This window comes from Acinetobacter sp. WCHAc060033 (assembly GCF_004209125.1).
Classification (GTDB): domain Bacteria; phylum Pseudomonadota; class Gammaproteobacteria; order Pseudomonadales; family Moraxellaceae; genus Acinetobacter; species Acinetobacter wuhouensis.
Genome location: NZ_SGSW01000002.1, coordinates 57,672 through 115,342 on the forward strand (window position 1 = coordinate 57,672; position 57,671 = coordinate 115,342).

Genomic DNA, 57,671 nt, shown 5'->3' on the forward strand with positions numbered 1-57,671 from the left:
CAGCCGAACAGTCGCGAAGGCAGTCGATGCCAAAGTGAAGGAAGTTCAGCAGTCTTTACCCAAAGGTGTGGTGATTGAAACTGTTTATGATCGTACTGATCTGGTGGAACGAGCGATTAAAACGGTACAGAAGAACCTTGTAGAAGGGGCGATTCTGGTCATTATCATTCTGTTTTTATTCCTTGGAAATTTCCGTGCAGCTTTAATTACGGCATGTGTGATTCCATTATCAATGCTGTTCACACTGGCAGGTATGGCAGAACAGAAAATCAGTGCCAACCTGATGAGTCTGGGGGCGCTCGATTTCGGGATTATTGTCGATGGTGCAGTGGTGATCGTGGAAAACTGTATCCGTCGACTGGCTGAAGCACAGCATGCCAAAGGACGTTTACTGACCCGTGCAGAGCGATTTAAAGAGGTCTTTCTTGCCGCAAAACAGGCACGTCGTCCGCTCATTTTTGGACAATTGATTATTCTGGTGGTTTATCTGCCGATCTTTGCACTGTCAGGTGTGGAAGCCAAACTGTTCCACCCGATGGCAATGACTGTGGTTCTGGCTTTGGTGGGCGCAATTATTCTATCGGTGACTTTTGTTCCTGCTGCGGTAGCGCTGTTTGTAAATGGTGAAGTTAAGGAAACCGAAAGCCGCTGGATGTTGTGGTTAAAGCAGAAATACGAAGCACTGTTAAATTTAGCTTATGATTTTAAAGTGTTTGTGGTCACGATTGCGGTCTGTATTTTGTTTCTAACTGGTGTTTTATCGACACAGATTGGCAGTGAATTTGCTCCACAACTTAGTGAAGGTGATTTTGCCGTTCAGCAGATGCGTTCACCGAGTACAGGCTTGGAACAGTCCTTGCGGATGCAGGAAAATACCGAAAAGTTATTACTGAAAGAGTTTCCTGAAATTAAAGCCATCTTTGCCCGTACCGGAACAGCGGAAGTGGCAACTGATGTGATGCCACCGAATATTTCCGATGCGGTGTTGCTGCTCAAACCAAAGGATCAGTGGAAAAATCCAAAAGAAAGTATTGATGAATTACGTCAGCGCATGATTGCATTTCTGGATACTTTGCCTGGTAATAACAGTGAGTTTTCACAGCCGATTGAACTGCGTTTTAATGAGCTGATTTCAGGTGTACGCAGTGATGTGGGGGTGAAAATTTTCGGTGATGATATGGAGGTGCTGAATCAACAAGCCAATCTGATTGCGCAGAAAATCAAAAGCATTTCAGGTGCAACAGCGGTCAATGTTGAGCAGACTTCGGGTTTACCTTTACTCAATGTGGAAGTGAATCATGCTGCGGCTGCGCAGTATGGTTTGTCGGTAAAAGCTATTCAGGATTTGGTGGCAACAAGTGTCGGTGGTCAGAATGTCGGACAGATTTTACAGGGTGACCGTCGTTTTGATTTTGTGATTCGTCTGGATGATGCACAGCGTACTCCTGAGCATCTGGCAAGTTTGCCGATTCAGATTCCGAATGGTGGTTTGATTCAGTTGCGGGATGTTGCCAAAGTCGACAACATCGAGGGGATCAATCAGGTCAGCCGTGAAAATGGTAAGCGTCGTGTGGTGGTAACTGCAAACGTCGAAGGGCGTGATCTGGGCTCATTTGTTACCGAGTTGCAAAGCACTTTAGCCAAACAGCCAATGCCATCGGGTTACTGGCTGGATTATGGCGGTCAGTTTGAAAATCTGATGTCTGTCAAAGCCCGCATGCAACTGGTTGTACCACTGGCACTGATCACCATTTTTATTCTGTTGATGGCAGTGTTCCATAACGTTAAAGAAAGTTTACTGGTCTTTACAGGTGTGCCATTTGCGCTGTGTGGCGGATTGGTGGCATTGTGGCTGAGGGATATTCCGCTGTCGATGTCTGCGGGTGTAGGCTTTATTGCACTGTCAGGCGTAGCCGTGCTGAATGGTTTGGTGATGCTGACCTTTATCAAGGAGCTACGTCAGCAAATGGATGTCTACCATGCAACGTGGCAAGGTGCGATTTTACGTCTTAGACCTGTATTGATGACCGCTTGTGTGGCATCACTGGGCTTTATTCCGATGGCGCTGGCAACAGGTACAGGTGCGGAAGTACAGCGACCACTGGCGACTGTGGTGATTGGCGGGATTGTGTCATCTACCTTGTTGACATTGGTGGTTCTGCCGGTGATTTATCGCTGGATGAATGAGAAAAAAATCAAGTAACGCTTTAGAATCAAATACCTTTCTCTTTTACTGAAAGAGAAAGGTTTGAATGAAATGATTTGCTTTATTTGATAGCGGGTAATACACCTAAGCTAATAATGGTGTAGTACTGATTGGTTGGTTTAGCAGTTTTATCCGATTTCTCACTGACTTCAACAAGGTATTGACCCGCATGTGGGAAGTTTAAAATTGCGAAGCCGCTTGTATCAACAGTGAGATGGGTTGCTTCATCTTCTTCTTGCCCTTGAGCACGAATAACAAGTTCAGGTGCTTTTAAGCTTTGCCCATATTTTGTAATTTTGATTTGGATCGGCTGTTGCGCTGTGATGTTGTTGGGATGGGTTTTGAATTCAACCTGGATAGGCGAATCAATTACGCTTTGGATGGGCGATGTTTCTTCTTTGGAAATATAGCTTTGGATTGACCATTCACGTGTGATTTCTATAGGTGTAGGCGCTTTTTTAAAATCAGATGGAATAACGTAGTCACGTTCTTTAATCGGTTTTGCTTTATCTGCGGGCATGTCAAAGAAGCTTTTCCACTCTTTGTTATGTTGTGCGTATTTTAAAGGAAAAGAAACTTGACTTGAAATGAGATATGTCCCTTTTTGAGGGAGGGGTAAATCAATCAGGTTGGCAGACTTTAATGTGCTCTCAGAAGCAATGCTGATCTTACTTTGATCAGGCTGAATAATGTTAAAAACGGGTTGCTTTAATGCATATTCTGGTTGGAGTGCTTGTTCTGCATAAGCACTGATCACAGGAGTTTGAGTGTTTGATGTGATATAGCTAAGAGGAGCAACATAAGGTTCATGGGCATAATTTAGCGTGCTAAATGAACTGAGTAATAAGACTGAAAATATATATTTATTCATGTGGAGTAACTTCTCGCATAAAGTTTGAGCTAAAGTGCTTTCTGGTGAGGGAGTATATATGAGAATTTTATTATTTGATAATGGTTATCATTATTAATTTAAGATCAATCATAAGATATAAAATAATGAGGCGAAAAATGAGTGAACATGCAGGACATGACCATAGCCATGCAGTGGTGACAGAGGGCAATGCCAAAAAGCTGACCTTTGCTTTGGCATTGACGACTACATTCTTAATCGTTGAAGTGATTGCTGGTTTTATCACGCAAAGTCTGGCATTGCTTTCAGATGCAGCACACATGTTTACCGATGCTGCGGCACTCGCGATTGCACTGGTGGCAATTAAAATCGGCAAGTTACCTGCTGATGATAAACGAACCTTTGGCTATCAGCGTTTTGAAATTCTGGCAGCACTGTTCAATGCATCCATGCTGTTTGTGGTTGCCATGTATATCCTGTATGAAGCCTATCAGCGTTTCAGTCATCCACCTGAAATTCAAAGTATGGGGATGATGATTGTTGCGGTCATTGGATTGATCATTAACCTGATTTCCATGAAAATTTTATTTTCAAGCTCGCAGGAAAGTCTGAATGTCAAAGGTGCTTATTTAGAAGTTTTAAGCGATGCTGTGGGGTCAATCGGAGTCATTATCGGTGCTGCTGTAATCTACTTCACAGGCTGGATGTGGGTCGATACTGTTATTGCAGTATTAATTGGTTTTTGGGTTTTGCCGAGAACATGGATTTTGCTGAAACAGAGTATCAATATTCTGCTTGAGGGTGTACCTGATGAGATTGATATTGAAAAACTACGCAATGACTTACTGGCGTTGAAAGGTGTGGAAAGTATTCACCAACTGAAAGTCTGGGCGATTACTTCCAAAAATGTTCATTTAACCGTACATTTATTTGCACCACATGCAGACCGTAATGCGCTTTATCAGGATGCAATGGAAATGCTCAGTCATGAACATGGCATTACCGAGATGACTTTACAGATCGAAGATGATGAATGTATGGCACATGCGCACAGTACGACAGGGCATGCTGCGGATGAATATGATAATCACGATCACGATCACGATCACGATCACGATTCACATACGCATAATGAAAAAAACCATTCACATTAATGTGAATGGTTTTTTATGGATTAAGTTATTGATTGAGATTAGACATGCCATTCATGGCTACAGTCACGACATTTCCATGTTTTATTGGCTTGCATGAATGACTGCATAGAAATTTTAAAATCAGGTAGATCACGCCAAAACAATACACCTGCGATTGCTGTTGCTAGGAAGATGACCACTGTTGCGATTTGCAAAGTTTGACCTGCACCATTGCCAAAAATCCACATAAAAATGCTGATTACGACCAATAACAATAAGATGAAAATTAACGGAATCAAAAATACCAAGCTTTTAGGGACAACGGGACGCACTGCAGGTTCATTGGCACTGGCAACAGGAAGAATTTTTCGGCTTTGGCATTTTGGACATTGGTATTGCATGGTCATTCCACATTTATAATCTGGCTATTATTCTAAACGTTCTGCTTCAGAATGCAAAAAGACGCACTTCATATTGAAAATAGAATGCATCTATTATTTTCAAGCAGGCAATAAAAAACCCAAGTCTCTATGCTTGGGTTTTTTATTAAGATGTATTGACACCTTGAATATGGCGTCCCTACGGGGATTCGAACCCCGGTTACCGCCGTGAAAGGGCGATGTCCTAGGCCTCTAGACGATAGGGACAAGTGAGGCGACACAAGTAAAACTAAATGGTGGAGTCAAGGAGGATCGAACTCCTGACCTCTACAATGCCATTGTAGCGCTCTACCAACTGAGCTATGACCCCAGTCTGTGTGAGCGCTATATTATGGATAACGCTCGCACTCGTCAACTAAAAAATCAGTTAAGCTTCATCAACTGCATCATTTTTCGGCAATTTAATGCTTTCATTGAGCTTTTCCCAAACTTTTGCTTCTTTTTTGCTCGGGCCGCCAACTATTTCAAGCGCATGACGTAAACGAGCAAAGGTTAAGTCAGGACCAATCGTGACCATAGATTGCATCACAGGGGTTGAAGAGGTTGAACCTGCGATTGCGATAAAGAACGTTGGCATGAAGTCACGCAGTTTAATTTCCATTTGATTCGCCAAATCCATCAATGTTTGACTAACCGTGTCATTATTCCAAGTGAATAAACTTTCTAAACGCCAAATTGCAAATTGTAAGCTTTGACGAACTTGTTCTTCAGACAATTTTTTACTTTCAAACTGCTCTTTGCTTAAAGTTGGGAACTGGTTGAAATAAAAACCTGCCCAATTTACCGCTTCTGACAATAAGTTAATACGAGGTTGAATCGCAGCAGCAATCTCTTCCAATGTATTACGGTCAGATTTCCAAGCCAATAGAGTATTTAATAACTCAGCAGGAGAGAGGGCTTTAATCCATTGACCATTGAGCCAATTCAATTTTTCAACATCAAAGATTGGACCACCGAGTGATACACGTTTGATGTCGAAGTTTTCAACCATTTCAGCCAAAGTGAATTTTTCACTTTCATCAGGCATTGACCAACCCATACGACCTAGGTAGTTCAACAAAGCTTCTGGTAAAACACCAATGTCTTTGTAGTAGTTGATTGAAGTTGGATTTTTACGTTTTGATAATTTTGATTTATCTGGGTTGCGTAACAATGGCATGTGACACAATGTTGGCATGTCCCAACCAAAGTATTTGTAAAGTAATTGATGTTTCGGTGCAGATGGAATCCACTCTTCACCACGGATGACATGGGTGATTTCCATTAAATGGTCATCCACCACATTCGCGAGGTGATAAGTCGGTAAACCATCAGTTTTTAGCAAAATTTGCATATCGACTTGCGCCCAAGGAATCTCAACTTCCCCACGAAGCAAATCATTAAATTTACAAATACCTTCCTCAGGTACTTTCATACGGATCACATGCGCTTCGCCAGCAGCCAAACGGCGTTGAACTTCTTCTTGAGAAAGTTTTAAACCGCGACTATCGTACTTTGGTGATTCACCACGTGCTTGTTGTTCAGCACGCATTTGATCAAGCTCTTCAGCAGTTGCAAAACAATAGAATGCATGTCCTTTTTCAACCAACTCTAAAGCATATTGTTTATAGATGCCCATACGCTCAGATTGGCGGTAGGGTGCATGTGGACCACCGACGTCTGGACCTTCTGACCAATTGAGTCCTAACCAACGTAGTGAATCCAAAATCATTTTCTCAGATTCAGGAGTCGAACGAAGTTGATCTGTATCTTCAATACGAAGAATAAACTCACCACCATGTTGCTTGGCAAAACATAAGTTAAACAAGGCGATATAAGCAGTTCCTACATGAGGAAAACCTGTTGGAGAAGGTGCAATACGAGTACGAACGTTCATAAACAAATATTATTCAGAATGTAAATTGAAACTATTATAACGAAAAAGCCCATTTGCTTAAGGGTTAATTCACCAATAAAGCAATGGGCTAAGAAATTCTTTTGGGGAGTAAAGAATTTAGTTTTTTAAATCAATTAATTAATGCTTAATTGATGATATAAGTTAATTAAGAGTTATGCGGTTGGAACAAAGCTTGTACAAAACGTGAAAACTTTTGATGTTGTTCTGCTAAAAAGTTTTGTGACGCAGTACTTTTAATTGAAGCCAATACCTTAATCTGATCTTTGTCAGAGATTAATTTATTTTCACCACGCTTTTGTTGCGTTAATGCTTTTTCGATTGGCGAAAGTTTATCATCTACAATCGTTGATTGTACTGGTTTGTTGGTATCTTTAATAACTGCTGTATGACCTGTTTGCGTCATGACAGCTAGACCTAAACTTAGACCCAAGATGTGTAGAAACTGTTTGTTCATTCCATCAACTCCCCTTAGATGGTCACATTTTTGTTCTTTAACATGCGGATTGTAGCAAAATTTTTTAACAAAAAGTATAACTACGTCACATTTTTTAATAATAGTACACAAAAAATGTTTAAAAAACAATCATTGAAACGAAATGTAATACTTTATATTGATAGCATATAAATATGTATGAATCGTGAAGAAATTGATTTTAAGTTAAATCATGTATAAAAAATATCTTTTTTTAACATATTTAATGCGTTTTAAAAGATATGTAAATTTATGAATAATATAGAAAATATAATTATTAAATGTATGATTGTTAAATTGAAATAATAAAAATATAGTGTTTTGAAATGACTTAAAAAGAGAAACAAATGAAAAAATTATTATTTTTATCAGCGATCAGTTTAATTGCTGTTGGGAATGCTTACGCAGCGAAAGAATTTTTAAATGTGTCTTATGATCCTACGCGTGAGTTTTATCAAGAGTATAACAAAAGCTTTGGTCAATTTTGGAAATCTAAAACGGGGCAAGACATTGAATTTAAACAGTCACATGGTGGTTCTGGTAAGCAAGCACGGTCTGTTGTAGATGGTTTACAAGCAGATGTAGTGACTTTAGCACTTGCTAACGATATTGATGAAATTGTCAATGCAGGTCTGATTGAAAAGGGTTGGCAAAAGGAATTTCCAAATAATTCTGCGCCGTATACTTCTACGGTTGTATTTCTAGTACGTAAAGGTAATCCGAAAGGGATTAAAGATTGGAATGATTTAGTCAAACCTGGGGTGGAAATCATTACGCCGAATCCGAAAACAGGTGGTGCACCACGTTGGATTTATTTGTCGGCATGGGGTTATGCACTGAAACAACCAGGTGGGAATGATGCAAAAGCGAGAGAACTGGTAAAACAGATCTATAAAAATGTAAAAGTATTAGATTCTGGAGCACGAGGTTCTTTAACAACTTTTGCAGATCGTGGCATTGGTGATGTATTGCTGTCTTGGGAGAATGAAGCGATCCTTGCAACTTCTGGTGCAGATAAAGATAAATATCAAATCATTTATCCCTCTATTTCAATTTTGGCAGAGCCATCTGTGGCAATCGTAGATAAAGTAGTAGATAAAGATGGAAATCGTAATTTAGCAAAAGGCTATTTAAATTACCTATATTCACCTGTCGGGCAAGATCTTGCGGCTAAATATAATTTCCGTCCTCGTGATGCTAAAGCTGCGGCTAAATATGGTGCTAAATTCGCTAAAATTAAGCTATTTACCATTGATCAAGTGTTTGGCGGTTGGGCGAAAGCGCAAAAAACACATTTTGTTAATGGTGGGGTTTATGATCAATTTACAGCTGAGAAGTAAGCTTGAGTTCTTCTACTCATTTTGAATATCCCAGGGCTTCTTTATTAAAGAAGTCTTGGATTTTTAATTTTCTTATTCTATTTCTTCATATAGAAAGAATAAAAACATATAAAATATAAAAACATCAGGTGTTGGATGCTTTTGTAAATTAAAACAATTAATTAATCGTAATAATCCAATGTGAGTGTTAAAACGAGGCTTTTTCTTGAATTGATGTTTATCAGCTTATTTCATATATTTAGCATAATTTTAGATGATTTAAATTTTTGATTATGAAAACTAAGTTTAAAGCCTTATTGAGCGCTGCATTAGTTGCAACTGGATTAAATCTTGCAACGACAACGACTTATGCTGCAGATCGTGAATTTTTGAATGTATCTTATGATGCAACACGTGAATTCTATGACGAATTTAATAAATCATTTGGTGCGTATTGGAAAGCACGTACAGGAATCACTGTTGATTTTAAACAATCACATGGTGGTTCAGGTAAGCAAGCACGTTCAGTGGTTGATGGTTTAAAAGGTGATGTGGTCACTTTGGCTTTGGCAAATGATATTAATGAAATCGTCAAATCTGGACAAATTGATGCAGGTTGGGAAAAAGAATTTCCACATAACTCAGCACCATATACATCAACAGTCGTGTTCTTGGTTCGTAAAGGCAATCCAAAAGGCTTGAAGGATTGGACTGATTTAACGAAGCCAGGTGTTCAAATTATTACCCCGAACCCTAAAACAGGTGGATTACCACGTTGGATTTATTTATCTGCATGGGGTTATGCCTTAAAACAGCCAGGTGGTAATGATGCTAAAGCACGTGAGTTTGTGTCTAAAATGTACCATAACGTGAAAGTGATGGATCCAGCTGCTCGCGCTTCAATGACGACATTTGCTGAACGCGGTATGGGTGATGTGTTGTTGACATGGGAAAATGAAGCTATGGTCAGCAAAAAAGCATCAGGTGGTAAATTTGACATTGTTTATCCATCAATGTCGATTTTGACTGAGCCTTCGGTTGCAATCGTGGATAAAACAGTGAACAAAAATGGTAATAAATGGTTAGCAACAGGCTATATCAACTATTTATATTCTCCAATCGGTCAGGACATGGCGGCACGTCATTACTATCGTCCTCGTAATGCAAAAGTTTTGGCGAAATATTCAAAACAATTCCCTGCATTGAAAACATTTACCATTGATGAAGTTTTTGGTGGTTGGGCAAAAGCACAACAAACTCACTTCGCCAATGGTGGTGTGTTTGACCAGATTTATAATTCAAAACGTTAAAATTCTAAATGCTAAATTTTATTAGCAAAGAGAAAGCCTCCTATATTTAGGAGGCTTTTTTATGTAAATTAAATGTGTTTTTAAATACATAGGATCAATATGAGTATTCAAATCAGAGCAGCCACACCAAATGATATTGAGCTAATTTTTGATATTCGTACCGCTGTGAAAGAAAATCATTTATCCAGAGAACAGTTAACTGAATTAGGGATAACCGATTTGGCGATTTTAGCTTTGATCGAACAAAAGTCTTCCGTTTGGGTCGCAGAGTTTGAACAATCGGTTTGTGGGTTTGCGATTGCAGATCAAGAAGAGGGAAGTGTCTTTGCCATGTTCGTTTATCCTGATGCAGAGGGTAAGGGGATTGGGAAAGCATTGCTTGAGAGAGTTGAGCACATTTTATTCCAACATTTTTCAGAAATTTGCTTAGAGACAGATGGTCGTAGTCGAGCTTGTGCGTTCTACTCTCGTCAAGGTTGGCATATTCAAGAGCATTTAATGGATGGTGATGTGAAAATGCTGAAAAGACGTCCATCTACTCATGCGCTTGAAACAGAATAAAAGTGGTTTAATTTCTGAAAATAGTAAAGGATTGTCTTTTAAAACGGATTTCTCTATAAAAAGTAATATTTTCCTACAAAAAGTCGTTTGGAGCTTTGACAAAACAAGGTAATAATGTGCAGTTACTTTTTTGCTTGAACTGAAACCATACTTATGTCTCATATTTCTGTATTACTACACGAAACAGTCGATGCTTTACTTGCTGACCGCAATACAGGAATTTATGTAGATGGGACTTTTGGGCGTGGTGGACATACACGCTTGTTGTTGTCAAAATTGGATGAAAATTCAAAAGTGTATGCCTTTGATAAAGATCCTCAAGCTTTAGAAGTTGCGTATCAGTTAGAAAAAGAAGATCCGCGTTTTAAGATTATTCATGCCAGCTTTGCAGATTTACAACAAGAATTAAATCAATTAGATATTTATCAAGTGGATGGAATCATGGCAGATTTGGGGGTGTCATCGCCACAACTCGATCAAGCAGACCGTGGTTTTAGTTTTATGAAAGATGGACCACTTGATATGCGTATGGATAATTCCCAAGGTCAAACTGCTGCGGAGTGGTTGGTTGATGTAGATGAGGAACATTTAGCCAATGTGATTTTTCAATATGGTGAAGAGCGTTATAGTCGTCGCATTGCCAAAGCCATTAAGCAAGCGGGTTATATCAAAACCACGGGTGAATTGGCTGAAATTGTGAAAGTTGCTCATCCGAAGTGGGAAAAAAATAAGCATGCGGCAACGCGTACATTCCAAGCAATTCGTATTGAAATCAATAAAGAGTTGGATGATGTACATGTTTTTTTACCGCAGGCTGTAGATTTGCTAAAATCAAATGCACGTTTAGCAGTGATTAGCTTTCATTCTTTAGAAGATCGTATCATTAAGCAATTTATTCAAAAAGAATCAACATTGCCAGAAGATAATGGATGGGGTTTACCACAAAAGGTTATTGATCATCGTAGACTGAAAAAAGTAGAACGAATTCGTGCCAGTGAGGAAGAAGTAAAAGCCAATCCTCGTTCACGAAGTGCGTGGCTGAGAGTAGCAGAACGCTTAGAACAAAAAGGCGCAGAATGAAAGAAGAGATTGTAGAAGAATCAAAGCATAAATTGGCAATCAAAAAAGTGGTTGTTTATGGCATTTTGATCAGTGCAGTGTTGATCAGTGCATTTATGGTGGTTTTGCAAGTTTTTACCTATCGTCATGACTTTCGTGATTTGAATAGTTATATGCGTGAACGTGAAAGTATCAATGCGGAATGGGGACGTTTGTTGATTGAACAGCAAACATTTGGTGCCACAGCTCAAATTGGTACACGTGCTGTTACTCAACTTAGAATGTATTCACCGCCAGCTGCGCAAACAGTTGTCATTTCATTACCAACTGAATCAGCGCAGAACAAGTAAGGCATCTGTATGGTAGATAAACAAACTAAACAGACTCGGCAATCACGTAAAAAACAGCCGTCTATCTCAGGGAAAAATCCAATATCTTTAGATATGTGGCGTTTTTATTTGATGTGGGGCGTAGTATTGCTATGCTTTGTAGGGCTGATCGGTCGTGCATTTTATGTGCAAGTGATTAATAAAGACTTTTTACAAAATAAAGCCAATGCCAATATTTTACGTTCTGAAAAATTAAAAGCGATGCGTGGCGTGATTAGTGATCGTCATGGTGTACCTTTGGCGATTAGTTCTCCGATTATGAAAGTGGTGATCGATCCGCGTGAATACTTTGAAACCAAAGCGCAATTTGAAAAAATTACAGAAGAATTAAAGAAAACGCCAAACAGTCGTAAACTTAAACGACAGTTGCCAGATGAAAATTTAAATTTAGATGAATTGGCTGATGTCGTTGGTATTGATCGTGCAGATTTGAAAAAGCGTTTGTATGAGCGTCCGCGTTCACGTTATTTAGTCTTGAAAAAAGAAGTACCACCACCGCAAGCTGATTTTTTAACAGAACATAAGTTTGCAGGGGTTTATGCGGAAAAGACCTATAAACGTTATTATCCACAACCTCAACCCAATGCGCAGATTATTGGCTTGACCAATAGTGAAGGCACTGGGATTGAAGGTTTAGAAATGCAGTTGAACACGCGTCTCGCAGGTGAAGACGGTGAGCAAAAGATTTCGCGAGATAAGCACGGCAACCGTATTAACACGCCTGAAGTGGTAAAAGAAGTAAAAGCGGGGGAGAACATTACGTTAAGTATCGATTCTCGTCTGCAATATATTATGTACCGTGAATTAACCGCTGTTGGTGTGGCGAATAGTGCGCGTTCAGCATCTTCAATTGCTGTTGATGTGAAAACGGGTGAGATTCTGGCAATGGCGAGTTGGCCATCTTATAACCCAAATGATAAGAATGGTTTGAGCAATAAAGATGCCATGCGTAACCGTGGGGCAATTGATATGTTTGAACCAGGTTCAACCATGAAGCCATTTACAATTGCTGCTGGTTTAGAAAGTGGAAAATACACACCAAATTCGATCATTAGTACCGCACCAGGGACAATGCGTTTAGGTTCGCATACTATTCGTGATACCCATAATTATGGTGCATTGACAGTCACAGGTGTGATTATTAAGTCTTCGAACATTGGCTCAGCGAAAATTGCTTTGTCATTGCCAAAAGAAACATTACCTACTTTCTTTAGACGGGTTGGTTTTGGTCAACGTTCGGCTGTGAAATTCCCAGGTGAAAGTGGTGGTTTGGTAGTTTCACCTGAAAAACTGAATCCTTCGCAAATTGGAACCATGGCTTATGGTTATGGTTTGAACGCAACCATTTTACAGTTGGCTCAAGGTTATGCCATGTTGGCGAATCATGGTGTTGAATATCCTCTAAGCCTTTATAAGTTGAATGATCAACCGAAAGGCAAGCAGGTATTGGCACCTAAAATTGCAGATGATGTCTTGTTGATGTTAGAGCAAGTCACCATGCCCGGCGGTACAGCAAAACAAGCCAATATCCCAGGCTATCGCGTAGGGGGAAAAACAGGGACAGCACATAAACTTCGCCCTGACCATAAAGGCTATTCGAGTACTGAATACCGTGCTTTGTTTGCAGGTGTCGCGCCAATCAGTGATCCACGCTTAGCGATTATTGTTGTCGTGGAAAACCCGCGTGGTCAATACTATGGTGGCTTGGTTGCCGCACCAGTCTTCGCAAAAATTATGCAAGAATCTTTACGTTTAATGAACGTACCTTTAGACAAACCGCTTGAAACAGCGAAAGCATCCAAATAGGTAGAATATGACAATTTGTTTTCAGGATATTTATCCAGTTGAAAATATACAGGCTTGGATGTCTGAACCTTTTCAAGGATTTAATTTAGATAGTCGCCGTATTGAAACGGGTCAGATTTTTATTGCGTTGACCAGTTATTCACAGCCTGAAAAAACCGTGCAATTTGCGCAAACTGCATTGGATAAAGGCGCATTGGCGGTGATCAGTGAAACAGATTTAGGTCTAGATTCTGTTTTAGTTTGTCCAGATGTTCGTCATTTGATGGGGCAATGGCAAAAGCAATATTTACAAGCGACTGATCCAGTTAAAGCAGCACGAATTCTTGCAGTTACAGGTACCAATGGGAAAACCACAATTTCTCGCTTAGTTGCTGAATTGGTGATGTTACAAGGCAAAAAGTGTGCGGTGATGGGCACCACAGGGAACGGTATTTTACCGAACCTTGAATCGTCATCACATACCACTTTGGATGCTTTGCATTTACAAAATTTATTACATGCTTTTGCCAAGCAAGGTGCTGAGTTTGCTTCGATTGAAGCCAGTTCTCATGGTTTAGAGCAAGGGCGTTTAAATGGTTGCGATATTGAAATTGCAGCTTATAGTAATTTAAGTCGTGATCATTTGGATTATCACGGGACGTTAGAGGCTTATGCAGAAGCCAAATCTCGTTTATTTAAATTTTCCTCTTTAAAAGTGGCAGTGATTAATGTTGATGATGCGCATGCCAATATCATGTTGGATGCAGCCAGTAGCAATCAATCACATCCAAAAGTATTGACCTACTCCACATCTAAAGCAGCTGATTATCAGGTGTTTGGTATTCAATATAGTCTGAATGGCGCGACTTTCCATTTAAAAACGGAACAAGGCGAATTTACAGTTCAAAGCCCATTACTTGGACATTTTAATATTGAAAATCTTGTGGCGAGTTTGATCGTTGCTGAGCAAGCGGGCTTTGATTTAAAACAATTGATCGCCGATGTACCTAAATTAAAAGGTGCACCAGGTCGTATGCAAGTGATTCGTGATGCAGATCGTCTATTTGTGGTGGATTATGCACATACGCCCGATGCACTCACGCAAGTCTTAAAAACACTTAAACGTCATGTTGAAAATCAACTTTGGGCAGTATTTGGCTGTGGTGGAGACCGCGATCGCGGTAAACGTCCATTAATGACCAAAGCAGCATTGGAACAAGCCAACCCAATTATCATCACCTCGGATAATCCACGTACAGAGAATCCTGAGCAGATTTTTGCTGATATGAAGCGTGATATTGATTTTAGTCAACACGATGTGCATGAAATACATGACCGCCGTGAAGCGATTAAATATGCAGTTAAGCATGCACAATCAGGTGATATTGTGGTGATTGCAGGTAAAGGGCACGAAGATTATCAAGAAATTGATGGTGTACGCCATTGGTTTGATGATGTGGTCGAAGTGCAATCTGCAGTCAATATGTTATCCCGTAAAACAAATTCTCCAGCTCAGTAGGAATAGAGATGCACACCTCGACCACCAGTACTGTGCCTTTAGAGCCATGGTCAGCAGCGCAACTTGCTGAAGCGACTCAAGGTTCATGGTATTTAGACAAAGCACCACAAGGTGAAATTAAGCGTATTTTGACTGATTCACGCCATGCTGAATTGGGTGATGCATTTTTAGCACTCAAAGGTGAGCGCTTTGATGCCCATGATTTTATTGTACAAGTGGCTGAAAATGGTTGTCAAATTGCGATTGTCAGTCATCCTGTAGATGTTGATATTTGTCAGCTTGTTGTTGCAGATACAAGATTAGCACTTGGTTATTTAGGTGCTTATCGTCGTGCGCAAAACTCGCAACTTAAAGTGATTGCATTGACAGGCAGTAGTGGTAAAACGACCACTAAAGAGATGCTTGGTAGCATCCTGTCACGTTTAGCACCAACTTTGATCACGCGTGGTAATTTAAATAATGACCTCGGTGTGCCGATGATGTTATTGGAGCTCCGTGCTGAACATCAATATGCAGTGATGGAATTAGGTGCAAGTCATCAAGGTGAAATTGATTACACCTCAAACTTAGTGCAACCGCATGTCGCTGGGATTCTCAATATCGGCACAGCACATTTGGGTGAATTTGGTGGGCGTGATGGCATTTGTCGTGCCAAGTCTGAAATTTACAGTCATATTGACCCAGCAGGAACGTCGATTGTTCCTGCGCATGATGATTTCACGGATACGATTCGACAAGCCGTGCAAACTGAAAAAAGTTTGAGTTTTGGTCAAGGTGGTGATGTTTTTGCAACAGATATTCAGCTTCAGGCGCAATCTGCAACATTTACCCTCAATACTCCTCAAGGCATTCGTACTGTAAATCTACCTTTTGCAGGTGAACACAATGTTCATAATGCCGAAGCGGCAACTGCTTTTGCTTTAGCAATTGGTATTGCTTTAGATGATATTGTGATTGGTCTAGAATCTGCACAAGGTGCTAAAGGTCGTTTAAACTTTATCCAAAAAGCCAATCATTTATTTATTGATGATACTTATAATGCCAATCCAACTTCAATGCGAGCTGCTGGTGAAGTGCTTGCACAGCAAGATGGCATCAAAGTGATGGTGATTGGTGATATTGGTGAGTTGGGTGATACCGCTGCACAGCAACACTATTTGCTAGGTCGTGACCTTGTTTCGGTGAAGGGAATTAACTTTGTGGTTGCTGTGGGTGAATTTGCACCTGCAACTCAAGAGGGTGCAAGAAGCACACAGTACGGTAAAAAATTACAAGCTTTTCTAAACCAAGAACAAGCTTTACCATTGTTGTTAAGTTTAATTGAAACGCATCAACCGCAGTCCATGAGTTTCCTATTTAAAGGTTCTCGTTATACCCATATGGAAACGTTGATGGCTGACTTGATGGAGAAAGTTTAATGCTGTTTTGGTTATTTCAACACCTAGCAGGCTATGAAAATGCGTTCCAAGTGGTGCGCTACTTATCATTACGTGCTTTGCTGAGTGTTTTAACAGCACTTGCAATTGGTTGGGCGCTCGGTCCTGTAATGATTCGTAAATTACAAGCCTTAAAATATGGTCAAGCAGTTAGTTCATTTGCTCCTGAAAATCATGCCAAAAAAATGGGTACACCAACCATGGGAGGGATTCTGATCCTCCTCTCGATTGGGATCAGTACCTTACTTTGGGCAGATTTATCCAATCCTTATGTGTGGATCGTACTCGCTGTGATGGTGATCTTTGGTGCAGTCGGTTGGGCAGATGATTGGATCAAAGTTCGCTATAAAGATAATGCGGGACTACCTGCCAAGAAGAAATTCTTTTGGACGTCTGTAGGTTCACTCGGTGCAGGCATTGCGTTATACATTATTGCAACACAACAGGAAAACCCTGTACATACTGCCAATATGTTGGATTTGTTGATTCCATTCTTTAAAAATCTCAGCATCCCATTGTCAGCAATTCCACTGGGTATCGGCTTCATTATTTTCACTTATTTGGTGATTAATGGTGGTTCAAATGCAGTGAACTTGACGGATGGTTTAGATGGTTTGGCAATCATGCCAATCGTACTGGTTGCAGCAGGTTTGGGTGTATTTGCTTACTTGGCAGGTGATATTCGTTTTGCCACTTATCTGCATATTCCTTATGTGAAATATACGTCTGAGTTGGTAATTATCTGTGCCGCAATGATTGGTGCGGGCTTGGCATTCCTTTGGTATAACGCACATCCTGCGCAAGTCTTCATGGGTGATGTAGGTGCATTATCTTTAGGTGCAATGCTCGGTACAATCGCAGTGATGGTGCGTCAAGAAATCGTCTTTGCGATTATGGGTGGAGTATTTGTAGTTGAAGCAATTTCCGTGTTCTTACAAATCGGTTCATTGCGCATGCGTAATAAACGTGTGTTCCTTATGGCACCATTACACCACCATTATGAGAAAAAAGGTTGGCGTGAAACCCAAGTGGTGATTCGTTTCTGGATTATCACAATTATGCTGGTAGTTTTAGGTCTAATGACATTAAAATTACGTTAAGCCAAATTGAAACAAGAAAGTCGGCATCTCAGCCGACTTTTTTTATTGTGCAAGATCTGTGGAGAATGCTATGAATTTGTTAATGTGCCCAGTATGTCGTGAGGCGTTGAGCTTATCGGATAAAACTTGGCGCTGTGTCAATCAGCATAGCTATGATGTGGCAAAACAAGGTTATGTGAATTTACATGTAGTACAACATAAACATAGTAAAAATCCAGGTGATACGCCTGAATCAGTACAAGCGCGTCGCGCATTTCTAAGTGCTGGTTTTTATGCGCCTTTGCAACAGGCAGTAGTTGAAAAAATTCGTGAACTACGCATTGAAAATTTACTCGATATTGGATGTGGTGAGGGCTATTACACCAATGCGATGCAAAGTGAAGTGATGCAATGCGTGGGGGTGGATATTGCTAAAAATGCAGTCCAAGTTGCGGCAAAATTGAATAAGAATGTGACTTGGGTTGTGGGAACGGGGGCAACTTTGCCTGTGCTTGATGATTCAATTGATTTATGCACCAGTTTGTTTAGTCCAATTCCACAAGAAGAAATTATACGAGTTTTGAAACCTCAAGGCTATTTGATGGTGGTGACACCAGCACCAGAGCATCTTTATACCATGCGTGAAGGTTTATTTGATGAAGTGAAGCCACATGAACCACATAAGTTCGTAGAACAGCTTAAAGCACATTTTGAATTGATTGAGCAACCGATTGTTGAGTCGGTCTTTGAATTGAATCAAGAACAATTGAAAAACTTAATTGCAATGACGCCATACGCGTATAAGGCCAAACCTGAAAAACGCAAAAAGTTAGAACAACAAGAAAAAACTGAACTGAAAGCAGCATTCCAAATGTATATTTTTCAAAAGAGATAATCGTTTTGGGTTGTTTGGGTCATAAAAAACGCCATTCAAAAATGGCGTTTTTTATTTTTAAGTTTTAACTATTGAACTTCATTGATTAAGTTCTCTAGAGAGTCGTTTTCACGTTTTGCATGATCTTGATTCATGGTCGGAGGCGTTGAAGTGGTTGGTTTTAGTTTTTGTTCGCCATTCTCGTCAGGTAGGTCATCAAAGTCATTTGAAGCATTACGTGATGGTGTCACAGGAGCAGGTTTGTAAATAGGACGAGCTAAAGGTGGAGTTGAGCCACTTTCTTTACTTGCTTCATTGTTTTCGCCTTCAACTTGCGTTTGGTTGCTACGTTGTTCACGAGACAGAGGTGCCTTAGCATCTTTATCAAAATGAACCCATGCCGAAGGTGTGCCTTTTAGCGCTTTACCCATAAAGCTGGTCCATACTGGAAGTGCGGCAATACCACCATATTCACGACGACCTAAGGTTGAAGGTTGGTCAAAACCGACCCATGCGATCGCCACTAATTTTCCATTAAAACCAGCAAACCATGCATCTTTTGCATCATTGGTTGTTCCTGTTTTACCACCAATATCATCACGACCAATTTTCAATGCGGCACGTCCAGTACCATGTACGATAACGTCACGAAGGATATTTGCCATATCAAAAGCGGATTGTGATTTTAAAATACGTTGAGCTTGGCGATATTTACTTTGCTCTTCTTTTGTTAAAATAGGTTGTACATCATCCGTATTGGTATTACCTGCAATCACTTCATCGTCAGTAGTGACTTCTGCATCTTCTGTTTTTACAGTTTGCTCTTTTTGATTGATACATGGGATACAGGCATAGTCAGGATTTGCTTCGTAAATGACTTTGCCATAGGCATCTTCGATACGACTGATAAAGTGCGGTTGAATACGGTAACCACCATTGGCAATGGTGGCATAACCTGTTGCCATTTGCACAGGAAGTACTTGTGGTGTACCGAGTGCAATGGTGAAGTTGCGCGGAATTTGGTCTTCTTGTAAGCCAAAATCCATCAATAATTGACGAGCGCGTTCCACACCAACACTTTGTAATAAGCGTACAGAAACGGTATTACGAGAGAGGTATAATGCACGACGCAAGGGAATCATTCCTAAGTAGCGTCCATCCGAGTTTTTAGGTGACCATCTGCCAATACTGATCGGATTATCATTGACCATCGTATAAGGTGTCATACCTCGCTCAAGTGCAAGTGCAAGTGCATAAATAAAGGGCTTGATGGTCGAACCTGGTTGGCGCCAACCTTGTAAGGCACGATTGAATTTCGATTGATAGAAGTTATATCCACCCACGATGGCTACAATCGAACCATCATTTGGATTGATTGCAATGAGCTGTCCCTGTGCTTTAGGAACTTGTACCAATGACCATGCTGTTTTATTTTCATTTGGGCGTAAGCGCACAATATCTTTGGTGCTGACAATTTGAGAAGCACGACTTGGTGCTCCACCAACAGCATTGGCATTAATATATTTTCTTGCCCATGACATTCCAGACCATGGCACAGTGACTGTTGAACCATCTTGCATCTTTGCTTCAAAGGAGTTGCTATTTACTTTTATTACTTCGGCAGGGAAAGTATTAGCATAGGCCATAAACTCTTTTAAAGGTTTATCATGGGCTTCTGCACCACGCCAACCATGACGACGGTCATAATCCTCTAATCCTTTTTGTACAGATTCTTCTGCATATTGCTGACGTTGGCTATTGATTGTTGTATAAACTTTATAACCAGAATCAACAGCTTGATCGCCAAATTTTTCAACCAACTCTGAACGAACCATTTCGCCTACATAGGGAAATTTATTGCTGAGTCCACGGTCAGGCATACTGAGATTGATTGGTTCAGCGACTGCTTTTTGATATTCATCTTGTTTTAAATACCCGAGCTGTAACATACGCCCCAGAATCCAATTACGACGTTCTAAAGCACGTTCAGGATTGACTACTGGATTGTATTTTGATGGCGCTTTAGGTAGACCCGCGATCATCGCCATTTGAGCAACACTGAGTTGATCAAGGTTTTTGTCATAATAAATTTTTGCAGCAGCAGCAATACCATAGGCATTTTTACCTAAAAATATTTTATTGACGTATAACGATAAAATATCTTCTTTTGATAGGTTCTGTTCTATTTTTCGTGCCAAAAATACTTCTGTTAATTTTCGTTTTAAAGTACGTTCAGGAGATAAATAATAGTTTTTTGCCACTTGCATGGTGATGGTTGAACCACCTGTTTGCACATTTGAGCCTGTCACAGTTTCACTGACTGCACGACCTAAGCCCTTAAAGCTAATCCCACTGTGTTCAAAAAAGGAGGAGTCTTCAGCCGCTAGAAAGGCATGGATGAAATGTGGTGGAATCTGATTGTACTCAACGGGCACAGAAAGTTTGCCACCATATTCAGCAATCAGTTGATTATCTGCAGAATAAACTTGCAAAGGTTTAAGCAATGGCGCCTTTTTTAAAGAGCTCATTTCTGGTAACGATGGGGCGATATATAGGTACATTCCATAAAAGCCCATCGGAATTGCGACTAAGATAATAATAATCAGCAAAAAAAAGGGATGAATATGACCTGAACAAGATAGCTTTTTCATAACAAGTAAGTTTTAATAATAGCTAATGGCAAACTAATTGATGGTCAGTATAACTTTTCATTTGACGGATTGTTAGATGGGATATTGTATCTGTAAAAAATTAAGACCAAATGCAGTCGGTTTGTGTTATTTATTGGGGATAAAAAAATAATAGGAAATGTATCGTGCTTAGACTATATCGTAAGCCAAATAAGGGGTTAATAGGAGTAGATATTAGTTCTACTACTGTAAAGATTTTAGAGCTCTCTGTTAAAAACGGTCGTTACTGGGTTGAAAGCTACGGATTAAGTCCGCTTCTTGAGGGGAGTGTGGTCGAGAAAAATATTCTTAATCCTGAAGCAGTTGCGGATGCATTGGAACGTGCAGTGAATCTTGCCAATCCACAATCGCAAAATGTAGCGGTTGCTGTACCTACGTCTATGGTGATTCATAAAGTCATCGAGATGGATGCAGACATGTCTGATGAAGAACGGGAAGTTCAGATCCGAATGGATGCTGAGCAGTACATCCCATTCCCACTCGATGAAGTTAGCCTAGATTTTGAAGTTCTCAATGATAAATTGGCAAATCCAAACCGCGTTAATGTACTCTTGGTTGCGACGCGTGCTGAGAATATTGAGTCTCGTGTAGAAGTCTTAGAAATTGCAGGTCTATCGCCAAAAATTGCAGACGTCGAAAGTTATGCGATGGAACGAGCTTTTGCTGTTTTTTCAGATACATTGCCAATCGGTGCAAATCTTGTGGGTATCCTTGATATTGGTCATACCATGACGACATTATCAGTGATGCAAAATGGCAAAATTATCTATACCCGTGAACAAGTATTTGGTGGAAAGCAACTGACGCAGGACGTACAAAACCGTTATGGTTTGTCGTATGAAGAAGCTGGGCGTGCGAAGAAAGATCGTACATTGCCAGATGACTTTGAAACCGAAGTGTTAATGCCATTTTTAGAAGCTGTGGTTCAACAAGCAGCGCGTTCACTACAGTTCTTCTTCTCATCTTCTCAATTCAATGAGATTGATCATATTTTATTGGCAGGGGGGAATGCCAATATTCCAAGTTTATCTAAATTATTACAACAAAAATTAGGCTACCGTGTCACGATTGCAAATCCTTTCTTGCAAATGGGATTCTCACCACAAATTGATTTGAAAAAAATTGAGAATGATGCGCCATCATTGATGGTTGCGTGTGGCTTAGCTTTGAGGAGTTTTGATTAATGGCAAAGATTAACTTACTCCCTTGGCGTGATGAGCTAAGAGAGCAGAAAAAGAAACAATTTGTCGCAGTTTGTGTCGGGGTTGCATTAGTTGCTTTGGTTTCAGTGTTGTTGGCATGGTTTTATTTTGATCATAAACTAGAAGATCAAGAACAAGCCAACCAATTGGTTACTAGTACCAACCAAAACTTGGATACACAATTAAAAACCTTAGATGGCCTACAAGAACGTCGTAATGCGATTATTGAGCGCATGAAGTTAATTCAAGGTTTGCAAGGTCAGCGTCCAGTCATTGTTCGTTTAGTGGATGAATTAGTACGTGTTGTCCCTGCACAAATGTATATCACTAAATTTAGTCGTGCTGGTGATAAGTTTACGATTGAAGGGAAAGCTGAAAGTCCAAATACGGTAGCGGAGTTTTTACGTGGATTAGAAGCATCTGAATGGTATCGCAATGCATTTATGAATTCATTCTTAGCAGCTGATGATAATAAGAATAAGGCACCGAGTTCTGTGATTCCGCGTGTAGAAGAGTCATATGGAACTTTTGTAGTGACCGTAGATTTGGGTGAGATCGCATCTAATGCAGATGGAGATGTAACGAAAGCTGAGCAAGCTGCTGGGGGTGCAAAATGAGTCGTGAAGATTTTGAGCAATTAGATTCATCTGTTGATGCTCCGAAGAAAAATAAAATGACCGTTGAGAAGTTTTTTCAACAGTTTAATACGCTGGATATGAATAATTATGGTAGTTGGCCGTGGTCGGTTAAGATTACTTGCTGGTTATTTTTATTTTTTGTAGTCTGTGCAATTGGTTACTTTTTAGCGATTAAGCCGAAACTTGAAGCGATTGATCAGGCACGTACGGTTGAGCAAAATTTACTGAATGAATTTAAAGAAAAAGATTCTAAATTACGCAATTTGCAACAATATCAAATGCAACTGCAACAAATGGAAGCGAATTTTAATCAGCAATTAGAGCAATTGCCGAAAGAAACAGAAATTCCAAGTCTGGTTGAAGATATTAACGTGACTGGTGTGAGTTCAGGTCTGAAATTTAAAAATATTAGATTGGAACAAGAAGTTAAGCAAGAGTTCTTTATTGAACAACCGATCTCGATTGATGCGACTGGTGATTATCATTCATTTGGTAGTTTTGTCAGTAGTATTGCTGCTTTACCTCGTATTGTAACTTTGCATGATTTTACAATTTCAGGTGTGCCGAGCCAAGATAAAAAATCAGATGTGCCTGTTGTAGATTATACAATTAAAGCAAAAACTTACCGTTATGTTGGTGCTGATGGACAAGGGGCAGGTAATACCAATGCCTCAGCGACACCACCGCAAGGAGGGGCGCCACAATGAAAAAGCACATTAAACTAATTTGTGGTGCTTCATTTGCGATGTTATTGGTGGGATGTGATTCACGTATAGATGCTGTAAATCAAGAAATGGCAAATATTCGTAATCAACCCGCATTACCGATTGAACCAGCACCTGCATTTAATCCAGTGCCAAGCTTTAATTATTCAGCTCAACAGTTACGTAGCCCTTTTTTACCAAGTTCATTGGCGAATGAACTAAAAATCATGTCAGGCAAGCGCGTATATCCTAATTTTTCTAGACAGCCGCAACCACTCGAAAGTTATCCTCTAGAGTCGTTGTCGTTGAAAGGGAGTATGAAGGGAGGTTCTGGGCAAACGGTTGGTTTGATTCAAACTCCAGATGGGGAAATTGAGCGTGTACAACGTGGCAATTATATGGGAATGAATCAGGGTCGTATTATCGAAATTACCCCTACTCGTATTGATTTGTTGGAAATTGTTCCAGATGGACGAGATGGATATATTGAGCGACCTCGCAGTTTAGTTCTAATTGGTCCTGTGGATTAAAACGGAATAAGGAATAAAAATGAAAAACGGTTTGAAACGTATCTTTTGTGGGGATGGTAAGTTTATGAATAGTCAGCTTCGCCAATTTACTATGGCCGCTGTTTCAATTGCAGTGATGCAGGTTGCGACGGCACAAACAACCATGACCAATGTCGTGCCAATGAAAATACTGGGGCAAGGTACAGAAATTCGTGTGATGTTCAATGGCTTACCTCCACAGCCTCAAGCATATCAACTGGATAATCCTTCACGTCTCATTTTAGACTTTGATGGTGCCAAACAAAATATTGCACAACCCTCAATTCCTGTAGCCAGTGATGAAGCTTCAAGTGTTGATGTGGCAGCAGATGATCAACGTTCACGTTTAACGGTGAATTTAAATAAAAGTGGTGATTTTACAACACGCGTTGAAGGCAATACGTTTATTTTAAAAATTAACAATGCCAATCAAACAACAGCATTACCAAATTATGCTTCATCGAATGTGACCAAGCAAAGCCAAGGTATTTCTGATATTGGTTTTCAGCGTGGTAGTGCAGGTGAAGGTCAGGTTGTCGTGAGTCTGGCAGGGGCAAATACGCCTGTAGATGTTCAGCAACAAGGCAGTAAAGTTGTTATTCGTACTTTAGGAAATAAAATTCCTGCACATTTGATTCGCCGTTTAAATGTCAATGACTTCGCGACACCAGCGTCAACGGTTGATGCTTATAATGATGGTTCGAATGGTGTGATCACGATTCAGACTTCTGGTAGCTATGAATATATGGCATATCAGGCTGAGAATAAGTTAACTGTAAGCTTAAAACGCCCTGCTGAAAATAAGATTAATCGTCCGAATTCCAGCCAATCGTATACGGGTAAGAAAATATCTTTAGATTTCCAAGATATTGAAGTACGTCGTGTGTTGCAGTTATTGGCTGATTTCACGGGTATCAATATGGTGGCGTCAGATTCGGTACAAGGCAATATTACACTTCGTTTAAAAGATGTGCCATGGGATCAAGCGCTTGATATTATTCTTAAAACTAAGAATTTAGATAAACGTCGCAATGGTAGTGTGATTTGGATTGCACCTGTTGCGGAATTGATTAAGTCTGAAGAAGAAGAAGCGAAGGCAATTGCTCAAAGTATTAAGCTCGCTCCAATTCAAACTGAATATATTCAGCTGAGTTATGCAAAAGTTGCTGATGTTTTGAAGTTGCTTGAGGATTCAAGAGACCCTAAAGGTGCTCAAGCAAATCGAACAACGAATACGGACTCTTTGGCTTTGGAGAGTATGCTGAGTTCGCGAGGTAGTGTTGTTGCGGATACAAGAACCAATACATTAATTATTAATGATACGGCTCAAAATATTGATAAAGTACGTAAGATGATTGATCTATTAGATGTATCAGTCAAGCAAGTGATGGTTGAAGCGCGTATTGTCCGTGCGACGACTGACTTTACCAAAGAAATGGGGGTGAAGTGGGGAATTTTATCTCAAGGTGTAACTCGTAATAACGACTTATTGGTTGGCGGTAGTGATACTACGTTGTGGGATCTACGTGAGCCAGATGACGATGGTAAATATACAATTTCTCGTCCCGATAATTTAAATGTGGACTTAGGTGTGACAGCTGAAGGTGCAAGTAAAATTGCCTTTGGTCTAATCAATATGTCTGATTTTATGTTGGATCTTGAATTATCTGCATTACAGTCTGATGGTTATGGTGAAGTGATTTCTACGCCAAAAGTACTGACAGCAGATAAGCAAAAAGCTAAAGTGGCTTCAGGTCAAGAAATTCCATATCAAACCACTTCAACTGCAGGTGGAACAGCGACAGCAACAACCTCATTTAAAGAAGCGCTGTTGAGTTTAGATGTAACGCCAAGTATTACGCCTGATGGTAAGGTGCAGATGCAGTTAAATATCACCAGTGACTCGCGTGGTGGTACAGCACCGAATGGTGAAGTGATTCTGAACAAAAATGAAATTAATACCAATGTACTTGTTGATAATGGTGAAACAGTGGTGCTTGGTGGAATTTTTGAACAGTCGACTTCCAATACACAAACCAAAGTTCCTTTCTTAGGTGATATTCCTTATCTAGGGCGTTTATTCCGTAGAGATGCGAAAACAGAGAGCAAGCAAGAGTTATTAATCTTTGTTACACCTAGAATTGTTAATGACAGTCGTACGAGAAATCATTAATATAGTTTTAATGAAAGCAATTCGATAGGTGACTCCTTGCCAAGCAAAGAGTTTGAAACCCTGCCAAATATTTATTTGGTGGGGCCCATGGGAGCAGGAAAAACCACAGTTGGTCGGCATTTGGCTGAACTGTTAGGGCGTGAGTTTTTAGATAGTGATCATGAAATAGAACGTAAAACAGGCGCATCTATCCCTTGGATTTTTGAAAAAGAAGGCGAACAAGGTTTCCGTACAAGAGAAACAATCGTCATTGATGATTTAACATCACAAAAAAATCTAGTGGTTGCCACTGGTGGTGGTGCAGTCACGCAAATCATGAATCGAGAATATCTAAAAAATAGAGGTATCGTGATTTATTTATATACCCCTGTTGAAATTCAATTATTACGTACGCATCGCGATAAAAATCGTCCGCTATTGCAAGTGGAAAATCCAGAGCAAAAGTTAAGAGACTTACTTAAAGCTCGAGATCCGCTTTATCGAGAAGTGGCGCATTATATTATTGAAACCAACCAAGGTGCGGCTAGAGATCTCGCAAATAAAATATTGCAACTTATCGTTTCGAAAGAAATTGCTTAATCAATAACTTAAATCGTAATTTGGCAGGATCATGCAAACTTTACATGTTGAACTGGGTGAACGTCGTTATCCAATTTTTATCGGTAGTCATTTAAATCCACAACAATTGCTAGAACCCTATATTCATGGGCGACAAGTGATGATTGTGACCAATACAACAGTGCAGCCTTTGTATTTATCACATTATGTTGAAGCGATAGAACAACTGGGTAAGCAAGTATCAGTTTGTGTGTTGCCAGATGGTGAAAAATATAAAAATATTGAACATCTCAATTTAATTTTTGATGCACTCCTTGAGGCAGGCTTTAATCGTGATTGTACTGTTCTTGCTTTAGGTGGTGGTGTGATTGGCGATATGGCTGGGTTTGCTTCAGCATGTTTTCAACGCGGTGTTTATTTTATCCAAGTGCCTACGACACTATTATCTCAAGTCGATTCAAGTGTTGGAGGGAAAACGGGGATTAATCATCCTTTAGGTAAAAATATGATTGGTGCTTTTCAGCAACCTCAAGTGGTCTTAGCTGATATGGCGCAACTCAAAACACTCCCTCCACGTGAATTATCGGCAGGTTTAGCTGAAGTCATTAAATATGCTTTGCTGGGTGATGAGGAATTCCTCGTTTGGCTTGAGCAGAATATGGATGGCTTAGTTGCTCAGGATCCTGAATTATTGGCAGAGGCTGTTTATCGCTCGTGTGCGCACAAAGCACGAATCGTCGCCAATGATGAAAAAGAGCAAGGTGAACGTGCACTTTTAAATCTCGGACATACTTTTGGTCATGCTATTGAGTCTTATTTAGGTTACGGAGAGTGGCTACATGGTGAGGCTGTTGCAACGGGTATGGTGATGGCAGCTGATCTGTCTCAACGTATGGGATGGATTTCACAAAATGATCTAGAACGTACAAAAAAAATCATACAACGTGCACAATTACCTGTAGCATGTCCTAAAATTCCACTGGATGAATTTTTAGCTTATATGTCGCATGATAAAAAAGTATTAAATGGTCAATTACGTTTAATCTTATTGAAGCAACTCGGACAAGCCATCATTACTAAAGATTTTGATGTGGAGTTGATGAAACAAGCGATTTTAGCGAATCAAATATAGTAAAGGTTAGTTTCACATGACAGCAATTCGTACAAATTGGCAAAATATCCGACAATATATTTGGTTGATTGGTGGATTGCTGTGCCTTGTTGTTGCATTTGTTTTTTGGATTGCAACGGATACCAAAGAGCTGGTCACAGTTGCCAATCCGATTGAAGAATCACAGGTACAGATTCAACCTGAAAAAGTCGCTGCAACTGCACATTTAGGTGCGTTGATGGATGAAGTCCGTCCACTTGAAATGACTACACGTATGGTTGCAGCAGGCAGTCATGATCCTGAGTTTCGAGGTACTAAGTTTTTTCAAGACAATAAGAAAAATTGGACTGTAGAACTTTTTAAAACTTCCGATGAAGATGTTATTCGTAGTTTCTTACAGAAACAAATCGATCGTAAAAATTTTATTTATTTCCGTTTAAGTGGTGAGCACCAAACAGAACAATATGTTTTGGCTTATGGTTTGTTTAAAGGTAATGATCAAGCTAAAACGCAATTACAGCAGTTAGGTTTTAATTTACCTGCTTCCATACATCCGCAACCTGTACAGTTTGAAAAATATTTATCATTGGTGAATGATTTGGGTTCAGATGAAATGGCAAGTGCGAATAAATTATATGAGGTCAGACTTAAATCTGCGCCACTTCCTGTAGTAGATGAAACACTATTAGCGCAAGCGAAGTCTGCATTGGCTGCTGTAACAGGTTCAGCGACGACAGGTACAACAACGACAAAAACCACGATTACTCGACGTGATGCTTCTGGGAATGTTTTGGATGTGCAAAATTCTCAGTCTACGGCAACAGCACCAAATGTGCCCAAAGAAAGTTCATCAGATAAGAAAGTTACTGAGAAAAAACCGAATGATCATGAGGTCAGTGATCCATTTAATTAATTTTGTCCAGATTTGGGTTGTTCTTTGTTCTAAAATGGAGCGAAATGAGTTATATAAATATAAGATTGCACAATAATAGTGCTTTTTATAAGAGTTAGAATTTCATTATTTTAAACTGATGTCATAAATTCTCTATATTTTAGTTGTTTGGTGAGAATAAATATAAGTTGGCATATTTTTTGCTTTATTGTTGCGCTAATTGAGTTGATTGTCCCTATTTTGGCGCGAACTGATTTGGTTAGTGAGCGATTTTGGTCTATTGAGATGCTTTATTTCAGTGCGGAACTGGTAAAACAATTTTGCAATTAAAGTAAAAAACAGACTGGTATACGATGCTGACTAAGTGTATTACTTGGTCTAAGAAATACTGATAAATCGTAATTGAGAGTTTGAATGTTTTTCGCCCTTATGGGCCTATGTAAAAGAAGGGTACGCTATGCACATGCCATCGCCTAACACTGTAGCTCCCGCTCAAGGTTTATACCAACCGGATGAGTTTAAAGATAACTGTGGTTTCGGCTTGATCGCCCATATGCAGGGTGATGCAAGTCATGACTTAGTCAAGACCGCGATTCATAGTTTAAGTTGTATGACGCACCGTGGTGGTATTGCTGCAGATGGCAAAACCGGGGATGGTTGTGGTCTACTCTTGGCTATGCCAAAAGCATTTTTCCGTGAAGAAGCAAAAAAAATTAGTGACATTACGCTGAGTGAAATTTTTGCTGTCGGTACTGTATTTTTAAATTTAGATCCTGCTTTAGCTGCACACGCAAAACAAACGTTGACCAAAGAAATAGAAGAAGAAGGTTGTCGTGTAATTGGCTGGCGTGTTGTCCCAACCAATAATGGAGCGTTGGGTTCGATTGCAATGCAGTCTTTGCCTGCATTTGAGCAAATTTTTGTTAACTGTCCAATGGGCGTGACTGAGGTTGAATTCAACCGTAAGTTATTGATGGCGCGTCGCCGTGCAGAAGAAAAATTAACAGCTGATCCGTATTTCTATGTCACTACATTGTCTTCGAATGTGATCAGTTATAAAGGTTTGATGATGCCTGCATACATTGCAGAATTCTATTTAGACCTTGCTGATGAACGTTTGGATTCACATATTGTGGTGTTCCATCAACGTTTCTCAACCAACACTTTACCACGTTGGCCATTAGCACAACCGTTCCGTTATTTGGCGCACAATGGTGAAATTAACACCATCACTGCAAACCGTAACTGGGCTGTCGCACGTACTCCAAAATTCGAAAACCCATTATTGCCAGGTATTACTGAGCTGAATCCGATTGTGAACCGTACAGGTTCTGATTCATCAAGTATGGATAATATGCTTGAGCTTTTAGCATGTGGTGGTATGGATTTATTCCGTGCCTTGCGTATGCTCGTGCCGCCTGCTTGGCAAAACGTTGAGACTTTAGATGCGGACTTACGTGCATTCTATGAGTTTAACTCGAAACATATGGAAGCATGGGATGGCCCAGCGGGTCTTGTGATCCAAGATGGTCGTCATGCAATCTGTATGCTAGATCGTAATGGTTTACGTCCTGCACGTTGGGTCATTACTAAAAATGGTTACATCACACTTGCATCAGAAATTGGTGTGTGGGGATATGAGCCTGAAGATGTAGTCTCTAAAGGACGTGTTGGACCTGGGCAAATCCTCGTGATCGATACGCACACAGGTAAAATGCTCGACACGAAAGATGTGAGTAATCACCTGAAAAAAATGCGTCCATACCGTGAATGGTTACGTGAAAATTCAGTACGTGTTCAAGGTAGCCCAGAACTTGAAGAATATTTATGTGAACAAGGCCTAAAAGGTGATGACCTAAAAGCTGCACAAAAAATGTTTATGGTGACATTTGAAGAGCGTGATCAACTGCTTCGTCCAATCGCGGAAAGCGGTCAAGAAGCTGTAGGTTCGATGGGTGATGATACGCCAATGGCGGTATTGTCTCGTCAAGTACGTCATGTGACTGATTATTTCCGTCAACAGTTTGCGCAAGTAACCAATCCACCAATTGACCCATTACGTGAATCTATTGTGATGTCATTGGAAACATGTTTTGGTCGTGAACAAAATGTATTTGAACAAGGTCCTGAACATGCCGATCGTTTGATTGTTTCAAGCCCTGTATTGTCAAACTCTAAAATGCATCAAATTCGTACCTGCGGTCGTAAAGGGTATGAAATTGCTGATCTTGATTTGAATTATCCTGAAGTGGAAGGTCTTGAGGCTGCGATTGCACGTATTTGTGAAGAAGCAGCGCAAGCAGTACGCGATGGTAAAACATTATTGGTGATTTCTGATCGTAAGATTCGCCAAGGCTTCTTACCTGCTAATGCTGCTATGGTGACAGGCGCTATCCACCATCACTTGATCAATGCTGGCTTGCGTACAGATGCTAACATCATTGTCGAAACGGCACTTGCTCGTGATCCCCACCAATTTGCTGTGATCTTAGGTTTTGGTGCAACTGCAATTTATCCATACCTTGCTTATGATGTGATCAATGATTTGATTGCGAAAGGTGAGCTGTTGGGCGACCCAATTCATGCACAGGCCAATTTCCGTAAAGGGATTGATAAAGGCTTACTCAAAGTTCTTTCGAAAATGGGTATTTCTACGGTTGCTTCATACCGTGGCGGTCAGTTATTCGAAGCTGTCGGTTTGTCTGATGAAGTGGTTGCTAAATGCTTTACAGGTGTGCCAAGTCGTATTAAAGGTGCAACATTCGCTGACCTTGAAAATGATCAGAAAAAATTAGCTGAACTTGCGTGGAAATCTCGTAAGCCAATCGAACAAGGCGGTTTGCTGAAATTTGTATTTGATAAGGAATACCACGCATTTAACCCAGACGTAATTAATGCTCTACATAAAGCTGTACGTTCTGGTAACTATGCTGACTTTAAAGAATATGCGCAGCTTGTAAATACTCGTCCGATTGCAACGATCCGTGACTTATTGAAATTGAAAACTGAAAACTCAATTCCATTAGAGTCTGTTGAATCAGTTGAAGAAATCTTACCGCGTTTTGACTCTGCGGGTATGTCTTTGGGTGCATTATCACCTGAAGCACATGAAGCGATTGCCATTGCGATGAACACGATTGGCGGACGTTCAAACTCTGGTGAGGGTGGTGAAGATCCTGCACGTTATGGCACAATCCGTAACTCTAAAATCAAACAAATTGCATCAGGTCGTTTCGGTGTAACGCCTGCGTATTTAACTTCTGCTGAAGTGTTGCAGATTAAAGTAGCGCAAGGTGCAAAACCTGGTGAGGGTGGTCAGTTACCTGGTGGTAAAGTGAATGGCTTAATTGCACGTTTACGTTACTCTGTACCAGGTGTGACTTTGATTTCTCCACCGCCACACCATGATATTTATTCAATCGAAGATTTATCACAATTGATTTTTGACTTAAAACAAGTCAATCCTCAAGCGATGGTTTCTGTGAAACTAGTTTCTGAGCCAGGTGTAGGAACAATTGCTGCAGGTGTTGCCAAAGCTTATGCTGACTTCATTACCATTTCAGGTTATGACGGTGGTACAGCGGCTTCGCCATTATCGTCAATTCACCATGCAGGTTCTCCATGGGAATTGGGTCTTTCAGAAGCGCACCAAGCACTTCGTGTCAATGATCTTCGTGGTAAAGTTCGTGTACAAACCGATGGTGGTTTAAAAACAGGTTTAGACGTTGTTAAAGCAGCCATTCTTGGTGCAGAAAGCTTTGGTTTCGGTTCTACGCCAATGATTGCTTTAGGTTGTAAATATTTACGTATTTGCCACTTAAACAACTGTGCGACAGGTGTTGCAACGCAACAAGATCATTTACGTCAGGAACACTATATTGGTGAACCTGAAATGTTGATCAACTTCTTCCATTTTATTGCGGAAGAAACCCGTGAATGGTTAGCAGCATTGGGTGTGTCATCATTAAAAGACTTGATTGGTCGTACTGATCTACTTGAAATGTTGCCAGGTGAAACAGAAAAACATGCGCATTTAGACTTGAGTGCTTTGTTGGAATCACATCCATCTGCGGAAGGTAAGGCGCAATATTGCCAAGTACAAGGCAATGAGCCATTCGATAAAGGTATTCTTGCAGAGAAAATGGTGGCGGAAATGTTACCTGCGATCGAAGCAAGTACGGGTGGTGAATTCTACTTCACTATTGGTAACTGTGACCGTTCAATTGGTGCACGTGTTTCGGGTGAAATTGCAAAACGTTATGGCAACCTCAGCATGGAAGAACATCCAGTTGTGGTGAACTTGACGGGTACAGCTGGTCAATCCTTGGGTGTTTGGAATGCGGGTGGTTTGCATATCAAACTCGAAGGTGATGCTAACGATTACGTGGGCAAAGGTATGGCGGGTGGTCGCGTATCGATCTTCCCTCCAAAAGGTTCGCCTTTCCAAACTCAAGAAACTGCGATCATTGGTAACACATGTTTATATGGTGCGACTGGTGGTAAACTCTTTGCGGCAGGTACGGCAGGAGAACGTTTCGCAGTGCGTAACTCAGGCGCATTTGCTGTAATCGAGGGTGCAGGCGATCATTGTTGTGAATACATGACAGGTGGTATCGTGACTGTACTGGGTAAAGTGGGTCATAACTTCGGTGCAGGGATGACAGGTGGTTTTGCCTATGTTCTTGACTTAGATAATGACTTTGTCGATTACTATAACCACGAATTGATTGAATTAAACCGTATTTCTACAGAAGCGATGGAAGAACACAAAGAGTTCCTACTTCGTATCTTAGATGAACATATTGCTGAAACAGGTAGTGCTTGGGCGTATAAGATCCGCAATGAGTTTGATTTCTATAGCCGTAAATTCTGGCTAGTGAAACCAAAAGCAGCCAATTTGCAAACGCTTTTGAAAACAACTAAAGCAGATCCACAATAATTCCACTACTCAAATTTTAGGTAGGTGTGGATAACTTAGAAGATATACACAACAGAAGTGTATGAAAAGTTATCCACGCTCACCCACGGAGAGAGACATGGCAGAGCGCCTAAATAATGACTTTCAATTTCTGGATGTAGCACGCCAAGATCCAGAGAAAAAAGATATTAATGTCCGCAAAGCAGAGTTTGTGGAAATTTATAAACCTTTTACAGCGGAAGTGGCAGCAAATCAGACCCACCGTTGTTTAGGTTGTGGTAACCCGTATTGTGAATGGAAATGTCCTGTACATAACTACATTCCAAACTGGTTAAAGCTGATTGCAGAAGGTCGTATTTTTCAAGCAGCAGAACTTTGTCACCAAACCAATACTTTGCCTGAAGTCTGTGGTCGCGTTTGCCCACAAGACCGTTTATGTGAAGGTGCATGTACTCTAAATGATGGTTTTGGTGCTGTAACCATTGGTAATGCAGAAAAATATATCAATGATACAGCATTTGCTTTGGGCTGGCGTCCAGACATGTCACATGTCAAATGGACAGATAAAAAAGTTGCAATCATTGGTGCAGGACCTGCAGGCTTAGGTTGTGCAGACATCCTTGTGCGTAATGGTGTGAAGCCCGTTGTATTTGATAAACGTCCTGAAATTGGTGGTCTTCTAACATTCGGTATTCCAGAATTTAAAATGGAAAAAGATGTAATGAAACGCCGCCGTGAAATTTTCACTGGTATGGGCGTTGAATTCCGTTTAAACACTGAAATTGGTACAGATATCACCATTGATCAACTCCTTACAGACTACGATGCTGTGTTCATGGGTATGGGAACATACACTTATATGAAAGGCGGTTTTGCGGGTGAAGATCTAGATGGTGTTGTTGATGCACTTGATTTCTTGATTGCCAATGTCAACCGTACTCAAGGATGGGAAAAAGACCCATCAGAATACATCAGTGTTGAAGGTAAAAAAGTCATCGTGTTAGGTGGTGGTGATACTGCAATGGACTGTAACCGTACCTCGATTCGTCAAGGCGCTGAGTCTGTAACATGTGCGTATCGTCGTGATGAAGAAAACATGCCAGGCTCACGCCGTGAAGTGAAAAATGCACGTGAAGAAGGTGTTGAATTCCAATTCAATCGTCAGCCGATCGAAATCGTGGGTGAAAACGGCAAAGTTACAGGTGTGAAATTTGTAACCACTCAATTGAGTGAGCCAGATAGCCGCGGTCGTCGTAGTCCTGAACCAATTCCAGGTTCTGAAGAAATTCTACCTGCTGATTCAGTATTGCTTGCATTTGGTTTCCGCACATCACCAGCAGATTGGTTTGCAGGTGCGAACATTAACCTTGATGGTTCTGGTCGCGTATTGGCTGCTGAAAAGCAACAATATAAATTCCAAACATCGAATCCAAAAATCTTTGCGGGCGGTGACATGGTTCGTGGTTCTGACTTGGTTGTTACAGCAATCTGGGAAGGGCGTGAAGCTGCAGAAGGTATTTTGGATTACCTTGACGTTTGATTGGACGATAACGTTTAAATTCCAAAGACCCATTTCCAAAACCCGCAGCAATGCGGGTTTTGTTTTATCGGATGTTTGTAGGTTTTAGTGACAAAATGTGAATTATTTTACTTGTTTGGATAGGTTGCTAAGATATTAATAAATAATGGTTATTATGAAAATATTGACAACAATGAGATATAATTGATGTGGCTGAATTGACAATGTGAGCATTTTCGCCATTCTGTGATTTATTCTGCAATATACAAAAAAATTGAATCTGCCAAGATAGAATAGATTTCAGACAAATGTAGGATAAGACCGATGTCTACAGTTCAAGTGACGGCAGAAAAAAAATCATATTTAAACCGTCCTAAAGCCATTGGCATTAAAGTTCGTAAACCAGACTTTAATCCTAAAAAAATTCGCAGACATTTCTTTGCCAATTCACCTGTGATGTCACATTTACTCACAGCACTGTCTTCGACATTTCCAATTGGCGAACAGTTCTTTGTTCATAGTGTAAGAAATGTACGTGAAAAAATTACCGATGAAAAATTGCAAGCTCAGATTGCGGCTTTTATTGGGCAAGAAGCGATGCACTCCAAAGCTCATACTGAGTTTAATGATGCTTGGCGTCGTGATGATTATAATTTAGATAGTTTCCAAGCTTGGTTGGGACGTCGTGATGCATTTATTAAAAGTGTGCATCCGAAATTGCAACTAGCAGTAACAGCTGCTTTTGAGCATTTTACCGCTTTGCTTGGTGGTTATATTCTGCGTAATCCAGAAGTATTGCAGACCTTAGATGAGGATGCGATTAAGCTCTGGGTTTGGCATGCGATCGAAGAAATTGAGCATCGTTCAGTGGCTTTTGATGTGTATCAAGCGTTGTATAAAGATGATCGTACGCGTCGTACAGTCATGCGTAATGTGACGACTGGTTTTGCGAGTTTAACTTTCTATTCTGCATCACGTCTGTTCATGCAGGACTGGAAAAAAAGCTTACCGAAAATTCCACAAAATATTTTTGGAATTTATATGATTTCAAAAATGTTGATTTCACTGATTCCTGAATATCTATCTTATTACAAAGCTGATTTTCATCCTGATGAAATTGATTATTCAAAAATTGTCGCATACTGGAAAGAGCGTTTAGCGGATGAATATGGTATGGAAAGTTTCCAAGAAGATGTTCATCCTCAATTGTACAGCTAATTGATTTTCTGTAAAAAAGCCAATGTTGATCATTGGCTTTTCTATTGGGAAATAGATTTTATTCCGCTTTATTGTTCAAGCGTTCATGAATACTTTCTAAAGTATCCACCATCGTACGGGTCATTTGATCAATTTCGTAATTCAACTTTCCGCCGATTTGTGCATTTTTAAATGTAGTCAATCGAAGCGTTTCTGGAATTAAATCCACTGAGATTTCATTGGTCTTACGATCAACTCGATTGACGGTCAAACTACAGCCTTGTAAGCCAATAAAACCTTTTTTAAAGAAATATTTGATATTGTCGTCAGGGATTACAAGATCGATATGCACGGTTTCACCCGTATGTACCACATCTTTAATGCTTGCCATGCCTTCGATATGACCAAACAGATTATGTCCACCATTTTCCATCCCCGCTTTAATGGAACGCTCGATATTGACTTCATCTCCAATGTTTAAAAAACCCAATGTTGTTAATGAAGTGGTGAAAGCACCCACATCAAAAGACACCATATTTAAAACAGGATCGTAGCCTGTCGCAGTTAAACACGTACCATCAATAGCAACACTGGCACCAATAAAAATATCATCAAAAAAATGATTTTCATTGGAGATGTATAAGGTCGTGAAATTGTCACCTTGTTGAATATTGACAACTTTTTCTAAGCCTTGAACGATGCCTGTGTACATGTTGATACTCTTTATTTGGGGAGCGACTATTGTAACGATTTAAAAGTAAAGACAGAGTCTCAGTATAAATTAAATCTCATCTTTAAATTGTTTGATGACCTTTTGGCGTTGCCATGGTAATGGTCGATTAATCGCTTCAGGTACATCACCTGAGGTTGAACGTAAACGCAAATGAATCGCAGCTTGTGCAATCAGATTTGCAGATACAGGTGCTGTGATAAATGCGAGTAGTGTAATCAAAATCTCAGCAAAACCAAGCCGATGATTAAATGCTGCATAAATCATCCCAGCAATTAAAAAACTACCTAAACCCAAAGTACTTGACTTAGTAGGTGCGTGTAATCGCATAAACAAATCGGGTAGTTTGACCATGCCGATACCACCGACCAATGTGAAAAATGCACCGACGATCAAAAAGAAAGAAACCAAAATTTCCATGAGGAGCTGCATATTATTTCCCATGTTGATTCTCCATGATAGTTCTCCTTAATCGATTACATGACCCGTTGTGAAATAACGGGCAAGTGCAGCGGTAGAGACGAAACCAAGCATTGCAACCAGTAAAGCACCTTCAAACATATTGGTACTCGCCCAATAAATTGCAAGGATAACGATTAAACAGGTGGCATTTAAAAACAAAGTATCGAGTGCCAACAAGCGATCAACAATCGAGGGTCCCATGACAAGACGAATTAAACACAATAGCATGGAGATGGTGACAGCAAGTAAACAAAGACCTAAAACATAAGGAAGAATGATCATGTGTTATCTCCTTGCTGAACATCAAAAATTTCAATCAATGGTACTTCGTAGCGTTGTTTAATCGCTTCAATTTCAGCATCTGGGTCACTACAACTTAAGGCATGTACAAGGATGTCACCACGTTCTTGGTCAATCCCAGCACTGACGGTTCCTGGAGTTGTGGTGATGATCATCGCGAGTAAAGTGTTCACATGTTCATGGTCAGTTTCCAATGGAACACGAAACCACTTCGGCTCTAAGTTTTTGGTTGAGCCGAGTACTTGTTTTGCCACTCTAACATTTGAAATGATAATGTCCCATAGCACCACAAAGAATAGTTTTATTGCAATATTCCAATGAATATTCGGCGTATTTACAATAAACGGTTGTATCAGTTTAGGAATGATTAAGCCTAGAATAATCGCAACAACAATATCAAATAATGCTGCGCTGTGATTCAACATTAACCAACTCATCGCCACAATGACTGAAACAAATGGATGCGGTACCATCCGAGCGAATAAAGAATTTTTTTGCATTTATTGCTCCATTGGTTTGAGTTGATCATTTTCAACTTGCTGTTGTTGCTCTTGCCCTTGGATCTGACGCTTTTTATATTCAGAAATATGCTCACCCTTTAAAGTCTCGGGGCTAATCAGATACGGAATATAATGTGCATTTGGATCTACCATTTCACCATTATATTTAGTTTCAGGGACATAGTTTGGATCGAATGGTTCAACGCTAATGACCTGACCATGCTCATCTGTTTTTAAAATACTGTGTTGATACAATGGTGCATCTGTGATTTGAGCAGCTGTTTTTTCAACATAGCTTAAAATAGGTGCGGCATAGGCAACATAAGCGATCAATCCAGCAAGTAATAAATAAATGGTTTTATCATTACGAGCAGGGGCTTGATTCGGCAATTGTTGATAGGTAATAAACGCTTCTTCTTCTGGGTTGCTTTCAGGTGTTGTTGCTCTCCAAAACAGGATAAAACCAGCACGTGTAAATGCAATGATACTCAATAAACTCACAATGAGAATAATCACAATAATCGTGATTTGAAAAGTATGATTGGCAGTTGCTTGCAGAAGTAGAACCTTGCCTAAGAACCCACTAAATGGGGGTAGACCTGCCATCATTAGCGCAATTGAAAAGAATGCAATAGAAATGGCTTTCTCTTGCTTCATTTTTGGTGCAACTTTTAAATGATCTTTAAACGCCCCACGTTGAGAAGTGATCCAGCCACACAATAAATAGAATGACGCTGCGATAATGGTACTGTGGACTAAGTAATATAAGCCCGCTGCCCAAGCTTGCGTATTTGATAGTGAGATCGCAACTAAGATAGTGCCTATTGAAGACAGTACCATGAATCCAACAAAGCGTCTTAAACGCTCTGAAGCCAATGCTCCAATGGCGCCATAAAGTGAGGTGAGTAAGCCGATCGGGAGTAACCAGGTGTTTAACAGCGATTGCCCAAGCGCATCATTAAATACCGTACCATTGACACGTAAAATTGCATAAATCCCAACTTTGGTCATGATGGTAAATATTGTTGCAACAGGCGTGGTCGCCACAGCATAGGTTTTTGGAAGCCAAAAACCGACTGGTAACATCGCAGCTTTAATACCAAATACAACGAAGAGCAGTAATCCACCTGCAATTGCCAAACGATGTTGATCATTTTCCAGTGTTGGTAAGATACGTGCAACGTCAGCCATATTTAAGCTACCGACACTGCCATAGATCATGCCAAGCCCAATCAGGAACAGCGCAGAAGCCAATAGGTTAATGGTGACGTAATGAATACCAAGTTGAAAGCGAGCTTTACCTTGTGCATGCAATAACAGTACATAGGATGCCATTAACAATATTTCGAAGAAAACGAATAGGTTAAATAAATCGCCTGTAAGGAACGCACCACATAGCCCCATTAATAATAAATGGAACATCGCATGGAAATATCGCCCACGCTCATCCCATTCTTTACTAGCAAACCATAAAATCGGTGCAGCAAGGGCATAAGTTAGCACAAGCATCAGCGCAGAAAGGCGGTCTAAGACCATTACAATGCCAAAAGGCGCTGTCCATTCACTGAGTTGGTAAACAAAGATTTTTCCAGTATTGGCTTGAATCAAATAGCTGATCGCAGTGGCTAATCCCAGTAATACGGAAATTAAACTGATGCCTCTACGCCACGGCTGACGCCAATCCTGTTTTAAAGAACCTGAACCTGGATTGCCCAATAAAATCAGCACAAAACCTGTGAATGCAGGAATTAATATACTGAAAATTGGAGAATGAGCGGACCAAAAATTTAAAAAACTGCTCATTATGGCTCATCCTCACGCGGGTCAAAGTTACTCTGTTCTTCTTTGGCATCGACATGGTCAGTACCCGACTCAAAACGACTGCGTAGTGCCAATTGCACAATAAAAGCTGTGGTGGCAAAACCAATCACAATTGCAGTCAGTACCAAAGCCTGTGGAAGGGGATCGGTGACTTTATGTGCTTGGGTGAGTATCGCTGGTGAATTGGTTTGTAGTCTTCCCATTGCAAAAAGAAAGATATTCACCGCATAGCCGATCATGGCTAAACCTAAAACTACAGGGAAGGTACGTGCACGTAAAATCAAATAAATACCCGTGGCAACCAATAATCCAATCCCAGTTGCAATTAAAAACTCTAAACTGATCATGAATTACTCCTTTGGTACAGGACCCGACATACTTGAATGTCGAGAGTCGCCAAGAACAGAAATGAGCAACATGGTTGCACCAACCACTGTGCCATATACACCTAAATCAAATGCAGCTGCTGACGCAAAGTGGAAGGTGTCAAACAGACTCGATTCCATATAAACATGCGCACTGGTCAAGAATGGACGACCCCAAAGCCATGCAGCAACACCTGTTAAGCCTGCAATAATCAATCCTAAACCGATCCAAACTTCATATAAGCGACCGGACTTGGCTTTGAGCATGTGCTCGGCTTGATCTTGTCCAAGTGCAATATATTGAATGATCAATGCCATAGAGGTGATTAAGCCTGCAATAAAACCACCGCCAGGATAATTATGTCCACGTAGGAAAATGAATAAACTCACGACGAGTGCAATCGGCAAAACCCAAGATGCAGTCATACGGAACATCAATGGAGATGGGTTAAAACGGTAACTTAGACCTTCGGTCATGGTTGTACCGTGCGCACGCATACCATCCATTAAACACAGTGCGCCAATTGCAGCGATACCAAGTACGGTGATCTCGCCAAAGGTATCGAAGCCACGGAAGTCTACGAGAATGACATTGACAATATTCGAACCACCACCGAGTGGAAGTGATTGCTGTACAAAGAACCACGAAATTGAATTGTGGTCGCGGGTCATGATCAACCATGCAATCCAGCTGATGCCTAAACCACCGCCAATGGCAATGACAGCATCACGCCAACGTCGTGTACGACTTGATTCATATGGTGTCAGTTGCGGCAGTAGTGACAAGCTCATGAGTAGTAAAACAGTAGTGACCACATCGACTGTGATTTGCGTCAAAGCCAAATCAGGTGCAGATAAGGTCACAAAAATCATGGTGACCACTAAACCTACCGCACCACTGATTAAGATGGCTTTGATACGCTCATGATGAAACCACAACATCATCCAACATGCTGAGAAGAGGAGTAACCATAGGACAATTGCAACGAGTGGCGCGTGTGTCAGTTCTCGCGTACCTGTTGTAATATTTTGACCAATAAATGGTGTTGCAATCAATACAACACTAAACACTAAAATCCACAATAAATAGTTCTGCAAAGAACCTGTTTCAGTTTTCTTTTTAATTTTGCGCGAAATGAGTAATAGATTTTTGAGGAAATCTTCAAAAAGCAATTTACCTTGCAAACGTCCTAAACTTGGGTCTAGGTCGATTTCACGAATACGTCCGCCTTTGGCTAAGGCAAAGTAGAAAATCACACCACCGACTAATGCAATCGCACTCATCAATAAAGGCAGGTTAAACCCATGCCAAATGGCTAAATGTACACCTTCAAATTGCGGAAGTTGCGTCGTTGCTTTGGTTCCTGCATTGACAATATTTTCTACCAAGAGTGCAGGAAGTAGTCCCACTAAAATACATAATATTGCCAACAATATTGCAGGCGCACGCATACCAATGTGCGGCTCATGAGCATCTTTATTTGGAACATCACGACCCACATCACCATCAAAGAATACGCCGTGAACCAAGCGAACAGAGTAGGCAACAGCAAATAACCCCGCCAATGTCGCAACGATTGCTGCTAAAACAACATAAGCACTCGATAAATTTGCCAACAGTTCAGTAAAGAACATTTCTTTGGATAAGAAACCATTGGTCAAAGGAACGCCTGCCATTGCTGCAGCAGTAATCATTGTCAATGTTGCTGTGAATGGAAGAAGTTGCCATAATCCACTGAGTTTTCTTAAATCACGCGTACCAGATTCATGGTCAATAATCCCCGCAATCATGAACAATGCTGCTTTGAATGTGGCATGGTTAATGATGTGGAAAATTGCCGCAGCAACAGCGAGCGGAGAGCCGATTCCAAGCAAACACATGATCAGACCAAGATGACTGATCGTTGAATAAGCCAATAGACCTTTTAAATCTTCTTTAAAGATGGCAAAAAAAGCGGCCATACATAATGTGAAAAGACCAATCGTGGTCACAAGATTATGAAATAGTGCAGAGCCGACAAAAATAGGAAGCAAACGGGCAACAAGGAAAATCCCTGCTTTTACCATCGTTGCAGAGTGCAAATATGCTGAAACAGGCGTTGGTGCTGCCATCGCATTAGGTAACCAAAAATGGAACGGGAATTGCGCACTTTTGGTAAAAGCACCTAATAAAATCAGTAATAAAGCAGGAACAAATAAGGCACTATTTTGAACATGTTGCGCCATACCTGTGAGTTGATCAATTTGATACGTTCCCGCAATTTGCCCCAATAGAATAAAGCCACCGAGCATGGCTAAACCACCCATTCCTGTAATGGTGAGCGCCATACGTGAGCCTCTTTGGGCCGCATCGTAATTGCTCCAATATCCGACCAAAAGGAATGAGGAAATACTGGTGAGTTCCCAAAAAACTAACAAAATAATTAAGTTATTCGACAGCGAAATACCCAACATAGCTGCCATGAACAACATCAATAAAGTATAGAGTTTGCTGAGAGAGTTTTTAGGACTGAGATAGTAATACGCATAGATATAAATCAGCGTACCGATGCCTGTAATCAGCAACGAAAAGATTAAGCTCAATGCATCTAAGCGGAAGCTTAAATCAATTCCAACTTGAGGTAGCCATTGCCAGTGCTCTAAGATGGATTGACCATTCAATACAGGTTTGGCTTGAGTCAGGAGCAGGATGAAACTGCTTAAACTGACTCCAATTGCCCCTAAAGCTGTAATTCCTCGCGAGAATTGTTTTAGCCAGAGGACAAGGGTTGTGCCAAGTATTAACGGAAGTAGGATAATAATCGGTAGCACACGGATATCCATTGTCTTGAATAGGTTGTAAAACCTATGTGAATTTTATCTTTCAAGGATTTGAGGAGTGCAAAGAACAGTCCAATAACTTAAATCTTGAAAGCCGAATTAAATTAATAAGTAAAAAACAGTTGTGTTGCGCAACTTGAGAAAACGATTAGAAAATCAATTTAGATTGATAAAATCGAATCAAAATCGACATTTTCATCTTATTACATGAACAGAATAACATCAATTTATTTTGTCTTTTTTTACGCAAACATTGTGAATTATACGCGCTATCGCACGGTTATATTGTTTGAAAAATATTCATGAAGGGCGTGGTGTGAGGATTAGGATGAAAGGAGGGGAATATAAATGGTGGAATCTCAGTTGTTGAGATTTCACCATATGAGAAAAGATTTGTGAGAGCTGTGCTAGCTAAGTTGATTTAACTCGCAAGCGCCACTTCGATTCCTTGTCGCATATTTTGAAGATCAGATTGAGTATTCTGCTCAATTTTGGCAAATGCTTTTGGTAAAATACGCCGTGCAATTTTATTAACACGTTTTTCTAACCAGTTCGGCATCGCAATCGCTAATGGATTGGTTTCAGTCACTGAAGCATCCGTCATGACACGTGTACCCATGATGTAATCAAACCACGGCTTGGTCACACACCAGTTGGCATTTTGATTACTGGTCATGTGATGATCATAATGCCATGGGATTCTTTTCTTTGCATATTCAGGGTCTAGATGCGACTTGGCATGAACTTTCCAATAATTCCAAATGCCATAATACAGACCAGCAGTGAAAAAGGGTGCAATTGGCAATAATGGTGTAGCAGCAACAGATAACGCAATCAATGCTGTTTTTTCATTATAAATTTCAGCATTTTTAAACATCGACTCAGCATAGCCTTCATCATGAAAAGCATTTAAACGAGCACGTTTATGATGTGCGATATGGGTGAAAAAAGGGCTATTGCGATATTTTGTTGGAAATTCATGTAACCAAACTTTATGAAAATACCACTCCATGCCATTGGCAACAAATAAACCCATTGGAAAACCTAGCATAATAACACCGTTTCATATCTTTAATTTTTATCAAGTTTAAGCAAATATTTATTTATTCTTTTGACTGAAATGACATGAAAATTTCTGCCTAATTTGTCAAATAAAGCGATTAAAGACTTCTATTTAGGTGCTTTATTTACGTGTTATTCATTTTCCTTTGTCGATAGGCTGTAGGTGTTTCACCTGTCCATTTTTTGAAAGCTCTTGAAAATGCTGAAGGTTCTGAAAAGCCTGTGAGATAAACGATTTGATCGATATTTTCTTGAGTATAGGCTAAAAGTTTACGGGACAACTTTTCACGATAATTGGCTAAAATTTTTTCATAACTGCTGTTAATTAACTGTAAATCCGCACGCAATGTTCTTGGATTTTTTTGCAGTAGTTCTGCAATGTATTCTTGATCAAATTGCCCAGATTCGAGTACACCACTCGCCAGTATTTTTTCTATCTCATCAATCAACTGGTGTTTTTCTAAAATTTCTAATTGCTGTTCTGCAATATTCTCATGAATCTTTAATAAATCGGGTTCTGCGGCTGGAGATGGCAGATTGAGAATGTCCGAATCAAAGCAAAGTCGCCCTTGTAGATGACCAAACTCAATAGGACATTGCCATTGATGTTCGTATTCTTTGGCATCAATGTCTTTAGAATAGGGGAGCTGGATGTGATTGACTCGAAATTTTCCATCAGATATATAACGAAAAAAATTCACTAATATGCTAATTGCACAATCTTGATAGTGTCGGACAGGGTGCTGAAAACCTGTTAGAAAAGCATGTTCATTATTCTTTTGTAATTCAAGATGAAATGCACTACTCAACACCTTTTGATATTTGAGTGTACGTTCAAGTCCCTCACCAAAGGTTGAGCTACTCAAAAATAAATATTCAATCACTTGCCCACGAAAAGTAGGCATGTTCACACCGACGTGTAAACCGACATAGGGATCATCACTAATTTTTTCAGCCGCTTGCCAAAAGCGTTGTTGGGTCGAATTTGCACGGCGAATGTTTTTATCAGGTGCTTGATCAGGTAAATGGACGCTTTGGAAAATAGCAGCCGCATCTAAGCCCATGTGTTGCATGGCTTGATAAGTCATCCATAGGAAAATTCCTGCGTCACTACTTTTTGTATCAATCATCGACATCAACTGAATTTTTTATAACAAAGATTCTTGTGAAGAAGTGTCATCCCCTGATTGGATGAGCTGTCTTAATTCACTTTGTTGCTCTTTACTTAAATGCTGATATTGTTGAAATAATTTTTGTACATTGACCATTTGCATACTCGGTTCAAGTAGTTCTTGTTCCGAAGTTTCAGCGCTATTTTTCAATAAATTTTCATAAATGTCTTGATATTCTAACCATGTGGAATTGGCTTTGACTTCGTAGAGTTGTTTATTTTCCAGTTTAAAGCATTGATATTCATCTGCTTGATCGAGTAATTCTTCATGGCTCGCCGTAGCAATAATTTGCAAACGTGGAAAAGCTTGATTCAATCGTTCTAAAATCAACTGCAAACCAAACTGATCTAAATCCACATCAATTTGATCAATTAACAAAACTCCATCACCTTCTTCACATGGGAATAAGCTAAGAGGATTGAGTAGGCACATACGGCGTACAAGGTCACCAACAAGTCCGATCCAATTTTTTACCGTGTTGGAAAGTTGTTGATAGCAAAAGCTTTGATTTTTATAGGTCACCATCAACTGTAATTTGGGTTGATATTCTAGGAAAATATCAGTCACCTCTGGAATCACAATATTCAAGGCTTTTTTGAGCGCTTGTAAGCTAGGTGCATGGAGTTGTGAACGTGCATGAAACAAGATATTTTGTAAGCTTTCTACAGATGTTGGTTCTTGTTTTTGCGCTAATATACTTTGAAACAGTTGCGCTGTTTGCGCATTTTCAATATCACAAATTTCTCTGAACCATTCAAAAAAACGAGCAAAAGTCGTATATGGAATTGGCACAAGTTCATAAGCATTGTGCGGATATAGAACAGCTGGGTTATTTTTGCTGAGTACATTGATTTCATTGACAAAGCGTTCAGCAGGATAATAGGCAATCAGTGGAAAGCCTTGGATAGGATCATTTTTAATTGCTTGGTTATATAGCCCAACCACTTGTTCTAATTGTTGTAATTCAACTTTGCTGATACCGACTCCACTACTGTTGAGAGTTTTATAGAGTTGCCAATCACAGCGATTGAGATCTTTTTCAGCAGTTGTTTCACTTTCAGGTAATTTTCCAATTTCACTCGGAAAGCTGATTTGAACATCTATTTTGGATTGTACCCGATCTGTCATGATGTCTTGGTCGGACATGACGACACCTGGGGTACGTAAATCCTTAAGGCGTGCAGGGAACCATGTCAGCGCTTGGTACATATTTTTAATGATTGCTGTTTTACCACTGGCTTGATCACCTACAATCAGTGTAATAGGCTTATTTTTATAATCAAAATTTATTTTTAAATCGGCAAAATGATATGTGTGCCGAAACTGAATTGCTTCTAATTTCATAGGATACCTATAAATCGAATGACAACGACGCTTATGCCGTTGCTTTATTTTTTAAGGGTGCTTTGACTTTCAATTGTTGTACGAGGTCATAGATATGGTGGATATTTAAGCTGACTTTGGCGCGGGTACATGCCACATATAATAGTCTTAATTCTTCATCACTGATTTTATGCTCTAAACCATTTATTTTAAATTGGTAATCATCTTCGATATGGACACGGTTCCACTCCAAGCCTTTGGCTTTATGTGCAGTAGAGATCACATAATCAGCTTGCTCTATCGGGGTGATTTTAGCAAGTGCTTTTTTGAGTGGTTCTGTACCATGATCATCGACCAATTTCACTAAAGGTTTGATATCACTACCATCATTGGTTTCACAGTACTCATGCACATCATGCCAAGAGTTAAACCAAGCCAGTTCAGGAACATCGACCACACGCTTACCTTGTTTGAGCAAACTGGCTGCATCGACAAAGCGATTGAGTTTGACATGATCGGCTTGCAAACTGACTTTGTCACCTTGTACTAAACCTGAAAGGAGGAGTTCCATTGCGCGGGCATTGGTTCGGCACAAAATTGCATCGCGCATTTTGGTATGGGGTTTATTCACTACACTCGATTTCATATCTGGATTGCCCAATAAAGGGACAGTTTCATCAAGTGCGCTTAATAGGTTGTTTGCAACATCAGCAATGGCATCGCCAAAACGGAATGAAGTTGTAAGTCTTGATTCAGGCAGTGGCATTTGTTGCATCGCATTCACCGCACCACGCCATGCATAAATTTGTTGATGGGCATCGCCGACATAGATCACTTGGGTATTTCTTTGACGCAGTAAAATACCGAGCATGAGTGGGTCGGCATCTTGGGCTTCATCAAATAGCACATAGTCAGCAGGAATAAACGGATCTGACAATGCCCACAATTTTAAATAAATATCGTGTCCAATCCCTGCTTGGTGATTCGGATCAATCGATTCTAACCAACGTCTTTCAACAGATTTATATAAATGGGTCTGTAAACTTTCCACATCATCAGGGTGTAACCAACTCGGTGCTTGGATATGGCGAGGAGCAGGATACTGGGAACTGGTGGAACAGAAATAACTGACTGCATTTGCGACCAAACTGGCTAAACGACTTGGCATCAGCACATATTTTTCATAGCGTCCGCCCATCAAGCGTCTAAGCGTAATGGGTTCTAGGCGATATTCTTTGGCAATAAAACTTGGGCTTAAACGAGGCAATCTTAATTTGTCAGTAACACCACGCGGTACGCTACGAAATGCCAAGGAGTGAAAGGTACGACAATTTACATTTTGGTGAAATTTATTCTGTGCTTCAGATGCAATTGCCTTATTAAATGCCAAATACATGCCACGTCGTTCAGGCATTGCATCACTGATCAACTGAAGTGTGGTCGTTTTACCTGTCCCAGCATAGGCAATCACTTTAAAGGATTGTCCCTTTTTTGCTTCTGCAATGGCAAAATTTTGTTCATGAGTCGGGCTAAAAGAATGAGGCACAGTATTTATAAAATCTTATTCAGTTGAAAATTTAATCGAGCCAGAAGTATAGCAAAGTTTACTAAGCGCTTGGGTTAAATCTCTTTAGGAAATGACAGCAACAAAGCTCTCCAATAAAATTTGATACATTAGAATGAGAATCAAAGTATTGCTTAGTACTTCATATTTATCATGATATGAATTTTTTAAGTTTTTGTCTTGAAAGTGACTTAAAAGTGAAACGAAATTGTCATAACAGATTTTTACACTCAAGCAGGGAAAAATTCTAAAATATTGTGGAAATATTATGACAAATTCAGCCAACCAACACACACGTCGTGAAGTCCTTACATGGTTAGCCAGCATTCCTTTTCTTCCGCTTGGGGCAATGGCAACATCTGCGACATTAGCAGGATGCAATGACAGTAATGACACTACAACACCAGTGGTTAATCCTGCTAAATTAAAAACAGCAACATTTACACCAATGGCTGCTCCAACCACAGTTGCTGTGATGGCGACGACAGCTTGTACATCTAAACTTTCAATCAGTTGGGATGATGGCAGTAAAACTGAATATCAATTGGGTTATAAGCCATTCTTCCTGACAGGTACCAAAGTACCTGATGGTAAAGGTGGTCAAATCATTGCGGGTGGTTATTATGATATTAAAAATCAACCGATTATCGATAAGTCTGTTACAGGTAAAGAACGTCAATTCTTCTCTGACTGCCCAGATGGTAGTTCTCTAATTAGCTTCAAACAAGCAACTGGTAAAGATTTTACGGATGCAGATAAAAAGACATTGGGTGTAAAAGGTAACCCTGTTTTTCACGTCGTACAATTTGAATATTTGTCTAAAGATCAAGCAGGTGGAGATACGTATGGAAAGTTATCTTCTCCAATCGCAGTGCTAACCCTAGATCAAGATCCTAAAACTGGTCATTTATCACTGATTAAATACCATAATGTAGATACGTCAAATGCGCATGGTCTTTGGATTACTTGTGGTGCGAGTCTTTCACCATGGGGCACACATCTTTCGAGTGAAGAATATGAACCAGATGCATTTGATCAAAAATTAGGTCAATCATTATCGACACTCAAAGCATTTAGTAAAAATATATATGGTGATGAAACTTCTGCAAATCCATATAACTATGGTCATTTACCAGAAATCACAGTGAAAGCAGATGGTACCGGTTCAGTGAAAAAGCATTATTGTCTAGGTCGTATTTCACATGAGTTGGTACAAGTCTTTGCAGATAATCGTACAGTGCTTATGGGGGATGACTATACCAATGGTGGCTTATTCATGTTTATTGCGGATAAAGAAAAGGATTTATCTGCGGGAACTTTGTATGTTGCAAAATTCATTACACAATTGACGGATACTACAGCTGGTAAGATTTCATGGATTAAGCTTGGTCACGCGACCAGTGCAGAGATTGAGAATCTGATCAAAAGTGGCATTAAAGCAACAGATATTTTTGAATCAGTTTTACAAGTTGTTAAATATCCAACCGATGCAACTCCTGCTGAAAAATCTGCAATTGATGCGGCTAATCCGACAACAGAGCAAAAAGCTTTGGCAGATGCGGCAAAAGCACGTTTAAAAACACAACAAGCAACACAAAAAGCAGATTTAGAAGCGCAAGGCTTTAAATTTACTTATTTAAGTAAAACAGGTGTCTATCTTAAATTGAAAGACACGAGTGATAAGACTAAGCTTGCAGCAGCATTCCTTGAGACTCACCGCTATGCAGCATTTGTTGGTGCTTCTATGGCACTCACCAAAAATGAAGGCACCACAGTGAATGTTGCGGATAAAAAAGCGTATTCAGCTTTAGCAAACATTGTGGATTCAATGGTTGAAGGTGGTAGTGGTTATCTCGCTGAACACAATGTGAAGTTCCCGAAAATTACGGCAGGCGGAATTTTAGAACATAAGTTAACAGGTGGTCAGAAAGACAATACCAATACCGTAATTAACAGTGAGTGGGTACCTAGCGAATCCAGTTTATTATTACGTGGCGTCGATATTAGTTTTGATGGTTTTGGTAATACAGCTGACCCTGAAAAAATTGCGAGTCCTGACAATTTAAAATACTCAGAGAAACTTCGTACTTTATTTATCGGTGAAGATTCTGGTAACCATATCAATAATTACCTTTGGGCGTATAACGTTGATACGAAAAAATTAGATCGTATTTTATCTGCCCCAGCGGGTGCTGAATCTACAGGTTTACATGCTGTGGATGAGGTCAATGGTTGGACATATATCATGAGCAACTTCCAGCATCCTGGTGATGAGTGGAATCGTTTCTACAAAGACAATGCAGATGGTTCTCGTAGTGGCTTAACAACAAGCTTACTTGCGGAATTAGATGCAGCAATTAATACAAACTATAACAATAAGTTTGCTGCAGCAGTCGGTTATATTACTGCTGATCCTGTTGCACCTTCTGTAGAAAAGAAATCTTCTTAATATAGATTAAGAACATAAAAAATCCCGTGCAATTGCACGGGATTTTTATTTCAAATGAATCAAAATTAATGATCGCGATTGGCTTTTTCAACCAAGCCTGAAAGTCCCTGACGACGAGCCAATTCATTTAAAACCAACTGCACATCAAGGTCGAAATAACCCAACATCACAATGGTATGGAACCATATATCAGCCACTTCGTAGATTAAATCGTTTTTATTGTCTTCATTGGCATGTGCTTGATATTCTTTGGCTGCAATCACAGTTTCAAAACTTTCTTCACCGACTTTTTCCAGGATTTTGTTTAAGCCTTTGTGATAAAGCTTGGCAACATAAGATGATTCAGGATCGGCAGATTTACGTTCAGCCATCATTTTGCCTAAGTAATCCAAGACTTCAACTTGTTCAGATTGTGCATTTGAAGCATTCATTGCAAGGGTATGTGGATTGGTTGAAGCCTTTTCGCCATAAATTGCATTCGGATCTTTAAGTTGAGCATCGACAATTTCCCAACCATTTGGTGTGAGTTTGCGATAGAAACAAGACTCACGACCTGTATGACAAGCAATGCCACCTTCTTGTTCGATTTGTAATACGATCACATCTGCATCGCAGTCTAAGCGGATTTCATAAACGGTTTGAAAATGTCCAGACTCTTCGCCTTTGAACCACAATTTATTACGTGAACGTGAGAAATATACGCCACGCATTTTTTCAGCAGTGAGTTGCAGTGCTTCACGGTTCATCCATGCCACCATCAAAATACGCCCTGTTTGATGATGTTGTGCAATAGCAGGAATAAGTCCTTGTTCGTTAAATTTTACTTCATCGAGCCATTGCAAGTTGTTCATAGGATTTCACCAAGTTATTCATTTAAAAGGTTTGAGCGCTACGTTGACATCGTAGAGGTCTATAGTTTACGTGATTTGAAATGATTTGCGGAAAATCTTGGAAATTATTTAATCTTTAGCACCCAGTGAAATTTTGAGATCATGTTTGGTGCTCTCGATTTCTTAGTCCATATATGTCAAAGCTGTTCAATTTTTTGATACAAATATATTGAAAATTTACGAGGTATTTTTTTGCGAGTCCTCTATGATCGTTTATTTACGCATCTTAATTTAGCAGGGTTGTGCATAGAAGACGATTGAATTAAAAAAAAGAGGATGTTTGATGAATATATTTGAGGCTTTGCGAGAAAGCCATGAAATACAAAAAAAATTAGCAGAACAGTTGACGCAAACAGCAGGCAATACACCTGAACGGAAGCAACTTTTTATTTTATTGAAAAATGAGCTATTTGCGCATGCAGTCGCTGAAGATCGTTATTTTTATATTCCTTTAATGATGACGGATTCTGGGTTAAACATTAGCCGTCATGCTTTGGCTGAACATCATCTTATGGATGAATTGCTGGAGCAACTTGCTGAGACTGATTTGAGTCATTCTCGTTGGTTAATATTAGCCAAGAAATTGTCTGAAACAGTACATCATCACTTACAAGAAGAAGAGCGTGGCTTTTTTCAGCAAGCTGGAAAGATTTTTGATGATCAACAAAAACAGACTTTGGCCAAGAAATATTTAACAGAATATAAAAAATATAAAGCAAAGGATAAAACCAGTTTAACGGGTTAATATTTTTTTGACTTAAACCGATCAATATCTTGATCAAAACATTGCAAAAGTATGTTTAACTCAATCGCCTTGTTCGGTATTTTTTGCTCTAAATGTCACCCCGATCGAAGCAAGCATGATACAGACCAAAGCGACCATTTGCACAGTGGTGATATGTTCATTGAGCAAGAGCATTCCAGAAACAACTGCCAGTGCAGGGGACAAGCTAGACAGTGTGCCATAGCTCATTTTACTGAGTCGTTTTAAGGCAAGTAGGTCGAGTGCATAAGGAATTGCGGTTGCGAGCAGTGCGATGAGTAATGCTTTACCCCAATATTGGGTTTGTAATAAAGCGTCGGGGTTGTGTACTGCACTGATCGGTAATAGCACCATTGCGGATAGAATAATGGCAATACTGAGCGCATGCATCCCGATATTTTGGCGAACAACCTTTTGACCGTAGTAAATATAGATTGCCCAACAAACCCCAGCACCGAGGGCAAATGCAGCACCAATATAAGAAAAATTTTGCGCTGTTGCATCTTGCCAAGGCACCATCAATGCAATACCAAAGATCGCTAAACAAACCCAGATATAGTCACTTTTTTGTTTGATCGAGAGTAATGCAAGCGTTAAAGGTCCTAAAAACTCAAGCCCTACGGCGATTCCCTGAGGCAATTTACCTAAAGAGGCATAAAACAATACATTCATCAAGCAGACTGAACCGCTATAGAATAATAAGTTTTTCCATTTTAAATAGGGTAAGCGTTTGATAATTTTCCATGAACGGAACATCAAGACAATTAAAATAGAAGCAAAACAAAGCCTAAGTGTAACGACTGTGAGAGGATCTAAAACTAGAAAAAGTTGTTTGGCAAATGATGCACTGATCTGATAAGACACCATCGATAAGACCATGAACAGTACAGCGATAAGTTGAGAATTTGGCATATCAATCGTGTAGAAAAGTGACTCAAAAATTTTAGCACTTTTTGCAAATTCTGTCGGTATTTTGAAAATATATGAATATTCAGGTGATATTTTTCTTTGTGATTCTCATAACACCTCTGTAAGATGGGGATAAATATAGTTGTAATGGCACATGTGTTAGGAATAGAAGATGTCAGGTAATACCCAAAAAATCGTAGAATTAAAGTCAAATGAATTAGGTCAAGCTGAAACATGGTATGTAGAAGTATTTAAAAAAGAACAACAGGGGTATGCACAGACCGAGCAAGAAGCTCAAGCACGTGTTGACTTATTGGTCAATGCATCAAATCAAGGTTTTGCACCAGCCAGTACTTTACTGGGGCAGTGGCATGTCTTGGGGCACTATGTCAATCAAAGCATTCAAGCTGCGATTTTATTTTTTCAACATGGTGCACAGCTCAATCACGGTTTGGCACATTTAGAACTCGCATATTTAGGTTTAAATAACTCTACGGATCAATTGTCTCAAGCCCAAGGGTTAATGCACTTGCAACACGCAGTAGAGTTAAATCAGCCTGAGGCAATTTTTTTACATGCGCAGCATAAACTACAGCAAGATAAAACTGCTGCTTATCAATTATTGGTGGAAAACTATATTAAAAATAAGCATCAAAATAGTTTGAAATTCTGCGTTGAATATCCAGAGTTTGATTCGATTAAAGTTCAAAATGATTTATTGATCATTGCTGAAAATGATAGTTTTGCAAGTGCGTTATTGGCATTCAGTTATTTAACACACAATAAGGTAGATGCTGCGTTCAAATATGCCAACATTGCCCAAGAAGCCAATGACCCATTTGGATGTTATGTACGTGCTTTGATCGAACAAAAAAGTGCCAATGGTGATGCTAAAATTGCACAAGAGTTTTTACTCAAAGCTGCGAAGAATGGGCATGTCGAATCCGCTTATCTTGCAGCAGTGACTTTGTTGAAAGATGCTGAAACAGTTAAAACTGAACAAAAACAGAAAGAATATACAACTTTGGCTTTTGAATTGTTGACGCATGCTGCAGTGGCAGGGAATGTGCCTGCGCAATATTCTTTAGCACAATGTTTACGTTATGGTATTGGTGCTGAGAAAAATATTGAGCAAGGTGTTTCTTGGTTAGAGCGTGCAGCCATGCAAAATCATACGGATGCACAGTTTGAATTGGCGATGTTGTTACCTTTGGAACACGAGCATCATTTACCATTGTTAAATGCAGCAGCAGATAAAGCCCATGTACAAGCAATGTTGTGTATGTCGATTTATCAACAACGTCAAGAAAATGCTGAACAAACATTGTATTGGTTAAATAAAGCCAAAGCGTTGAATGTGCCACGTGCTTTCTTTCTGTTAGCGCAACTTTACCGTGATGGTAAGCTGGTTAAAGAAGATTTAAAACAAAGTGCAACTTTATTCGTTGAAGCGGCTGATCAAGGGGATGTGGATGCATATTTTGAATTATTCAAAATCTATCGCGATGGTCTAGGTGTTCGTAAGAATAAGAAGACTGCTACGAAATATTTGGATTTAGCAAAAGAGAATCAACATATCGAAGCGGCTTCAATTGAATATTAGAATATAGGTAATCTCTGTTTTGAATGTACCTTTGATTGAGCAGTATACCCACCACAAAGGACGCTTATTTGTGGTGGGTGATTTGCATGGTTGTTATGATCAACTGATACAAAAGCTTGCAGAGATACAATTTAACTTTCAGCAAGATATGCTCATTGCTGTTGGGGACTTGGTTGATCGTGGCCCTGACAGCTTAAAATGTCTAAATTTACTGGATGAACCGTGGTTTAAAGCAATTTTAGGCAATCATGAGGAAATGTGTTTGCTTTCTCATGTTGAACCATCAATGGCAAATCTACATGCACAGCATGGTGGAAAATGGTTTTATCAACTCAGTATAGAACAGCAAAAGCAAATTATTGAAAGACTGCAACGTGTTCCGTTGCTTTTAGAAGTTGATTATCAAAATAAAAAATATGGTTTTGTCCATGCAGATATTGATCTGAATGATTGGGATAAATTCAAAGTTGCCATTCAGTCTAAAAGCCGTGAGTCTGCTTTATGGGGCAGAGGACGAATTAAAAATCGTCGTTTCTTAAAGTATTCAACTGTATCTGGCATTGATCAGATTTTTCTCGGTCATACTGTGGTGGATTTTGTCACTCGAAAAGACAATTGTTATTATCTCGATACAGGTGCTTGTTTTGGTGGTGAGTTAACGATTGTGGAAATAGATCAAAGTCTACCGATTGAAGAGCAAGTGCTTGTTAGATAAAGATTAAATATAAATTTTAAAAATTATACATTATTTATCAATAACTTTATTATCAAGTTATGCTTTTCTCGCTCTTTGTGTCGTCACCGTACAACCAATCGACGCACTGATAATGGTTGCTAAAGCCAGCCACTGTGTCCAAAGCAATTGTTCACCTAAGAAAATAAAGCCTGAAAGTGCCGCAATTGCAGGCTCTAAGCTCATCAAAGTTCCAAAACTCAGTGCTGATAAATTTCTTAGAGCAATCATTTCTAAAGAGAAAGGCAGGGCGCTCGCTAAAATTGCCAAAGCAATAAAATAAATCAAATTTGAGGGCTCAAAAACATTCAACGGCATTCCTGAAAATAGCGCAATCGGCATAAGGCAAAGCATGCCAATAAACATTCCTAAACAGACAGTATGATTGCCTGAAACGCCCGAAGGTCGTTGCCCTGCAATAATATACAGCGCCCAACATGCACCTGCACCGAGTGCAAAGGCAATTCCAATTGGGTCTAAACTTTGTGAAGCTTGTTGAAATGGAAACAGTAAAATCAGTCCTAAGATTGCCAATCCAACCCAAACAAAATCAAAGCGTTGTCGTGCATGGAACAGCGCCACACTGAGTGGGCCAATAAATTCAAAAGCAACGGCAATGCCCAAGGGAATACGTGCAATGGATAAATAGAACAACGCATTCATCCCAGCTAAAGCGATGCCGTAGCTAATAATCGCTTTCCATTTCACTTGTTTAAAATCAGCTTGCCAAATTTTAAAGATGATCGCCAAGATCAAAGAGCCGAGTAATAAACGCATTGCGGAAATGGTCAGTACAGGAAATTGATCAAACAGGATTTTGGCGAGTGCACCACTACTTTGCATACTGATCATCGCAATGAACAGTAAGATCAAGGCTTGGAAATGTGGGGCATTTTTGAGATTTGGCATTGGAGTCTGATCAGTTGATATTTATTTAAAATATGAACGATATTGGAAGTTGTAATCAGCTTAGATCATACCTTCTAAATCAGATGAATAGGTGAGAATTAGTGAAAATAATGATCATAATTTGACTCATTGTTAAAATTTAAACATAAAAAAACCACAGGCAAAACCTGTGGTTTTTAACATCAATGAGTCTTAGAACAATACGCGAACGCGGATTGTGCCTTCAACTTCATGAAGTGTATCAAGTGCTTCTTGAGATGCAGTTGCATCAACGTCCATCACTAAGTAACCGACATCACCTTTAGTCATTAAAGACTGACCAGAGATGTTGATACCGTGTTCAGCGAACAAGTTGTTGATCTTAGAAAGAACGCCTGGCACGTTTTTATGAATGTGAAGTAAACGGTGTTTACCTTCAGTCAATGGAAGTGCGATTTCAGGGAAGTTCACAGCAGATAAAGTCATCCCTTTATCTGAGTAAGCAACAAATTTTTCAGCAACTTCTAGACCGATGTTCGCTTGCGCTTCCATAGTCGAACCACCTACGTGAGGTGTTAAGATCACGTTGTCTAAGCCACGAAGTGGAGAAACAAATTCTTCACCGTTTGCTTTAGGTTCTTTAGGGAATACGTCAACTGCTGCACCAGCAATATGACCTGATTTAATTGCATCAGCTAAATCTTCGATCACAACACATGTACCACGTGCAGCGTTCAAGAAGATAGAACCTTCTTTCATTTTCGCAAATTGTTCTTTTGCGAAGAAGTTCTTTGTAGAAGGAACGTCAGGAACATGAAGTGTTACCACATCAGCATTG

Annotated in this window: 47 protein-coding genes and 2 tRNA genes (2 of these 49 cut by a window edge); 27 read left to right on the plus strand and 22 right to left on the minus strand. The window is 39.9% G+C overall.

Annotation, left to right across the window (positions count from 1 at the left end; genetic code table 11):
* Positions 1–2,203, plus strand: the 3' portion of a protein-coding gene (locus EXE10_RS01155) for an efflux RND transporter permease subunit (protein WP_130112073.1). It extends 977 nt beyond the left edge of the window; the window shows 2,203 of its 3,180 coding nt (coding positions 978–3,180); its start codon lies beyond the left edge, outside the window; the stop codon is at positions 2,201–2,203.
* 64 nt (positions 2,204–2,267) lie between these two features.
* Here EXE10_RS01155 and EXE10_RS01160 read toward each other — a convergent pair whose 3' ends face one another.
* Positions 2,268–3,077: a DUF4198 domain-containing protein gene (locus tag EXE10_RS01160; RefSeq protein WP_130112074.1), complete on the minus strand. Its 810-nt coding sequence runs from the start codon at positions 3,075–3,077 to the stop codon at positions 2,268–2,270.
* A 137-nt stretch (positions 3,078–3,214) separates the two neighbouring features.
* Between EXE10_RS01160 and EXE10_RS01165 the strand changes: the two genes are divergently transcribed.
* Positions 3,215–4,210, plus strand: a complete 996-nt coding sequence (locus tag EXE10_RS01165; RefSeq protein WP_130112075.1) for a cation diffusion facilitator family transporter — start codon at positions 3,215–3,217, stop codon at positions 4,208–4,210.
* Between the two features lie 38 nt (positions 4,211–4,248).
* Here the strand turns inward: EXE10_RS01165 and EXE10_RS01170 are convergent, their stop codons facing one another.
* The 5 genes from EXE10_RS01170 to EXE10_RS01190 all read right to left on the minus strand — a co-directional run bounded on the left by EXE10_RS01170 (position 4,249) and on the right by EXE10_RS01190 (position 6,980).
* On the minus strand, positions 4,249–4,590 hold the full coding sequence (locus EXE10_RS01170; protein WP_068975043.1) for a hypothetical protein: 342 nt from the start codon (positions 4,588–4,590) through the stop codon (positions 4,249–4,251).
* 170 nt (positions 4,591–4,760) lie between these two features.
* A tRNA-Glu gene (locus tag EXE10_RS01175) sits at positions 4,761–4,836 on the minus strand.
* 27 nt (positions 4,837–4,863) lie between these two features.
* Positions 4,864–4,939: transfer RNA gene (locus tag EXE10_RS01180), tRNA-Ala, on the minus strand.
* Between the two features lie 57 nt (positions 4,940–4,996).
* Entirely contained in the window at positions 4,997–6,505 is a 1,509-nt protein-coding gene (gltX, locus tag EXE10_RS01185) for a glutamate--tRNA ligase (RefSeq protein ID WP_130112076.1), read from the minus strand.
* Positions 6,506–6,671: 166 nt separating this feature from the next.
* Positions 6,672–6,980 carry a hypothetical protein gene (locus EXE10_RS01190; protein WP_087552784.1) on the minus strand — a complete coding sequence of 103 codons (309 nt, stop codon included), beginning with the start codon at positions 6,978–6,980 and terminating at the stop codon, positions 6,672–6,674.
* A 365-nt stretch (positions 6,981–7,345) separates the two neighbouring features.
* Here EXE10_RS01190 and EXE10_RS01195 point away from each other — a divergent pair, with 365 nt between their 5' ends.
* The 10 genes from EXE10_RS01195 to EXE10_RS01240 all read left to right on the plus strand — a co-directional run bounded on the left by EXE10_RS01195 (position 7,346) and on the right by EXE10_RS01240 (position 18,350).
* Positions 7,346–8,338: a sulfate ABC transporter substrate-binding protein gene (locus tag EXE10_RS01195; RefSeq protein ID WP_130112077.1), complete on the plus strand. Its 993-nt coding sequence runs from the start codon at positions 7,346–7,348 to the stop codon at positions 8,336–8,338.
* Between the two features lie 272 nt (positions 8,339–8,610).
* A complete protein-coding gene (locus EXE10_RS01200) occupies positions 8,611–9,627 on the plus strand; it encodes a sulfate ABC transporter substrate-binding protein (protein ID WP_068975047.1) in 1,017 nt (338 codons plus the stop codon).
* Positions 9,628–9,726: 99 nt separating this feature from the next.
* Entirely contained in the window at positions 9,727–10,188 is a 462-nt protein-coding gene (locus EXE10_RS01205) for a GNAT family N-acetyltransferase (RefSeq protein WP_130112078.1), read from the plus strand.
* Between the two features lie 153 nt (positions 10,189–10,341).
* Entirely contained in the window at positions 10,342–11,268 is a 927-nt protein-coding gene (rsmH, locus tag EXE10_RS01210; RefSeq protein WP_087552970.1) for a 16S rRNA (cytosine(1402)-N(4))-methyltransferase RsmH, read from the plus strand.
* Positions 11,265–11,597, plus strand: coding sequence for a cell division protein FtsL (locus tag EXE10_RS01215; protein WP_068975050.1), 333 nt, complete (start codon positions 11,265–11,267; stop codon positions 11,595–11,597). The genes rsmH and EXE10_RS01215 overlap by 4 nt, the downstream gene beginning before the upstream one ends.
* Positions 11,598–11,606: 9 nt before the next feature.
* Positions 11,607–13,442, plus strand: coding sequence for a penicillin-binding protein PBP3 (gene ftsI / locus EXE10_RS01220; RefSeq protein ID WP_068975051.1), 1,836 nt, complete (start codon positions 11,607–11,609; stop codon positions 13,440–13,442).
* A 7-nt stretch (positions 13,443–13,449) separates the two neighbouring features.
* Entirely contained in the window at positions 13,450–14,940 is a 1,491-nt protein-coding gene (locus tag EXE10_RS01225) for a UDP-N-acetylmuramoyl-L-alanyl-D-glutamate--2,6-diaminopimelate ligase (protein WP_130112079.1), read from the plus strand.
* An 8-nt stretch (positions 14,941–14,948) separates the two neighbouring features.
* Positions 14,949–16,358, plus strand: coding sequence for a UDP-N-acetylmuramoyl-tripeptide--D-alanyl-D-alanine ligase (locus tag EXE10_RS01230; RefSeq protein WP_130112080.1), 1,410 nt, complete (start codon positions 14,949–14,951; stop codon positions 16,356–16,358).
* The gene (mraY, locus tag EXE10_RS01235; RefSeq protein WP_130112081.1) at positions 16,358–17,476 is read left to right on the plus strand and encodes a phospho-N-acetylmuramoyl-pentapeptide-transferase; all 1,119 of its coding nucleotides are present in this window, start codon (positions 16,358–16,360) and stop codon (positions 17,474–17,476) included. Before EXE10_RS01230 ends, mraY begins: the two co-directional genes overlap by 1 nt.
* A gap of 70 nt (positions 17,477–17,546) precedes the next feature.
* Positions 17,547–18,350 carry a putative RNA methyltransferase gene (locus tag EXE10_RS01240; RefSeq protein ID WP_130112082.1) on the plus strand — a complete coding sequence of 268 codons (804 nt, stop codon included), beginning with the start codon at positions 17,547–17,549 and terminating at the stop codon, positions 18,348–18,350.
* A gap of 68 nt (positions 18,351–18,418) precedes the next feature.
* Here EXE10_RS01240 and ponA read toward each other — a convergent pair whose 3' ends face one another.
* Positions 18,419–20,980 carry a penicillin-binding protein PBP1a gene (gene ponA, locus EXE10_RS01245; RefSeq protein WP_130112083.1) on the minus strand — a complete coding sequence of 854 codons (2,562 nt, stop codon included), beginning with the start codon at positions 20,978–20,980 and terminating at the stop codon, positions 18,419–18,421.
* A 164-nt stretch (positions 20,981–21,144) separates the two neighbouring features.
* On the opposite strand from ponA, the gene EXE10_RS01250 reads away from it, so the two are divergent.
* The 11 genes from EXE10_RS01250 to EXE10_RS01300 all read left to right on the plus strand — a co-directional run bounded on the left by EXE10_RS01250 (position 21,145) and on the right by EXE10_RS01300 (position 36,500).
* The gene (locus tag EXE10_RS01250) at positions 21,145–22,203 is read left to right on the plus strand and encodes a pilus assembly protein PilM (protein WP_130112084.1); all 1,059 of its coding nucleotides are present in this window, start codon (positions 21,145–21,147) and stop codon (positions 22,201–22,203) included.
* Positions 22,203–22,838, plus strand: coding sequence for a PilN domain-containing protein (locus EXE10_RS01255; RefSeq protein WP_130112085.1), 636 nt, complete (start codon positions 22,203–22,205; stop codon positions 22,836–22,838). Before EXE10_RS01250 ends, EXE10_RS01255 begins: the two co-directional genes overlap by 1 nt.
* Positions 22,835–23,566 carry a type 4a pilus biogenesis protein PilO gene (locus tag EXE10_RS01260; RefSeq protein WP_130112086.1) on the plus strand — a complete coding sequence of 244 codons (732 nt, stop codon included), beginning with the start codon at positions 22,835–22,837 and terminating at the stop codon, positions 23,564–23,566. Before EXE10_RS01255 ends, EXE10_RS01260 begins: the two co-directional genes overlap by 4 nt.
* A complete protein-coding gene (locus tag EXE10_RS01265; RefSeq protein WP_068975060.1) occupies positions 23,563–24,093 on the plus strand; it encodes a pilus assembly protein PilP in 531 nt (176 codons plus the stop codon). The genes EXE10_RS01260 and EXE10_RS01265 overlap by 4 nt, the downstream gene beginning before the upstream one ends.
* A gap of 19 nt (positions 24,094–24,112) precedes the next feature.
* Positions 24,113–26,284, plus strand: coding sequence for a type IV pilus secretin PilQ (pilQ, locus tag EXE10_RS01270; protein WP_130112087.1), 2,172 nt, complete (start codon positions 24,113–24,115; stop codon positions 26,282–26,284).
* Positions 26,285–26,320: 36 nt separating this feature from the next.
* Positions 26,321–26,863: a shikimate kinase AroK gene (gene aroK / locus EXE10_RS01275; RefSeq protein WP_068975062.1), complete on the plus strand. Its 543-nt coding sequence runs from the start codon at positions 26,321–26,323 to the stop codon at positions 26,861–26,863.
* A gap of 31 nt (positions 26,864–26,894) precedes the next feature.
* Positions 26,895–27,974: a 3-dehydroquinate synthase gene (aroB, locus tag EXE10_RS01280; protein WP_130112088.1), complete on the plus strand. Its 1,080-nt coding sequence runs from the start codon at positions 26,895–26,897 to the stop codon at positions 27,972–27,974.
* 16 nt (positions 27,975–27,990) lie between these two features.
* On the plus strand, positions 27,991–28,866 hold the full coding sequence (locus tag EXE10_RS01285; protein ID WP_130112089.1) for a hypothetical protein: 876 nt from the start codon (positions 27,991–27,993) through the stop codon (positions 28,864–28,866).
* 442 nt (positions 28,867–29,308) lie between these two features.
* The gene (gene gltB, locus EXE10_RS01290) at positions 29,309–33,784 is read left to right on the plus strand and encodes a glutamate synthase large subunit (protein WP_171478479.1); all 4,476 of its coding nucleotides are present in this window, start codon (positions 29,309–29,311) and stop codon (positions 33,782–33,784) included.
* Positions 33,785–33,881: 97 nt separating this feature from the next.
* Complete coding sequence (locus EXE10_RS01295) at positions 33,882–35,303, plus strand: FAD-dependent oxidoreductase (protein WP_068975066.1); 1,422 nt, start codon at positions 33,882–33,884, stop codon at positions 35,301–35,303.
* A gap of 303 nt (positions 35,304–35,606) precedes the next feature.
* Positions 35,607–36,500, plus strand: coding sequence for a metal-dependent hydrolase (locus EXE10_RS01300; protein WP_130112091.1), 894 nt, complete (start codon positions 35,607–35,609; stop codon positions 36,498–36,500).
* A 58-nt stretch (positions 36,501–36,558) separates the two neighbouring features.
* Here the strand turns inward: EXE10_RS01300 and EXE10_RS01305 are convergent, their stop codons facing one another.
* From EXE10_RS01305 to EXE10_RS01355, 11 genes are all read right to left on the minus strand, one after another.
* A complete protein-coding gene (locus tag EXE10_RS01305; RefSeq protein WP_130112092.1) occupies positions 36,559–37,191 on the minus strand; it encodes a riboflavin synthase subunit alpha in 633 nt (210 codons plus the stop codon).
* A 69-nt stretch (positions 37,192–37,260) separates the two neighbouring features.
* Positions 37,261–37,641 carry a Na+/H+ antiporter subunit G gene (locus tag EXE10_RS01310; protein ID WP_068975123.1) on the minus strand — a complete coding sequence of 127 codons (381 nt, stop codon included), beginning with the start codon at positions 37,639–37,641 and terminating at the stop codon, positions 37,261–37,263.
* Positions 37,642–37,677: 36 nt separating this feature from the next.
* A complete protein-coding gene (locus tag EXE10_RS01315; RefSeq protein ID WP_068975069.1) occupies positions 37,678–37,953 on the minus strand; it encodes a monovalent cation/H+ antiporter subunit F in 276 nt (91 codons plus the stop codon).
* Complete coding sequence (locus EXE10_RS01320) at positions 37,950–38,471, minus strand: Na+/H+ antiporter subunit E (RefSeq protein WP_130112093.1); 522 nt, start codon at positions 38,469–38,471, stop codon at positions 37,950–37,952. Before EXE10_RS01320 ends, EXE10_RS01315 begins: the two co-directional genes overlap by 4 nt.
* A complete protein-coding gene (locus tag EXE10_RS01325) occupies positions 38,472–40,274 on the minus strand; it encodes a monovalent cation/H+ antiporter subunit D (protein WP_130112094.1) in 1,803 nt (600 codons plus the stop codon).
* Positions 40,274–40,639 carry a Na+/H+ antiporter subunit C gene (locus tag EXE10_RS01330; protein WP_068975072.1) on the minus strand — a complete coding sequence of 122 codons (366 nt, stop codon included), beginning with the start codon at positions 40,637–40,639 and terminating at the stop codon, positions 40,274–40,276. Before EXE10_RS01330 ends, EXE10_RS01325 begins: the two co-directional genes overlap by 1 nt.
* A 3-nt stretch (positions 40,640–40,642) precedes the next feature.
* Positions 40,643–43,480: a monovalent cation/H+ antiporter subunit A gene (locus EXE10_RS01335; RefSeq protein WP_130112095.1), complete on the minus strand. Its 2,838-nt coding sequence runs from the start codon at positions 43,478–43,480 to the stop codon at positions 40,643–40,645.
* A gap of 418 nt (positions 43,481–43,898) precedes the next feature.
* Positions 43,899–44,528: a sterol desaturase family protein gene (locus tag EXE10_RS01340; protein WP_068975074.1), complete on the minus strand. Its 630-nt coding sequence runs from the start codon at positions 44,526–44,528 to the stop codon at positions 43,899–43,901.
* 136 nt (positions 44,529–44,664) lie between these two features.
* The gene (locus tag EXE10_RS01345) at positions 44,665–45,669 is read right to left on the minus strand and encodes an AraC family transcriptional regulator (protein ID WP_130112096.1); all 1,005 of its coding nucleotides are present in this window, start codon (positions 45,667–45,669) and stop codon (positions 44,665–44,667) included.
* Between the two features lie 18 nt (positions 45,670–45,687).
* A complete protein-coding gene (locus EXE10_RS01350; RefSeq protein ID WP_130112097.1) occupies positions 45,688–47,055 on the minus strand; it encodes an ATP-binding protein in 1,368 nt (455 codons plus the stop codon).
* 31 nt (positions 47,056–47,086) lie between these two features.
* A complete protein-coding gene (locus tag EXE10_RS01355; protein ID WP_130112098.1) occupies positions 47,087–48,580 on the minus strand; it encodes a UvrD-helicase domain-containing protein in 1,494 nt (497 codons plus the stop codon).
* A gap of 286 nt (positions 48,581–48,866) precedes the next feature.
* Here EXE10_RS01355 and EXE10_RS01360 point away from each other — a divergent pair, with 286 nt between their 5' ends.
* A complete protein-coding gene (locus EXE10_RS01360; RefSeq protein ID WP_130112099.1) occupies positions 48,867–51,047 on the plus strand; it encodes a PhoX family protein in 2,181 nt (726 codons plus the stop codon).
* Between the two features lie 65 nt (positions 51,048–51,112).
* Here EXE10_RS01360 and hisIE read toward each other — a convergent pair whose 3' ends face one another.
* Positions 51,113–51,898, minus strand: coding sequence for a bifunctional phosphoribosyl-AMP cyclohydrolase/phosphoribosyl-ATP diphosphatase HisIE (gene hisIE / locus EXE10_RS01365; RefSeq protein ID WP_130112100.1), 786 nt, complete (start codon positions 51,896–51,898; stop codon positions 51,113–51,115).
* A 322-nt stretch (positions 51,899–52,220) separates the two neighbouring features.
* Between hisIE and EXE10_RS01370 the strand changes: the two genes are divergently transcribed.
* Complete coding sequence (locus EXE10_RS01370) at positions 52,221–52,682, plus strand: hemerythrin domain-containing protein (protein WP_068975080.1); 462 nt, start codon at positions 52,221–52,223, stop codon at positions 52,680–52,682.
* Positions 52,683–52,742: 60 nt separating this feature from the next.
* Here EXE10_RS01370 and EXE10_RS01375 read toward each other — a convergent pair whose 3' ends face one another.
* On the minus strand, positions 52,743–53,612 hold the full coding sequence (locus tag EXE10_RS01375; protein ID WP_130112101.1) for an EamA family transporter: 870 nt from the start codon (positions 53,610–53,612) through the stop codon (positions 52,743–52,745).
* 169 nt (positions 53,613–53,781) lie between these two features.
* Between EXE10_RS01375 and EXE10_RS01380 the strand changes: the two genes are divergently transcribed.
* Both EXE10_RS01380 and EXE10_RS01385 read left to right on the plus strand, forming a co-directional pair.
* Complete coding sequence (locus EXE10_RS01380) at positions 53,782–55,212, plus strand: tetratricopeptide repeat protein (RefSeq protein WP_130112102.1); 1,431 nt, start codon at positions 53,782–53,784, stop codon at positions 55,210–55,212.
* A 19-nt stretch (positions 55,213–55,231) separates the two neighbouring features.
* Complete coding sequence (locus EXE10_RS01385; RefSeq protein WP_228256760.1) at positions 55,232–55,927, plus strand: metallophosphoesterase; 696 nt, start codon at positions 55,232–55,234, stop codon at positions 55,925–55,927.
* A 57-nt stretch (positions 55,928–55,984) separates the two neighbouring features.
* On the opposite strand, the gene EXE10_RS01390 is transcribed toward EXE10_RS01385, so the two are convergent.
* On the minus strand, positions 55,985–56,854 hold the full coding sequence (locus EXE10_RS01390) for an EamA family transporter (protein WP_130112104.1): 870 nt from the start codon (positions 56,852–56,854) through the stop codon (positions 55,985–55,987).
* A 192-nt stretch (positions 56,855–57,046) separates the two neighbouring features.
* On the minus strand, positions 57,047–57,671 hold the 3' portion of the coding sequence (serA, locus tag EXE10_RS01395; protein ID WP_068975085.1) for a phosphoglycerate dehydrogenase. The gene runs 608 nt beyond the window's last position; the window shows 625 of its 1,233 coding nt (coding positions 609–1,233); the start codon falls outside the window, past its right edge; it ends in the stop codon at positions 57,047–57,049.

Bases quoted from the DNA above. Each gene is read 5' to 3' on its own strand.
- ponA (WP_130112083.1), bottom strand. From the start codon at position 20,980: ATGAAAAAGCTATCTTGTTCAGGTCATATTCATCCCTTTTTTTTGCTG.
- gltB (WP_171478479.1), top strand. From the start codon at position 29,309: ATGCCATCGCCTAACACTGTAGCTCCCGCTCAAGGTTTATACCAACCG.
- pilQ (WP_130112087.1), top strand. From the start codon at position 24,113: ATGAAAAACGGTTTGAAACGTATCTTTTGTGGGGATGGTAAGTTTATG.
- EXE10_RS01330 (WP_068975072.1), bottom strand. From the start codon at position 40,639: ATGATCAGTTTAGAGTTTTTAATTGCAACTGGGATTGGATTATTGGTT.
- EXE10_RS01225 (WP_130112079.1), top strand. From the start codon at position 13,450: ATGACAATTTGTTTTCAGGATATTTATCCAGTTGAAAATATACAGGCT.
- mraY (WP_130112081.1), top strand. From the start codon at position 16,358: ATGCTGTTTTGGTTATTTCAACACCTAGCAGGCTATGAAAATGCGTTC.
- EXE10_RS01390 (WP_130112104.1), bottom strand. From the start codon at position 56,854: ATGCCAAATCTCAAAAATGCCCCACATTTCCAAGCCTTGATCTTACTG.
- EXE10_RS01255 (WP_130112085.1), top strand. From the start codon at position 22,203: ATGGCAAAGATTAACTTACTCCCTTGGCGTGATGAGCTAAGAGAGCAG.
- EXE10_RS01200 (WP_068975047.1), top strand. From the start codon at position 8,611: ATGAAAACTAAGTTTAAAGCCTTATTGAGCGCTGCATTAGTTGCAACT.
- EXE10_RS01260 (WP_130112086.1), top strand. From the start codon at position 22,835: ATGAGTCGTGAAGATTTTGAGCAATTAGATTCATCTGTTGATGCTCCG.
- EXE10_RS01160 (WP_130112074.1), bottom strand. From the start codon at position 3,077: ATGAATAAATATATATTTTCAGTCTTATTACTCAGTTCATTTAGCACG.
- EXE10_RS01375 (WP_130112101.1), bottom strand. From the start codon at position 53,612: ATGCCAAATTCTCAACTTATCGCTGTACTGTTCATGGTCTTATCGATG.
- EXE10_RS01265 (WP_068975060.1), top strand. From the start codon at position 23,563: ATGAAAAAGCACATTAAACTAATTTGTGGTGCTTCATTTGCGATGTTA.
- EXE10_RS01240 (WP_130112082.1), top strand. From the start codon at position 17,547: ATGAATTTGTTAATGTGCCCAGTATGTCGTGAGGCGTTGAGCTTATCG.
- EXE10_RS01285 (WP_130112089.1), top strand. From the start codon at position 27,991: ATGACAGCAATTCGTACAAATTGGCAAAATATCCGACAATATATTTGG.
- EXE10_RS01335 (WP_130112095.1), bottom strand. From the start codon at position 43,480: ATGGATATCCGTGTGCTACCGATTATTATCCTACTTCCGTTAATACTT.
- EXE10_RS01325 (WP_130112094.1), bottom strand. From the start codon at position 40,274: ATGAGCAGTTTTTTAAATTTTTGGTCCGCTCATTCTCCAATTTTCAGT.
- EXE10_RS01295 (WP_068975066.1), top strand. From the start codon at position 33,882: ATGGCAGAGCGCCTAAATAATGACTTTCAATTTCTGGATGTAGCACGC.
- EXE10_RS01380 (WP_130112102.1), top strand. From the start codon at position 53,782: ATGTCAGGTAATACCCAAAAAATCGTAGAATTAAAGTCAAATGAATTA.
- aroB (WP_130112088.1), top strand. From the start codon at position 26,895: ATGCAAACTTTACATGTTGAACTGGGTGAACGTCGTTATCCAATTTTT.
- EXE10_RS01305 (WP_130112092.1), bottom strand. From the start codon at position 37,191: ATGTACACAGGCATCGTTCAAGGCTTAGAAAAAGTTGTCAATATTCAA.
- EXE10_RS01230 (WP_130112080.1), top strand. From the start codon at position 14,949: ATGCACACCTCGACCACCAGTACTGTGCCTTTAGAGCCATGGTCAGCA.
- EXE10_RS01190 (WP_087552784.1), bottom strand. From the start codon at position 6,980: ATGAACAAACAGTTTCTACACATCTTGGGTCTAAGTTTAGGTCTAGCT.
- EXE10_RS01170 (WP_068975043.1), bottom strand. From the start codon at position 4,590: ATGCAATACCAATGTCCAAAATGCCAAAGCCGAAAAATTCTTCCTGTT.
- EXE10_RS01300 (WP_130112091.1), top strand. From the start codon at position 35,607: ATGTCTACAGTTCAAGTGACGGCAGAAAAAAAATCATATTTAAACCGT.
- gltX (WP_130112076.1), bottom strand. From the start codon at position 6,505: ATGAACGTTCGTACTCGTATTGCACCTTCTCCAACAGGTTTTCCTCAT.
- ftsI (WP_068975051.1), top strand. From the start codon at position 11,607: ATGGTAGATAAACAAACTAAACAGACTCGGCAATCACGTAAAAAACAG.
- EXE10_RS01320 (WP_130112093.1), bottom strand. From the start codon at position 38,471: ATGCAAAAAAATTCTTTATTCGCTCGGATGGTACCGCATCCATTTGTT.
- EXE10_RS01345 (WP_130112096.1), bottom strand. From the start codon at position 45,669: ATGATTGATACAAAAAGTAGTGACGCAGGAATTTTCCTATGGATGACT.
- rsmH (WP_087552970.1), top strand. From the start codon at position 10,342: ATGTCTCATATTTCTGTATTACTACACGAAACAGTCGATGCTTTACTT.
- EXE10_RS01165 (WP_130112075.1), top strand. From the start codon at position 3,215: ATGAGTGAACATGCAGGACATGACCATAGCCATGCAGTGGTGACAGAG.
- EXE10_RS01315 (WP_068975069.1), bottom strand. From the start codon at position 37,953: ATGATCATTCTTCCTTATGTTTTAGGTCTTTGTTTACTTGCTGTCACC.
- EXE10_RS01215 (WP_068975050.1), top strand. From the start codon at position 11,265: ATGAAAGAAGAGATTGTAGAAGAATCAAAGCATAAATTGGCAATCAAA.
- EXE10_RS01360 (WP_130112099.1), top strand. From the start codon at position 48,867: ATGACAAATTCAGCCAACCAACACACACGTCGTGAAGTCCTTACATGG.
- EXE10_RS01370 (WP_068975080.1), top strand. From the start codon at position 52,221: ATGAATATATTTGAGGCTTTGCGAGAAAGCCATGAAATACAAAAAAAA.
- EXE10_RS01310 (WP_068975123.1), bottom strand. From the start codon at position 37,641: ATGCAGCTCCTCATGGAAATTTTGGTTTCTTTCTTTTTGATCGTCGGT.
- EXE10_RS01350 (WP_130112097.1), bottom strand. From the start codon at position 47,055: ATGAAATTAGAAGCAATTCAGTTTCGGCACACATATCATTTTGCCGAT.
- EXE10_RS01195 (WP_130112077.1), top strand. From the start codon at position 7,346: ATGAAAAAATTATTATTTTTATCAGCGATCAGTTTAATTGCTGTTGGG.
- EXE10_RS01340 (WP_068975074.1), bottom strand. From the start codon at position 44,528: ATGCTAGGTTTTCCAATGGGTTTATTTGTTGCCAATGGCATGGAGTGG.
- EXE10_RS01205 (WP_130112078.1), top strand. From the start codon at position 9,727: ATGAGTATTCAAATCAGAGCAGCCACACCAAATGATATTGAGCTAATT.
- hisIE (WP_130112100.1), bottom strand. From the start codon at position 51,898: ATGAACAACTTGCAATGGCTCGATGAAGTAAAATTTAACGAACAAGGA.